Source organism: Archangium sp. (genome assembly GCF_045802675.1).
Taxonomy (GTDB): domain Bacteria; phylum Myxococcota; class Myxococcia; order Myxococcales; family Myxococcaceae; genus Archangium.
This window is the reverse complement of sequence record NZ_JBJMQO010000110.1, coordinates 57,672-114,398: the sequence shown is the minus strand read 5'-3', so window position 1 is coordinate 114,398 and position 56,727 is coordinate 57,672. Positions and strand designations below refer to the sequence as shown.

The following is a 56,727-nucleotide window of genomic DNA, read 5'->3' as shown; positions in this document are numbered from 1 at the left end:
TAGTGCAGCCGCGTGTCACCGACGATCAGCGCCGTGCCCTCGCGCTGCCCGGCGTACGTGTAGCGCACGTCGAACCAGAGCGTCTCGCGCAGCGCCTCGGTGTTCAGCAGCCGGCCGTACTCCCACGTGAAGCGCCCGCCCACCGCCGCCAGCGGATCCCCCAGCAACGTCCCGCGCGGGCTGCTCAGGAACATCACCCCGCCGAGCGCCTCGAAGGCCACGCCCGTGTTCGGATCGTCCGTGTTCGACAGGTGCTCGAAGTCCTTCTCGTCCTGCTCCTCGGAGACCTCGCGGAATTCCTTCGACCGGTCCTCCTCGCGGGTCTTGCGCCGGCGCTGGGCGCGCTGGTGCTCGGGCTGTTTGTCCTCGTCCGGGTAGGCGTAGGGCCTGTCCTCGTCCGGCTCGCGCTGGTGGCGCGCGGGCTTCTTCGGCTCGGACGACTCGTCGTCCGGGTAGGCGTAGGGGTCGTCCTCGTTCTGGGCGAACGTGGGCGTGGCGAGCGTGAGACCCCCGAGGAGGCAGGGCAAAATCCAAGAATGCACGGCAGCGGTCCTCATGGGTGTTCCTACGGGCAGACGCCAGTGACGGTGGTGGTGCTGGCCGGGCAATCGTCCACGGTGCCCGTGAGCAGTTCGATGGGCAGCAGGCGGGTGGCGAACTGGCTGCACACCCGCTGCTTCAGGTTGACGTTGGTGATGTGCCGGACGATGGAGCGCGCGCCCACGTCGAAGGTGAACTTCGACTGGTCCTCGAGCGCCGCCTGGGCCAGCTGGTTGAAGCCATACTTCGACGGCGTCGTGTCCGAGTAGGCCGCCGCCACCGAGCGCGCCAGCTCCTGCCGGTCTCCCTCGCTCTGGGCCGCGAAGTAGAGCGAGCTCGCCAGGATGGTGCCCACCTGGTACTCGCGCCCGCTGAAGGCGTTGAAGTTGGTGTTGTAGAGCTGCTCGAGCAGCGTGTCCGTCATGCAGTTCTTCGTCGCGTTGGACAGGTCGCGGTCCTGCTCCACCGAGCTCTCGAAGGAGGTGGCCAGCACGCGCGTGTTGCAGCCGAAGGTGGACTTGCACGAGGCCACGTAGGCGTGGAAGTCCGCCAGGCCCTCGTCCAGCGACTTGATGGCGTTGAGCGCCGGCGTGGCCCCTCCCGCCGTCCACGCGTTGATGGCCACGGGGATGGAGCGGCCGCCATACACGCGGCGGTTGAAGACCAGGTGCGAGTACTCGTGCGTGAGCACCGAGGCGTTGATGGCCAGCGGCGCCTTCTGGATGGACTCGAAGGGCAGCACCATGAAGGCCTGCACCGGCGCGAAGAAGAGGGCGTTGTCGCGCTGCGGCTTGTCGCTGGCGTCCTTGAGGGTGAACTCGGGGAAGTAGTACGCCGTCATCTGCGGCAGCTCGGACTTGCTCACGTTGACGGTCGTGGTGAAGTAGTCCCAGGCGCGCTCGAAGTTGTAATACGTGGTGACGAGGTTCCACGTGTGGAAGTCCGCCGGCCACAGCACGCCCTGCTCGTCGGTGATGTAGCTGGCGGTGACCTCACGGCCCGCGTCCTTGAGCAGCGCCCGCGTGAAGGCCTCCTCCGTCTGGGCGGCCCGGGCCTCGGGGTCGTTCGAGTCCAGCAGGATGCGAGCGCCCCCCTGCATCTTCACCACGTCGCCCTCCAGGGTCACGATGTCCGTGACCGTCTGGAGCGAGACCTCCGTGGGCACGTACTCGCCATTGCTGGAGAGCACGAGCGCACGCACCTTCGTGGGCTTCTGGGTTGGCGGCGCGCACGACACGACGAGCGTCGCGACCGCGGCGGCGGCTGTCAGCTTTCGGACCATGTCATGCTTCTTACTACGGGTCCGGTGGCCACCTGAAGACGGCTCAGCCGGCTGCCTCAGAAGGTCAGCTCGGAGCCCAGCGTGGCGAGCCCCGAGCGCAGGGGCGGCTCCCCCTCCACCCGGTCCGACTGCAGGGAGAGCGAGGCCCACAGCCGGACGGACCCGGACAGCTTGAACGTCCAGCGGGTGCCCAGCACGTGCGCATACCCCTCGCCCGGCACGTAGCGGGTGAAGGCGTAGGAGAGCTGCCCGCGCACCCGGGTGCTGAAGCGGTACGCCACCGAGGGCTTGACATCGAAGAGCGCCGGGGCGCTCGGGAAGCCGGTGAGGGCGTTCACCCCGAGCAGGCGGCCCGACAGGTCCACGGCCAGCTCCTGGATGCGACGCTGGGTGAAGTTCTTCAGGAGGAGGCGGCCCTCGGCGGCGTTGGTGTAACGGCGCAGCACCTCCGTCAGCTCCTCCTGGGTGAACTGGCCGGCGCTCAACGGGTCTCCACTGTAGAGGGAGAGGCCGCCGCGCAGGCCCAGCTCCCACTTGTCGAGGAGCACCAGCCGCGCGCCCACCGAGGGACGGGCGAGGAAGAGGGGCTCCTCGCGGTGGTAGAGGCTCTCGTTGCTCCCGTCCTGGCGGGTGAACAGCTCGCGCCGCAGGCCGTAGCGGGTGAGGCCCAGGCCCACGTCCAACCCATACTCCACGTCCGAGAAGCCGGCCGAGTCATAGCCCGCGGCGAGCTGCACCCCCAGGCTGTGGTAGCCGCCGCGGGCGTTGAGGGCCGGCAGGCCGAGCAGCGGCCGCTCGGGCGAGAGCGCGGTGGTGCTCGTCTTGGGCAGGCCCACGTTGACGAGGCCCGAGAGGAGCCAGTGCTCGGAGGGGGCGTGGTCCACGCCGGCCGACAGCTGGTGGGAGAGGGCGGTGTCCGACCCGGTGCGCGCCCCGGTGTAGCCGAGCGTGAGGAAGGTCTCGTCCTTGCGCAGCTCCAGGTCGCCCAGGAGCGTCCAGGTGCGCAGGGAGCCGCCGGCGGTGGCCTCGGCCATCACCGAGCCCGCGGCGTGGGCTTCCGGGGCCGTGAGCAGGGCCAGCGCGCCGCCCAGGGCGAGCGCCAATCTCCGGATGACGGGCCCTCGGGCGTCTTCTCGGATTCCTTGACGCATCGTTTCCACGCTCTCTATGGTGCCGCCCTTCAACCCCCCCTCTCTGCAGGCGGTGTCATGGCGGTCCCGTTCATTACCGAGGTCAAGCGTACTCATACCTGCGGGCAGCTCACCAAGGCCAACATCGGTGAGGAGGTCGTCCTCTTCGGCTGGGTGCAGAACCGGCGAGACCATGGTGGCGCGGTCTTCATCGACCTGAGGGACCGCGAGGGCCTCACCCAGGTCGTCTTCGAGCCGGACATCGCCAAGGGGGCCCACGAGACCGCGGGCCAGCTGCGGCTCGAGTACTGCATCGGCATCAAGGGCAAGGTCGCCTCGCGCGGCACCCAGGTCAACCCCAAGCTCAAGACGGGTGAGATCGAGATCAAGGCCACGGACCTGACCATCTTCAACCGCTCCGAGCCCACGCCCTTCCTCGTCGAGGACAACATCGACACCTCCGAGGAGAAGCGCCTGGCGTACCGCTTCCTGGACCTGCGCCGCCGGCCGCTGCAGCAGTCGCTGATGACGCGCTCGAAGATGAACGCGCTGACGCGCTCGTACATGGTGGGCAACGGCTTCCTGGAGCTCGAGACGCCCTTCATGGGCAAGTACACCCCGGGCGGCGCGCGCAACTTCCTCGTCCCCAGCCGCCTCAACCCGGGCAAGTTCTACGCCCTGGCCGAGAGCCCCCAGCTCTACAAGCAGCTCTTCATGGTGGCGGGCTTCGACCGCTACTTCCAGATCGTCAAGTGCTTCCGCGACGAGGACCTGCGCCTGGACCGGCAGCCCGAGTTCACGCAGATCGACGTGGAGATGAGCTTCGTCACCCAGGACGACATCTTCACCATCATCGAGGGGCTCATCAAACGGCTGTGGGGCGAGGTGCTGGGCATCGACATCCCCACGCCCTTCATGCGGATGGACTTCTACGAGTCCATGGCGAAGTACGGCAACGACAAGCCGGACCTGCGCTTCGGGCTGGAGCACGTCGTCCTCACGGACCTCATCCGCCAGCACGGCGCGGGCGGTGGCGTGCCGATGATGTTCGAGGCGGTGGAGCAGGGCGGCATCGTCAAGGCCATGGTCATCCCCGCGGAAAAGCCGATGAGCCGCGCGGAGAGCGACAAGCTCGAGGACTTCGCCAAGCAGAACGGCGCCAAGGGGCTCGCCCGCGCCAAGGTGGGCGAGGGCGGTGAGTGGACCCAGTCCCCGCTGTCCAAGACGATCACCCCCGCGCTGCGCCAGGCCATCAACCAGGCGTGCAACGCGAAGACGGGCGACCTCATCGTGTTCCAGTTCGGCCGCGAGTCGCTGGTGCACACGGTGATGGCGAACCTGCGCGTGCACGTGGCCAAGAAGCTCGGGCTGATTCCGGAGTACGGCAGCGGCGGCGTGTGGAAGTTCCTCTGGGTGGTGAACCCGCCCCTCTTCGAGTACGACGAGGAGACGAAGACGTGGGCCGCGGCGCACCACGCCTTCACCCGTCCGCACGACGAGGACGTGGCGTACCTGCTCACCGACCCGGGCCGCGTGAAGTGCCACCGCTACGACGTGGTCTTGAATGGCTTCGAGATCGGCGGCGGATCGATCCGGCTCCACGATCCGAAAGTTCAGAGCGAGGTGTTCAAGGCGCTGGGCATCTCGGACGAGGACGCGCGGGCGAAGTTCGGCTTCCTGCTGGACGCGCTGAAGTTCGGCGCGCCGCCGCACGGAGGCATCGCGCTGGGCATGGATCGCCTGGTGATGCTGCTGACGAGCGCCGAGTCGCTGCGTGACGTCATCCCGTTCCCCAAGACGAAGATGGGCACGGACCTGATGACGGGCGCGCCGGGCGACGTGGACGACCGGCAGTTGCGCGAGGTGCACGTGCGCCCCACGCCGCCGCCGCAGAAGTAACCAACCCCGTTTCCATCGGGTGGAACCCTCGGATGAAGACGTTCCTCGTGGTGAATCCGCGCAGTGCCGGAGGCGAGACGGGCAAGCGCTGGGCGGAGATCTCGGGACAGGTGACCCGGGCGATCGGCGACTTCGGCTTCGGATTCACCGAGCGCGCCATGGACGCGGTGCGCCTGACGCGCGATGCGCTCGCGGACGGTTACGAGTGCATCGCCGCGGTGGGCGGTGACGGCACCATCAACGAGGTCGTCAACGGCTTCTTCGCCGAGGGCAAGGCCATCAACCCGAAGGCGGCCCTGGGTCTCATTCCCCGGGGCACGGGCGGTGACTTCCGGCGCGCCTTCGGCTGGGAGCTGGACCTGGACTCGGCGCTGGCGCGGCTGCGCACGGACACGACCGAGCCCTTCGACGTGGGGCTCGTCGAGTACGTCAACCACGAGGGGCAGAAGGAGTCGCGCTACTTCGCCAACATCGCCTCGTTCGGCGTGAGCGCGACGGTGGCCTACGAGGTGAACCGCAGCAGCAAGGCGCTCGGGGGCAACCTGAGCTTCCTGTGGGGCACCGTGAAGGGCATGGCGAAGTACAAGGACCGCAAGGTGCGCCTGCGCGTGGACGGTGGCGAGCCCGAGGAGCTGGGCATCACCGTGGTGGCCGCGTCCAACGGCCGCTACTTCGGCAGCGGCATGTGCGTGGCGCCCAAGGCCGTCACCAACGACGGGCTCTTCGACCTGACCCTCTGGCACGACTACGGCCTGGCCGACTTCGTCCTCAAGTCCAAGGGCGTCTACAACGGCGACCACATCACCTGGGCCAAGACGCGCTACTCGCAGTGCCGCGTGCTCGAGGCCGAGAGCGACGAGGAGGTGCTCCTGGAGATGGACGGCGAGGTGCCCGGCAAGCTGCCATGCCGCATCTCCATCCTCCCCGGAGCCATCCGCCTCAAGGTGTAGCGGCTCAGCGGCGCGGGAGTCCGGCCTTGAGGCGCTCGCGAAGCACCGCGCCGAGCACCCGCGCGGTCTCCTCGGGCAAGCGAGCGAGGTGCGTGTAGAGCGTCTCCTCGAGCTGGGCGAGCGTCTCCGGCGAGGCTCCGGCCTCTCTCACGCCAGCGAGCACCGCGTACGCCGCCATGCCGAGCGGCTCGACGAAGCCGCTCGACTCCTCCCAGCACTCCTCGAAGCAGGGCACGGCCTCTCCGGACACGACGCGCTTCAGCCGCTCCAGGCACAGCTCCCAATACGCCCGGTGGGCCTCTTGCTCCTCGGGGCTCGAGAACGGGCCCTGGCGCAATTCGATCCGCGTGCCGTCGTCCTGGGCGCGGAGCATGAGCGAGGCCCGCGTCGGCTCGGGGCCGAGAGCCCCACCGCCCTCCCAGGCCAGCTCCAGCACGACGCCCTCGTCCTCGAGCACCTCGACGACGCGGCCCCTCTGGACGAAGGGCTTCCCGTGCTCGTCGAGCAGGTGCACCCGGAACAGCTCGCCCACGGGCTCTCCGCCGCTCTCCCCGAGTCGCACGGCGCCCGGCGGGGCTCCGTACCAGCGCCGCAGTTGGAAGGGCTCCTTGATGGCCGCGAAGACAGCGCTCGGGGGCCGCGCCACCCAGACCTCCATCGCCAGCTCACTCATGCGCTCACCACCCCGTCGCGGGTCCTCAGCTCGAAATGCGGCACCCCCGCCAGTTTGGACTCGGACACGCGGTACTGCTCGATCACCAGGCTGATGCGCGCCTCCGCGAGCGCCGGGGCCCCGGTTTGAATCGAGACGACCTCGTGCATGAGATCGCCCCGGAACATCACCCACGAGCGCGACGTGGGCCTCACCGCCGCCACCCGCCTGCCGCGGTGATACAGCCGCAACTCGCCGCCCGCGAGCTGCTCCGGCACATGGACGTAGAGCACGCTCACGGCGAACGGGCTGCCGATGCCCTCCCCGTAATACTCCATGCTCCGGTCGATGTGCGCCTCCACCCCGCGCCCGTTCTGTACCAGCAGCGGGTTGAGCAGGAAGGCATTGCAGTCCGGCAGGAGCGCCTTCTCCAGGTAGGGCGCGAAGGCCGGAAAGCGGCCCGTCACCTCGGACAGGCCCTCGCGCCGGAACGTGATGGAGAAGCCATACGTGCCGGAGAATTGATCCGTCAGGTTGCTCTCGCCGAGCAGGGGCGAGCCCAGGATGGCGGAGCGGATGGCGTTGACGGTGCCCTCGGGCAGGGCCTCGGGGGTGTGGTGATGGAAGGTGTGGAGGCGGAAGGCCCCGCCCCAGGGCGGCTGGAAGCGCATGGGCGCAGTCTACTCCGAGGCTCGGGCCCGGGTCTTCCCGAGGTACTGCTCCAGGAAGGCGGCGATGCGCGCGGAGACCTCGGCCTCGTTCTTCTTGTTGCCGAAGCCATGGCCCGCGTCGGGGAGGACCAGGTACTCGACGGGCTGGCCGTTCTTCCGGAGGGCCTCGACGATGGCGTCCGATTGCGACTTGAGCACCTTGGGATCATTGGCGCCCTGGATGACGAGCAGCGGCTTGCGGATGTTCTCCGCGTGGAAGAGGGGAGAGATGGAGCGCAGCATCTCCTCCTGCTTCTCCGGGTCGCCGACCTCCTGGTAGATCGCCTGGCGGAAGGACTCCCAGTAGGGAGGAATGTTCTTCAGGGTGCTCACCCAGTCCGACTCGCCGAAGGCATCCACGCCCACGTCGAAGACGTCCGGGTGGAAGGTGAGGGCGGCCAGCACCATGTAACCGCCGTAGCTGGCGCCGAAGATGCCCACGCGCGAGCCGTCCACGTACGGGAGGCTGGCGAGGTACTTCTTCGCCTCGACCATATCGCGCAGCGGCTCGCGGCCGTGCTTCTGATCATCCGCGGCGAGGAACGTCTTGCCATAGCCGGAGCTGCCGCGGTTGTTCACGCCGAGCACCACGTAGCCCTGGTGGATGAGGTACTGGATGAACCCGTCGTAGCCCCGGGACGTCTGGTCTCCGGGACCGCCGTGAGCCCAGACGATCGCGGGCAACTTGTGGTCCGCCGTAGCCTGGTGCGGCCGGTAGAGGACGCAGGGAATCTCCAGCCCGTCGAAGGACTTGAAGCGCACCATCTCGGACTCGACCAGGTCGTTCGCGTCAATGTCTGGATTGAGCGAGTCCGTCAGCCGCGTGGCCTTCTTGGTGCCGAAATCATAGACGTAGAGGTTGCTCGGGGCGCGGTCACCCGTCAGGTAGAAGGCCATGCGCTTCTCGCCGCGAGCCAGCACCACGTCGGTGATGGAGCCCGCGGAGAACGGAGGCAGGGCGAGCGGCTTGCCCGTCTTCCCCTCGTGCACGCGCAGGAGGGTGCGGCCGTGCTCGTTGAGGCCGGTGATGCGCCAGGCTCCATTCGGAGAGAAGGACGTGTACATCACGTCCCAGTCCGCCTTCTCCACCTCCTCGAGCTTGCCGCTGCCCAGCACGTAGCGCACCACGCGGGTGAGCTCCGAGCCGTCGTTGGTGAGCAGGTACAGCGCCGAGGAGGCCGGGTCGAAGGTGGCCGTCTTCCAGAGGGCGCTGCCCTGGTGCGGGGTGAGGTGCTTCAGCTCCTTCGTGGCAATGGCATACAGGGACACATCGCGGTCGGACATGGTGCGGGACTTGTCCAGGGAGAGCCATTTCCCGTCCGGGGACACGGCGCCCAGGTCGTAGCCCCCATCGTTCTGGAAGAACAGGGTGCGCGCGTAGGTCTTCGCGTCGTAGCGGTACAGGTCCATGAAGCGCTCGTCGCGCTCGTTGCTCTGGACGTAGAAGGCCGAGCCATCAGGGCTCCATCCGTGGAAGGTGGCGCGGTGCTTGTCGCCCGGGGTGAGGTCCTTCTCCTCGCCGTCCGGCGAGCGGACGTAGAGGTGGTACAGCTCGTTGCCGCCCTGGTCCCGCGCGAAGAGGAAGCGCTCGTCCCGGGGGAAGTAGCTCACCGCATAGGTGCCGTCCGTGGTGGAGCGGGTGAGCTGGGTGGGCTTGCCACCGGCCACCGGCACGGAGAAGGCGTTGAAGACGCCCGTTGCATCCGACGAGAAGAGCACCCGCTTCTCGTCCGGGGAGAAGGAAGCGCCAAACACAGACGCCGTGCTCATGAATTGCTCGAGCGTGTACTGCTTCGCCGGGCGCGAGGTGGGCGCTGCCCCGGCCTTGGGAGCGGCCAGTGCCAGGGTAGGAAGAAGCGCCAACGCGGCGAGCGCGCGTGACACGGTGGACCAGGACGGCATTCGGGCTCCGGACGAAGAGGACCGCGGGCCTCCGGGCCCGCGGGCGCGGAAGGTAATCACACCTCGCCCGGATGTGCCTCACTTCGCCGCGGAGCCGGGGTCAGTGCGGAAGTCCCCGGCCTTCGTCTTTCGCGCGCGCGCCCTCCAGGACCTCGAGCAGATCGCTCTCGCGTAGGGGTTTGACGAGGTGCAGGTCGAAGCCGGCCTCCAGGGCCTTCGCCTGCGCCTCCGCGCCGCCGTAGCCGGTGAGCGCGACCAGGTAGAGGGAGCCCCCGCCCCTGGAAGCGCGCACCCGCCGGGCCAGCTCATAGCCGTCGATGCCCGGCAGCCCCACGTCCACCAGCGTCACGTCCGGCCGCGACTCCAGCACCTTGGTGACTCCCTCCAGGCCCTCGGTGGCGACCGTCACCTCGTGCCCCAGGCCCTGCAACAGCACCCGCAGCGTCTCGCGCACGGGGGCGCGGTCCTCCACCACCAGCACCCGGCACCCCGGCTGGAGCGTGGGCGCCGGGCGCGGCAGCGGACGCGGCGTCCACGCGCTCCGGGGCGCCTCGCCGGACAACGGGAGCCGGACGACGAGCTCGCTGCCCTTGCCGGGCCCCTCGCTGTGCGCGTGGACGGTGCCTCCATGCATGCCCACCAGCCGCTTCACCAACGTCAGGCCAATCCCGAGCCCTCCCGCGGAACGGTCGATCGCCGCATCCACCTGGACGAACAGCTCGAACACCTTGTCCAGCATGTCCCGGGGAATGCCTCGCCCGGTGTCCCTCACCCGGAGCACCGCCCAGAGGGCCCCGCCTACCTCCTCGCGCCCCACGCGCAGGGCGATGCTGCCTCCCGGGTCCGTGTACTTGATGGCGTTGGAGAGCAGGTTGGAGACCACCTGCTCCAGGCGCGTGGCATCCGCCTCCAAGCGGAAACCGCCCGAGGCGAACGTCACGCTCAGCTCGTGTCCGCGCGCCTCCAGCTGGGGCCGGAGCGTCTCCACCGTGTTCTGGACGATGGAGCAGAGGTCCACCTCCTGCTTGCGCAGCTCCACCTTGCCCCGGGTAATCCGCGACACGTCCATCAGGTCATCCACCATGCGCACCAGGCAGTGCATCTGGTGATCGCAGAGCTCCCGGAGGCGCGCCTCGCGGGCCTCGTCGCCGCGGGAGCGCTTCATCACCTCGAGGGCCGTGCTCAGGGCGGCCAGGGGATTGCGCAGCTCGTGGGCCAGCATGGCGAGGAACTCGTCCTTGCGCCGGTCGGCCTCCTGCGCCTGGGTGCGCGCGAGCACCTGGGCCGTCACGTCCGTGGCCACCACCATGACGCCCACGACGCAATCCTTCTCATCGCGCATGGGCTGGCACGTGAGCTGGAAGTACCTGTCCTCGGGGACACCGACCCCGCGCTTGTCGAAGGGGATGCGGTACTCGTCCGCCGTGAAGGCCCGGCCGCTCGCGTACACCTCCTCCAACATCTGGAAGACGGGGGCATCATGGGGCAGCTCGGGGAAGACGGCCCGGACGGGCTTGCCCACCGCGCCCGGCTGACGGCCCACCAGCTCCAGGTAGCGCGGGTTGGCCAGCTCGTACACGAGCTCGGGGCCGGAGAAGATGGCCACCGGCAAAGGGGCCTGCATGAGCTGCGTGTGGAGCCGCGTGCGGGCCTCGGCGTGGGCCCGGGCCACCTCCAGCTGGGCTTGCACGCGCGACACGAGCTCCCGCGCCGAGAAGGGTTTCACCAGGTAGTCGTTCGCCCCCGCCTTCCGTCCCTCGATGGCCGCCTCCTCGCCCGCGCGCGCCGACAGGAGGATGACGGGGGTGGAGGCGGTCACCGGATGGGCGCGCAGCTCCCGCAGCAGCCCGAAGCCGTCCAGCCCCGGCATCATCACGTCACACAGCACGAGGTCGGGCGTCCGCTCGCGAATCGCGGCGAGGGCCTCCGTCCCGTTGGCCACGGCCTCCACCGTCCACCAGTCCGCGAGCAGCCGCTGGACGTAGGCGCGCATGTCCGCGTTGTCGTCCGCCAGCAGGACGCGCGTCGGAGACACCTGCTTGGTGAGCGCCGGGCCCGCCTCCCATTGCGCCGCCTCCATCAGGAAGGCCGTGGCGCCCTGCCGCGTGGAAGCCAGGGGCGGCTCCGCCTGGAGGTGCTCCGCCGGCAGGTGCGCCGAGCCCCGGGGGAGCGACACGGTGAAGGTGCTGCCCTGGCCCTCGCCGCTGTGGGCCTCCACCGCGCCGCCATGCAGCCGGACGAGTTCCTTCACCAGCGCGAGCCCGATTCCACTGCCCTCATGGGTGCGGCCCCTCGCGCCCCGCACCCGGTAGAAGCGGTCGAACACGTGCGGCAATTCGCTCGCGGGGATGCCCGTGCCCGTGTCCGTCACCGAGAGCCGCACACGCTCTCCCTCCTCGAGCCCGAGCGTGACGCGGATCTCCCCCGCGAGGGTGAACTTGAAGGCGTTGGACAGCAGGTTGAGGACGATCTGCTCCCACATCTCCCGGTCCACGAAGAGGGGCTCGGGGAGCGGGGGACAGTGCACCTCGAGCCGCATGCCCGCGCGCTCGATGGCCGAGCGGAAGGTGCTGGCGAGGTCCGCCGTGAGCGCGGCCAGGTCGGTGGGGCGGAAGTGGGCCCGCATGCGCCCGGCCTCGATGCGGGAGAAGTCCAGCAGCGTGTTGACGAGCCGCAGCAGGCGCTGCGCGTTGCGGTGGATGACCTCCAGGCGCTCGTGCTGGCGGGGAGGCAGGGGCTGCTCGGAGTCGGCGAGGCTGTCCTCGGCGGGCCCCAGCAGCAGCGTGAGGGGCGTGCGGAACTCGTGGCTGACGTTGGAGAAGAAGTCCGTCTTGGCCCGGTCCAGCGCCGCGAGCGCCTCGGCGCGCTGCCGCTCGTGCTCATAGGCTCGGGCGTTGGTGAGGGCGTTGGCGATGTGCGTGGCGGTCAGCTCGAGGAAGCCGCGGTACTTCGCGTCCAGCGCCTTGCGCGGGCTGATGCCCACCACGAGCAGGCCGGCGGGCTCGTCCTGGCCGGGCGCGGACAGGGGGAGCACCAGGGCCGACGAGGGGGCCTCCGGCCAGGGGCCTCCAGGAAGCGGGCCGAGGGAGGGCGGAAGGGGCTCGATGAGGACGGCCTCCCCGCGGACCCGGGGCCACGGCGCGTGGGCGTCCCCGGCCTCGAGCGTGGACGGAGCGGCGGCGCTGTCCGGCGCCAGGCCCACCGTCCCCACCCGGTGCAGCGTCTGGCCCCGCTTGTCCGAGAGGTAGAGCAGGGCGAAGGGGATGTCATGGGGGTTGGAGGCCAGCACGCCCTCGGCCTTGCGGCACACCTCCTCGGCGCTCTGCAGCTTGCTGGTGGACTCGCTCAGCTCGCGCAGCATCTGGAGGCGCCGCTCCCCGAGGATGCGCTCGGTGCTCTCCGTACACGCGACGAAGACGCCGCCGGTGCCTCCGGACTCGTCCTTGATGGGGGAGTAGGCGTAGGTGAAGTACGTCTCCTCCAGGTAGCCGTTGCGGTCGAGGCACAGCATCCCATCCTGGATGAAGGTGGACTCGCCGCGCTCCATCACGGACTGAATCATGGGGCCGATGACGTCCCAGATTTCCGTCCAGCACTCGCGCCCGCGCTGCCCGAGCGCCCTGGGGTGCTTGGTGGCGCCGAGGATGGGCCGGTAGGCATCGTTGTAGAACTGGACGAGCTCCTGGCCCCACCAGAGGAAGATGGGGTGCCGGCTGGTGAGGAGGATGGAGAGGACGGTACGAAGGCTCTGCGGCCACGACTCCACGGGACCCACGGGCGTGCGGGACCAGTCGAGCGCGCGCATGAGCGCGCCCATCTCGCCGCCCCCTTGCAGCACCTCGTGATGGGCGGGAGACCCGCTGGCCGACGAGAAGACACGCATGTGGATACCCCCCGCGGGATAGTATCCGACGAGCGGCCTGCTTTGTAGGTAGCCCCACGTACCCCAACGTCGACTTCCGGGCAGCCCGGGGACGCTCGGTGTCCGCGGGAGACACTGTGTTTGCCCTGGGGGGCGGGGAGCGGCTCTGTAGCGGTGTCACGCCGGGAGTGCCGTCGCGTACGCCATCTCCTGTGCGTTTCGGAATCACCGTATGTGCGTGACGGCGCGTGCCGGGGGCGCGATTGGTGGCGGAAGGCGTCTGTCATATCCTGCGCCCATTCCAGGGCACGCGCCTCTTGCGATGGCGGGCGCTGCCTTATCGAGGTGGGGAATCCAGGTGGCAATCGATCGGCTCGAATCCGCGTCCGCAGAAGCAATCGTGAACGCGCTATACCCGAATGAAGCGCTGCGCACGCGTTGCCTTACCTTCTTCACCGAGGCGATTCAGCAGGCGCATGGCTTGGGGGAGTCGCGCTGGAGCGTGACGCTCCGCAAGCGCCAGGTGAGCCTCAATGTCGGCAAGCTCCTCGCCGTGGGGCTATCCAAGGGCAGTGTCTACCTCGGGTTGCCGCCGACGCGCCTCTCCGAGGAGTTGGCCGGGCTCCTGGATACCCACGGAGTCTGGGACAAGGAGTTCTCGACCTTCCCCTCGACACAGCTCATCGAGCTGTCGGCGGAGAGCTTCGTGGAACTCGTAGACCAGCTCCGTGCGCCCTTCGCCGACTTCCTGCGGATTGCCGCGGACACCGCGAGGCAGCCCCCGACCTACCGGTTGCACTCGCCCGGGGCGCTGGCCTGCCTCCAGGTGGCCCTGGGCAAGACGCTGCCCGCGCCCGTGTTCGCCACGCGAGGCGGTGAGGAAGAGTCCGAGCAGGACACGCCACGGCCCCGCGCGGTCGCCATCAAGACTCCGCCGATCCTCTTCGAGCGGGTCGAGTACCATCTCGACAACCTGCTCTCCTACGTTGAGTTGGGCGACATCGGGCTTCCGGACATCCAGCGCCCCTTCGTGTGGAAGTGGACCAAGGTCCGCGACCTTCTCGACTCGATGTACCGGGGCTATCCGGTCGGCTACCTGCTCTTTTGGACCAACGAGAACGTGCAGGGGACCCGTCAGATCGGCACCGGGGCCAAGCAAAGCAAGGTGCCGCAATTGCTCGTCGTGGATGGCCAGCAGCGCCTGACGTCCCTCTTCGCCGTTTTCAGAGGGCACGCTGTCCTGGATGAGGAGTTCCGTCAGGTGCGCGTGGAGATCGCCTTCCGGCCGCGCGACGGGAAGTTCGAAGTGTCGGATGCCGCCATCCGGAAGGATCCCGAGTTCATCCCCAACATCTCCGAACTCTGGAGCTCCGGGAAGCCAACGAGCAAGCTCATTCGGGAGTTCCTGAAGAACCTGGACGACAAGAAGGGGCTCGACGAAGAGGAAGAGGACGCGATTTCGCACAACATCGAGCGGCTCGTCGCGCTCAACAAATATCCCTTCACGGCGCTGAAGATCCTCCCGGGAGTGGAAGAGGAGGCCGTCTCTAACATCTTCGTTCGCATCAACAGCGAAGGCGTGAAGCTGAACCAAGCCGACTTCATCCTGACGCTGCTGTCGGTGTTCTGGGAGGAGGGGAGGACGGCGCTCGAGAGTTTCTGCCGCCAGGCGCGGACGCCAGTGGCCGTGGGAGGCCCGCCGTCCCCCTTCAACCACTTCATCGAGCCCTCCCCAGATCAACTGCTCCGGGTGAGTGTGGCGCTCGCCTTCGATCGCGCGAGATTGAAGGCAGTGTATCAAATCCTGCGTGGCAAGAATCCGGAGTCGGGCCAATTCTCCGCAGAGCGGCGGCAGCAGCAGTTCGACAAGCTGCGCGAGGCGCAGAATCGCGTGCTCGATCTCAACAATTGGCACCTGTTCTTGGGGGTGCTGGTCGCGGCTGGTTACCGCAGCTCCGAGATGATTTCCTCGCAGACGAGCATCCTCTATGCCTACGTCGTCTATCTCATTGGCAAGCTGCGCTGCGGCGTCGAGGAGCACAAGCTGCAGAGGCTCGTGTCGCGCTGGTTCTTCACCATCTCGGTCTCGGGTCGCTATACGGGCTCGCCCGAGTCGGTGATGGAGGAGGACCTCAACCGGTTGAAGGAGGTCGCCACCGCGGACGCCTTCGCGGAGGTGCTCGAGCGCATCATCGCGAGCACGCTGACGCATGACTTCTGGACCATCACCCTCCCGAATGACCTGGAGACGTCAGCGGCGAAGAGCCCGTCGCTGTTCGCCTACTACGCCGCGCAGAACCGGCTGGGGGCGCCCGTGCTGTTCTCCGACAAGAAGATCTCCGACCTGCTCGATCCGACGATCCGTTCGAGGAGGAAGGCTCTTGAGCGGCACCACCTGTTCCCCAGAGCATGGCTCGAGCGGAACGGTGTGGGGGACATGAAGGTCATCAACCAGGCGGCGAACTTCGCCTTCCTGGAGTGGCCCGACAACCTCCAGATTGGCGATGCTCCTCCCACGGATTACGTCCCGGAGCTGAAGAAACGTTTCTCCTCCGCCGCGTGGGAGAAGATGGGCGTGATGCATGCGTTGCCCGCGGGGTGGGAGAAGCTGCCGTACGAGAAGTTCCTGGCGGAGCGGCGCGCGTTGATGGCCACGATCATCCGCCGGAGCTACGAAGACTTGAGTGGCATCTCGTACATCGAGATGAACCCCGCCGAGGGGACTGACGAGGAGCGCAATGCGTGGGAGCTCATCGAGAAGGTCGAGCACTCCATGCGCGATGTGGTGCGACGCAAGTACACCGAGAAGTGGGGCAATCCTGTCGAGAATAGGGTGCGGGCGGTCTTTGGTGATGGAGGTTGGGAGAAGATCGAGAAGAACCGTAAGAGAGGCCAGTATCGGCTCTCTCCCGCGGCAAGCGGGGACCGCGAGGATGTGCTCGACTTCATCACCCTCGGACAGCTCGAGCAGATGATGGTTGCTCCAGATGCGTGGGCGCTGTTCAGTGGTGCTTTCTCGGGCAAGCCGGAGTTCGATGGCCTGTTGAAAGCCATAAAGCCCGTGCGCAACGACCAGGCCCACTTCCGGAGGGTTCCCGAGCAGGAGTTGCTGAGGTGCAGGCTCGCCTGTGGAGATCTCCTGACGCTGCTCGGGAGGCTCTAACGTGCTCCCGAGCTAGAGGGGAGAAGACCCGCGGGGGGGCGAGGCCGCCGCCCCTCAACTGGGAATGCTCACTCCGGTGACCGGAGTACGGGGTTGGCCAGGGCCCGGGGAGAATCGGCCATCAGGCCGAACTCCCCCGTCAGATCTGCGGGATGGGGATCCACGTCATGCTCTGGCACCTCGCCCAGACCCAGCGCCCAGGCCAGCACGGCCAACCCGTGGGCGCGCCAGACGCCATCCACGGTCTCTGGCTGCTCCAGTGAGTACACGGGCGACTCCAGCATCAGCGCTTCCGGAGGCTCGGCCTCCAGCAGGAGCTTGTGGGTGTCCAGCCAGCGCAGCAACCGGAGGTGCGTCTCCTGGCAATCGGTCCACCGCTCGATGTAGAGGAATGCGCGCCTCACCATGGCAGCCAGCACCAGCGCCCGCCGCGCCACACGCAGGGGGGAGGGAGGGATTCGAGCTCGACCTCCTTCGGCAACGCCTCCATGCGAGGCGCGCGCCGGGCTTCTCCGAAGTCCACGGCCGGAGTGCCTGGCTTGGGTGAGGCGAGCCGCTTGCCATCCGGCGCGTGAACGGAGGACGCCTGGAAGTAGACGCCTTGCAGCTTCCCGGCGAGCCCTCGGAGGAGCGCGGCACATCGGCCCTCGGCATCGGCTTCCGGCGTGAAGGTGAGGGTCACGCACTGCCGCATCTTGCCGATGCGGCGGACGAGCGACGGGTCGTGCAGCGTGCACCGCTCCTGGAGAAAGCCCAGCAGATCCTCCAGATGTGAGGTCAGCCGCCCCGGGGCAACTGCTCGATGACGACCCTGACCCCTGGTGCACGACGAGCTGCCGGGGCACGTCCCAGGACACCTCGCCTCCCGGCGCCACCTCCTTGAGCTCGTGGATGAAGGGAAGCTCATTCCTTCGGCTGTAGATGGCGGCGCTCCCGGGCATGCAACGTCCTCCGTGTGTTCCAGGCTACACGCGGCACATGCCCTGTCTCCAGCGACGCTCCGGGCCTGGTGCCTCTCAGGGTTGCGCGGATTGCGGCAGACGGCCCCGGTCCTTCGAGACGGGCATGTAGCACTTGCCCTTGTACTCGGCCTGGGTCACGGAGCAGGGCGGGCGCCGCTCGAGCGTCATCCAGCATCCTCCATTGATTTCGAGCTCATCGGCGTCGGCCCTGCAAGGGGCCTTCGCCTGATTGCGAAAGGGCTCCGAGGGCAGCGGATAGGAAGGCGCCGCTGCTTGTGAGTCATTGTTGGTGAGCACGTCCGGTGCATCGATTGGGGAGGGCCTTGGGGCCTCCATGCCGGGCGAGGTGGGCGACAGGGATTCGGGAGCGCGTGTGCCATGAAGCCAGACACCCAGGCCCAGTGCGAGCACGGCGAGCCCCGCGACGGCACGCATTCCCCACCGGGCCCTGGGTCGCTCCCGCCCTCCCGTGAGGTGCGCCAGCGCCCGTGGGTTGTCCTCCACGTGTTCGATGGCCGAGGTCATGAGCACGAGGATGTCCGCCAGCTCCGTCATCCGCGCCGAGGCCGGTGCCTGCTCCACCTCCAGCGTCACCGAGGGGGCTTCCGGCTGGCAGGACAGCCGCATCTTCCATTCCCCCGCCGGCTGCCATTCCACGCGGTCTCCGGGGAGCAGGGTCAGGGCGGGGCTCCCCGTATCGGCACGCCGCGCTGCGTAGAGGCTTCCCAGTCCAGGCCCCACCTCTTCGAAGCGATGGCCGAGCTGGAACTGCCCCGTCCCACCGTCCTTCCCTGTCTTCTCGTTCGACACGTGCCGTGCCTCCATGGCTGCCCTTCCTGCTCGTACAGCGGAGCGGATTTGACCCTACGAGTCAAGGCAAGTGACAAGCCCTGTAGGGTTCTCCGGAATTGACATGCCGCGGTATCTGGCCCCGCGAGGGTCCGCCTCACTCGGAGCGTGATCCATTTTCACGGCCATCATACAATTACGGGTATGCGCGTTTTTCCATTCCTCCTGGCTGTGAGCCTCACGTTCCTGGCCTGTGACTCGGGGACCTCTTCCAGCACGGCCGCCGCCGAGTCCCCGCGGTCCGCACGCCCGGGTGGCAAGGCGTTCGTCGCCGGCACCCGGTTGTTGAAGACCGAGAAGGCCTTCCCCGGGCGGTACATCGTCGTCCTCGAGGACAATGTCGCGTCGGCCTCGTTCCAGGCGCCGGCTCAACACGTGGCGTCCGCGGCCTCCGCGCTGGCCTCGCTCCATGGGGCGCAGGTCGGGCAGGTGTTCTCGCACTCCCTCCCGGGGTTCGTCGCGACGATGACCGAGGCCGACGCACGGCGGCTGAGCCTGGACCCGCGCGTGCGCTACGTCGAGGAGGACGGCCAGATCAAGGCCGCCGGCACGCAGGCGTCGCCCCCGTGGAACCTGGATCGGATCGACCAGAGGGACCTGCCGGTGGACCAGGGCTATTCCTACAGCCGGACGGGCAGTGGGGTGCATGTCTACGTGCTCGACACGGGCATCTGGACGCCCCATACCGAGTTCGAGGGCCGCGCCCGCTTCGAATATGACGTCGCCAGCTACAGCTGGAACCAGGGCAGCCCGGACTGCAATGGCCACGGCACCCATGTGGCGGGAATCATCGGAGGCAAGACGTATGGCGTCGCCAAGGGGGTGAAGCTGCACGCGGTGCGCGTGCTCGGCTGCGACGGCGCGGGTTACGTCTCCGACGCCATCCGGGGCATCGAGTGGGTGACGGCCAACCACGTGAAGCCGGCGGTGGCCAACATGAGCCTGACGGCCTGGGCCGACACCCAGGCCCTGGAGGACGCGATCTCCCGCTCCATCAGCGTGGGCATCACCTACGTCCTCGCCGCGGGCGACACCGAGGGCGGCCCCTTCAACTTCGGTGGGAATGCGTGCTCCAGCTCTCCCGGGAGGCTTCCGGCGGCGATCACCGTCAGCGCGACCACCGACACGGACACCCGGTACTCGTACGCGAACTACGGCAGCTGCGTGGACCTCTTCGCGCCGGGCTTCCAGATCGTCTCGGCCTGGCCGGGTGAAACGGGTCCCTATGGTTATTACGGCACCACCAACATGGCCAGTGGCAGCTCCATGGCCGCCGCCCATGTGACCGGCGCGGTCGCGCTCTACCTGGAAGGCAACCCCACCGCCACGCCCGAGGAGGTCGCGAACCGGCTCATCAGCCGCGCGACGCCGGACAAGGTCCTCTACACCGAGGGCGCGCCGAACCGGCTGCTGTACCTGCCCTGCCCGGTGCAGGAGGTGACCCAGCCCCCGCAGGTCGCCCTCACCGCGCCCGCGGCCGCAGCGGCGCTGAGCGGCACGGTGACCCTCTCCGCCACCGCCACGGACGACGTGGGCGTCGTGAAGGTCGAGTTCTACGCCGGCACGCACCTGCTCGGCACGGACACGTCGCCGCCCTACGCGGTGACGTGGGACACCACCGCCGCCAGCAACGGGTCCAACACCCTCACCGTCCGGGCGTACGACGACAGCTGCGGCTGGAGCACGAGCGCGCCCGTGGAGGTGACGGTCCAGAACACGGGCAACGCGACCTTCGACGCGCAGTGGCAGGTGCCCGCCTGCACGGCCGTGGGCAACCGGTGTGACTCGGTGTGGCTGCTCGAGGGGAGGGGAGCGCTCGGCCCCGAGCTCCATGCCCCGAACACCCTGGCAGGCAGCTGCGCGGACGGAGCGGACCGGCCGGAGCTCCCCGCTCCCGCGCTGCAGCGGCTGGCCGTCTTCCGGGCCGATGGTACCGCGCTCGCCGAGGGCAAGCAGGTGACGATCCAGGCGACGGTCCGCGCCAGTGTCGGGGCGGAATACCTGGATCTCTACTCCGCGGCCGACGCGAGCAACCCGGCCTGGACGTTCCTCACGACCCTCTATCCCAACGGCACCCGCGACCGGGTGCTCTCGACCACCTTCCTCCTGCCCCAGGGCGGCGTGCAGGCCATCCGCGGGGTGTACCGCACCCAGGGCAGCGCCCAGGCGTGCAACACGGGGACGCTCTCCGACCACGATGATCTGGTCTTCGCGGTGGGCCAGGAGACGGACAACGTTCCGCCCACGGTGGCGATCACCTCGCCCGCCGCGGGCGCCTCGGTGGAAGGCACCATCACCCTCGGGGTGGCGGCGGACGACAACTTCGGAGTGGCGCGTGTCGAGCTGTACGACGGCACGGCCCTCATCGGCACTGCCACCGCGCCTCCCTTCTCCGTGCAGTGGAACACGAAGGGAAAGCCCAATGGCACGCACCGCCTCACGGCGCGGGCCTACGACGCCGTGGGTCTCAACACCACGTCGAACCCTGTCGACGTCATCGTCAACAACGATCTCGTTCCGCCGCAGGTGACCCTCCTCACGCCCGCGGAGGGAGAGGTCGTGAGCGGGTATGTGCACATGAGTGCCAGCGCCAGTGATGACCGGGGAGGGAGCGTGCGTGTCGAGTACTACTATACGAACCCGCCCTCTCCCTACAGTCTCATGGGCAGCAGCTCGACGGCTCCCTACGATGTGTCTTGGAGCACCCGCGGAAATTATGCCAATGGCACCATGGCGATCTACGCGAAGGCCTATGACGCGGCCGGCAACGCCACCCTCGTGGGGCCGGTGCACGCGGTGGTGGACAACGACTACACGCCTCCGACGGTGGCCGTCACTTCGCCGGCCTCCGGAGCGACCGTGAGCGGCCAGGTCTCCATCGAGGCCTCCGCGAATGACAATCGGCAGATCTCCTGGGTGGACTTCTTTGTCGATGGAAGCTGGATCGGCAGAAGCCTGTCGGCTCCCTACACGGCGACGTGGGACTCGACGATCGAGACCAATGGCAGCCACACGCTGACGGCCCAGGCCGTCGATACCCAGTACAACTCGACGACGAGCGCCGCCGTCACCGTCAACCTGAGTAACCGGGGTGGTGCGGCATACGATGCGACCCTGAAGGCCCCGACCTGTACCCTGGCGTCTGACTACTGCGATTCGGGAAAGCTGCTCAATAGCAAGGGCTCGTCCGAGCCCCACACGCCCAACACCCTGGATGGGTGCGCCGACGGCAGCATGGGGACCTATCACTCGTCCACGCTGTCCATTGATAGAATCCGCGTGTCGCGGCTGGACGGAACGAACCTGGCTGCTGGAAAGCGGGTCCGCATCGACGTCAACGTCTGGTCCTACAGCTCGACCCAGGAGTCCCTGGACCTGTACTACACGAGTGACGCGGCCCATCCGTCGTGGACGTTCCTGGCCACGCTCAAGCCGAGCGTGTATGCCTCGCAGACGCTCTCCGCGGAGTACCGGTTGCCCTCCGGAAGCGTGCAGGCCGTGCGCGCGAACTACCGCAAGACCACGACCGTCTCCTCGTGCAGCTCCGGTTCCGAGAACGACCACGATGACCTGGTCTTCACGCTCGCCGACGAGCCGGACACCACGCCGCCGTCCGCGCAGCTCACCTCTCCGGCCGCGGGCACGGTACTGTCAGGGATTGTCACGGCGACGGCCACCGCGAGCGATGACTACGACGTGACGAGCGTGGAGTTCTACGAGGGGACGACGCTGCTCGGGACCGATGACACGCCGCCGTACAGCCTGAGCTGGAATACCTGGAACACGCCCAATGGCAGCCGCTCGCTGACCGCGGTGGCCCGGGATGCCGCCGGGAACGCGGGCCCCTCGAGCCCCGTGGTGGTGACGGTGAACAACGATCACGCGTCGCTGCTCGCCACCCTCACCAGCCCCACCGAGGGGGCGACCCTGGTGGGAACGGTGACGCTCTCCGCCTCGGCCGGCAACCCGAGCAAGGTGACGCGGGTCGAGTTCTACGCGGGCACCCGCCTGCTCGGCACCGATTACACGTCTCCGTATGGCTTCAGCTGGAACACCGCCCCCGAGCCGACCGGCCCGTACGCCCTGTCCACCCGCGCGTACGACGCCTCGGGCAACGTGGAGGTTTCCGCGCCGGTGAACGTGACCGTCGCACGTGATTCCATCGCGCCCACGGTGTCGCTCACCTCTCCCTCGGCGGGCACCACGGTGCGTGGGAGCGTGACGCTCCAGGCCAGTGCCACCGACAACACGCAGGTCTCCCGTGTCGAGTTCTACGTGGATGGCTCCTTGATGGGCACCAGCTCCTCCTCGCCCTACGCGATCTCGTGGAACCCGAGCGCCGTGGCGAATGGAGACCACACGCTGACGGCCAGGGCGTACGACGTCTATGACAACGTGGGGAGCTCGCCTGGAGTGGTGGTGACGGTGACCAAGGACGTCACCCCGCCCACGGTCTCCGTGACCTCGCCCGCGGAAGGCGTCACCGTGAGCGGTTCCGTCACCCTGTCGGCGAACGCCGTCGACGACGACCTCATGTCCCGGGTGGAGTATTTCGTCGATGGAACGTCCGTGGGCTCTACTCCCTACGGCCCGTCGTACGGCTACATCTGGAACAGCCGGAGCATTGCGAATGGCGCGCACACCCTGGTCGCCAGGGCCTACGACTCCGCTGGGAACGTGGGCGTGTCGGCCTCGCGCTCCTTCACCGTGAACAATGACGTCACGCCTCCGGTGGTGGCCCTCACCTCGCCCGCGCAGGGCGCGAGCCTGTCGGGGGTGGTCTCCCTCCAGGCGAGCGCGAGCGATGACCGCTCCATGAACATGGTCACCTTCTATGTCGATGGCGCCTACGTCGCTAGCGTCTCCTCGCCGCCCTACGCCGCGAGCTGGGACAGCCACTCGGTGCGCAACGGCAGCCATACCCTCACCGCGAAGGCCTATGACTCGGCGGGCAACTCCACCACGAGCGCCGCGGTCACGGTGAGCGTGGCCCAGCCCGGCACCGCCGTCTATGACGCCACGCGGAAGGTCCCCGTGTGCGCCCAGGCCTCCACTGTCTGTGATTCCGAGACGCTCGTGCAGGGCCGCGGAAACTATGTGTATGGCTCCGAGCTCCATGCGCCGAACACGCTCGATGGCTGTGTTGATGGGACGGGGAGCTCGTATTCCCAGCCCGAGCAGATTCACTGGCTCCGGGTCTCTGGCGTGAATGGGGTTCCCCTGGCGGAAGGCCAGCGCGTCCGGATCGACGTCGGGGTTGAAGTCACCAGTACCACCTCCGACTCGCTCGACCTCTACACCGCGAGCGATGCCGCCGCGCCGGTGTGGACGTACCTGACCACGCTCAAGGCGAGCCAGACGGGCACGCAGACCCTCTCGGCGCAGTACGTCCTGCCCACGGGGAGTCTGCAGGCGGTGCGAGCCGGTTTCCGGTATGGCGGGAGCGGCCCCTCCGCCTGCAGCACCGGCTCCAACGACGATCATGACGACCTGGTGTTCGCGGTGGGCCCGCCGCTGCCGGACGTGACGCCCCCGACGGTGGCGCTCACCGCACCGGCCAGCAATGCCACGCTGCGCGGCACGGTGACGGTGACGGCCACGGCGGACGACGACACCAGCGTGACGAAGGTCGAGTTCTATGACGGGCAGACGCTGGTGGGCACGGACACCACGGCGCCCTATAGCGTGAGCTGGAATACGGCGGGCGTGGTGGAGGGAACCCATACGCTCACGGCGAAGGCCTACGACGGCGTGGGCCTCACGGCGACCTCCGTGGGGGTCGCGGTTTTCGTCGACAACACCGCTCCGCAAGTGTCGCTCACCTCGCCCACGGCCACGTACGTCCAGGGAAGCGTCCAGGTGACGGCCACCGCCAGCGACAACCGGTCCGTCGCGAAGGTCGAGTTCTACGATGGTCCGACGCTGATCGGCACCGCGACCAGCACGCCGTACTCCGTGAGCTGGAATACCGCGAGCGTGTTTGGGAGCACCCACACGCTCACGGCGAAGGCCTACGATGGCGTGGGCCTGACGGGGACCTCCGTGGGGGTCACGGTGATCGTCGACAACACCGCGCCGCAGGTGTCGCTCACGGCTCCCTCGGGCACCTTCTACGTCCACGGGACCGTCCAGGTGTCGGCCAACGCCAGCGACAACCAGACCCTCGCGAAGGTCGAGTTCTATGACGGGCAGACGCTGATCGGCACCGCGACCAGCGCGCCGTACTCCGTGAGCTGGAATACCGTGGGCGCGGCGGAGGACACCCACACGCTCACGGCGAAGGCCTACGATGGTGTTGGCCTCACGGCGACCTCCACGGAGCTCTCGGTGCTCGTGGACAACATCGCGCCGCAGGTGTCGATCAGCGCGCCCGCGGCCGCGAACCTCCATGGAACCGTGACGGTGATGGCCAACGCCACCGACAACCGGTACGTCGAGCGGGTCGAGTTCTATGACGGGCAGACGCTGCTGGGGACGGATACCTCGACCTCTCACAGCCTGAGCTGGGACACCACGGGGGTGGCCAGTGGCAGCCATACGCTCTCCGTCAAGGCCTACGACGCCGCCGGGAATGTCCAGAGTGCCTCCCGCACCGTCACCGTGGACAACACCGGCCCTGCCGTGGCCATCACCTCTCCGGCGAACGGAGCGTCGTTCTCGGCACTGTCCCTGAGCACCACCATTCAGGCCAGTGCGAGCGACACCAGCGGCGTGACCCAGGTGGTGTTCTACGATGGCGGCACCGTCCTCGGAACGGACACCACCGCGCCCTACAGCGTGAGCTGGAGCATCCTGAGCGCGGCCAAGGGCACGCACACGCTGACGGCCAGGGCCACCGACGGGGCGGGCAATGTCACCACGTCCGCGGCGGTCTCCGTGACGATCAAATAGCGGGGCGCAAGGCCGTTCGAGCACGGGCGCTATATGACGGGGAGCTTCGTTCCCCGTTCCTCCAGCCTTGTGAGGGGGCACCCGGAGGCGCTCGTTCCCTGCGACTTTGGTGGCTACTGCACCCAGGCGAAGGGCTTCACCCGCTGAGCGGCTGAGCCCACTGTTCCACGGGGGGAACGGTGATTTGCTCCGTGGGCCTCTAGTGGAACGGGGGCCCGCCGCGCATGCTTTCTCCATGTCCTCGTACCGACCTGACCGGCGCAGCGTCCTCAAGGCCGTTGCCGCACTCGGTGTCGCCACGACCTTGCCATTGTCCGGCTGCCGCGATTCGGCCCGTGCCTCGCGCCCGCCCCAGGAGGGAGCCTCCCCCATGATCCCCACTTCCGCGTCGCGCATGCCGGTGCTCTTCATCGGGCACGGCTCTCCGATGAACGCCATCGAGGACAACACCTGGACCCAGGGCTTCCGCTCGCTCGCCGGGCAGCTGCCCAGGCCCAGGGCCATCCTCTCCATCTCCGCCCACTGGTTCCTTCCCGGCACCTTCCTCACCGGGAACGAGCACCCGCCCACCATCCACGACTTCGGTGGATTCCCTCGTGCGCTCTACCAGATGCAGTACCCGGCCCCCGGCAGCGTCGAGCTCGCGCAGCGCGTGGTGAAGCTCCTCGGGGCCTCGCGCGCGTCGGTGCAGAACGACTGGGGGCTCGATCATGGCACCTGGACCGTGCTCCACCACCTGCGTCCCGCGGCGGATGTGCCAGTCGTTCAGCTGAGCATCGACGCGCGGCTCGCGCCCTCCGAGCACCTCGCGCTGGGCCGAGCGCTCGCCGGTCTCCGGGACGAGGGCGTGCTGGTGATGGGCAGTGGCAACGTGACGCACAACCTGCGCCATGCCTTCTCGAACATGCAGTCCGGCAACCTCACGCCCCCGAAGTGGGCCGTGGATTTCGATGCGGACGTGGCCCGGGCCTTCGAGCAGCACGACGGCGCCTTCCTCGCGCGCGTCATCGAGACCGACGCGGGCCGGCTGTCGCACCCGAGCATCGATCACTTCCTCCCGATGCTGTACGCCGCTGGCGCCGCCAATGACGGAGACACCGTGCGCTTCCCGGTGAGCGGATTCGATCTCGCCTCGCTGTCGATGCGCTCGGTGCTGCTCGGCTGAGAGGCGGGGCAGGGAAGGGGAGCGCCCCGGCTCAGCTCCCGTTGGCGGGGGCCGAGAGCGGCCGTCCCTTGAGGTACTCGAGCAGGAAGTCGCGGAAGGCCGACACCTTCTTCGGGACGTGCTGGGTGCGCGGGTACAGCATGACGAGAGACGTCGCCGGTTGCGTGTAGCGCGGCAGCACGCGGACGAGCTGCCCGGAGGTCACGTCCGCCTGTGCGAGGAACGCGGGGAGGATGGCGATGCCCGCGCCCGCCTTCACCGTCTCGCGCAGGAAGAGCATGTCATCGCCGAGCACGCGGGAGTGCTTCTCCGAGAGTCCCAGCCCGCCGAGGAACTTGAGCCCCCGGAACGCGACGAAATCGTGTTGGGACAGGTCCTCGGGGGCGCGGGGCGTGCCCCGGCGTGCGAGGTACGTCGGCGACGCGAAGAGCTGCACGTCGATGGCCCCGAGCCGCCGCACCACCAGCGAGGAATCCGCCAGCTTCGCTCCCGAGGCGCGGAGCGCGAGGTCGAAGCCCTCCGCCACCAGGTCCACGTTCCGGTTGGTGAGGCGGCAGTCGACCCGCACCGAGGGAAAGCGCGTGGTGAAGCGCGCGATGACCTCGGGGAGGAAGGTGGCGCCCATGTCATGCGGCGCGGTGAGCCGGAGCTCGCCCGAGGGTGCTTCCTCCCGCTCGGGCAGGGTGCCGACGGCTTCCTTCAGCGAGGCGAGCAGGGGCGCCGCGCGCTCGTACAGCGCCGCACCGGCGGTGCTCAGCGAGACGTGGCGTGTCGTGCGGTGGAGCAACTGCGCGCCCACCGAGGCCTCGAGGCTCGCCACGCCCCGGCTCACGGAGGACTTGGGCAGCCCGAGCTTGCGGGCCGCCTCCGAGAAGCTGCCTGTCTCCGCGACGGCCACGAAGAGGCCCAGGAGGTTCAAATCCATTGTTCCACCTATGGACGTGGAGCGCTGACCGGCTACGCTCCCACGGGCCGCGGACCGGCGCGAGTGGCCAGGCAGGGCACCCGGGCAGGCAGGCCGTTGCACGCGACCCGGTGGGGAGCCAGAGTGTGCGGTGAACCCCTGGAGATGGGGGTCCTGACGCGCTATCAGCCTCACCTCGGGGGTCGCAGATCATGGCGGGCCGGGTCGATTTTGATGACGAGTCGCTGTGGCCACTGCTCCTGGTGGGCTACGTGGGCAGCCCCTCGGTGGAGCAGCAGCTGGAGTACCAGGCCAAACTGAGTGCGTGCCTCCGGCGTGGAGAGAAGTACGTCAGCATCATCGACGCGCGTTCCTTCACCGGAATCCCGACCGCGCAGCGCCAGCTCATGGCCCGGTTCCTGCGCGAGCACGAGGAGCTGTTCCGGCAGGTGGGGCTCGGCACCTGCCTCATCATCACCTCGCCCGTGATCCGGCTGGTCGTGAGCGTCGTCTTCCACCTCAAGCCCATGCCCGCCCCGTACTACGTCGCGCCCACCATGCAGGCGGCGCTGGACTGGGTCCTCGGACAACTGGAAGCCGCCGGGCTCACCGCCGAGGCCGACCGCATCCGGCGGAACTCCGAGCGGCTGGTTCTCGGACGAACGGGTTGAGGCCTCGCCCATAGGCGCCTGGCTTCTCGCACGCCGGGCGGGCGCAGATCGTTCGACTTGACCTTGGAAGTTCGGCCGTTACAGCTTACTCTAGGAATAGAGTACGCCGGAGCGCGCCATGCCAGACCGTGACCCCTCCCAGCTCGATCTCTTCACCGGGGCCCCCAGCCCCACGCCCGTGCGAGGGCGCCGGCGTGGGCACGAGGAGCCCGTGGGCCCCGCCGAGCAGCCCGAGGAGGTGAGGGCGCTCGGGGAGCGGCTTCCCCCCGGCCTGCACCTGGGCACCTCGTCCTGGACGTTCCCGGGTTGGATGGGGAAGGGGCTCGTCTACGACCGCCAGGCCACTCCGGCGCGTCTGTCCCGCGAGGGGCTCGCCGCGTACGCCCAGCACCCCGTGCTGCGCACCGTGGGCGTGGACCGGACCTTCTACGCCCCCATTCCCGCCGCCGCCTTCGCCGAGTACGCCGCGCAGGTGCCTCCCGGCTTCCGCTTCCTCGTGAAGGCGCACGAGGCCTGCACCCTCGCGCGCTGGCCCGTGCACCAGCGCTACGGCGACCTGCGAGGTCAGCTCAACGAGCGCTTCCTCGACGCGGCCTACGCGAGAGATCTCGTGGTGGCGCCCTTCGTGGAGGGCCTGGGCGAGAAGGCCGGGCCGCTCGTCTTCCAGCTCCCGCCGCAGGATCCGCGGGAGCTCGGCGGGGTGGGGCCCTTCGTCGAGCGGTTGCACGCCTTCCTCGCCGCGCTGCCCCGAGGGCCGCTCTACGCCGTGGAGGTCCGCAACGAGTCCCTGCTGACGGAGGCCCTGGCCCAGGCGCTCGCGGACGTGGGCGTGTGCCCGGTGCTCGCGGCCTGGAAGAACATGCCCCCCGTGGAGAAGCAGGCCCTGCGCGTGCGCGCCCTGCAGGCCCCGGCCCTCGTGGTGCGGTGGATGTTGCCGCCGAACCTCGACTACGAGGAGGCCCGCAAGCGCTACTTCCCCTTCGACAAACTGGTGGACGAGGACGTGCGCACCCGCGAGGCCGTGGCCCGCGTTTCCGTCGCCGCGCTGCGTGCCGGTAAGCCCGTCTTCGTTACGCTCAACAACAAGGCTGAAGGAAGTGCACCCCTTTCCGCCGTCCTCCTAGCGCGCAGCGTCATGTCACGCACAGGAAACACCGGAACCGTGGACTCTTGATCATCGCAGGTGTGCGTTTATGGTGGGGCATGTGGCGCCATGAACACCCGTTGGGCTGAGCACGAAGCTTGCTTGGAGGGGTCATCATGAATTCGGTCCTGATTGCAGCGCTCGTGGTACGCGTGACCGCGGCCGGAGGGGCGGGCGCTGGCGTCGAGGAAGCCGCGAGACGCCAGCAAGCGGGAAACACCTGGGAAGACGTGCGTAGGGACCTTTCCACCCTGCGTAACGAAGTTTCCACCTTGGACCGGGACTTCCAGGAAGCGCGCGAGCGCCACCGTCTCGACGCGGAGCGTCGGCAGCAGGAGTCGGAGCGCCAGCGCCGTGGGCAGCCCTGAGGACCCGGACGACTTCGAGCCGGAAGTCCCGGTCGAGCTACCCCTGGATGGGAACCTCGACCTGCATGTGTTTCACCCCCGCGACGTGAAGGACGTCGTCACCGAGTACCTCTGGGCCTGCCGTCAGAAGGGTGTACTCGACGTTCGCATCATCCACGGCAAGGGCACGGGGGCGCTGAGGCGCACCGTGCAGTCGCTCCTCCCGAAGCTGCCCGAGGTGGAGTCGTTCCGCTCCGCCTCCGAGAGTGACGGCGGCTGGGGCGCCACCTGGGTCCGGTTGAAGCCCCCTGACTACGACAGCCAGAAGTAGGCGGAGGCGATGAGCGAGCGCTTCTCCGTCACCTTCGACTTGTTGGCCAGATCCGCCACCTGCCGGTCCTTGGCCGCGTAGCGCTTCTCCTCCTCGTTGCGCAGCGAGGCGAGCTTCTTGCGGTACTCGCGCTCCAGGCGCTCGGCGTGGCCACGGGCCTTCACGCGCTCGGCGGGGTCTTCCTGCGCGCACACCACCTTGCGCGCCTCCTGCCAGGCCTCGCGCGCCTTCTCCACCTGCTCGCGCGACTCCAGGAGGCAGTCCTCGGCGTAGCGGTCCGCCCGCTCCCGCGCCAGGTCCATCTCCAGCGCGTTGCGCCGCTCGGCCGCGCGGAGGATTTCCTCCTTGGCCGCCATCAGCGCCTGCTCCTGCATCAGCGACACCGACGCGGACGGGGGCTGCCGGCGCCGCTCCTCCTTGGCCGCCAGCTTCACGAAGTGCTCGCCGTCCGCGAGCGGCAGGGCCCGGAAGCCCTTGCCGTCACGCTCCAGCACGAGCACCAGGTGCACCATCTTCTCCTCGGCCTTCAGGCCCGTCGTCTCGAACTTGTAGACGAACCACCAGCCCTCGCTGCCCGCGAGCCGGGCCAGACGCGCCGGCAGGCCCGCGGCGTTGAGCTGCAGGTAGTTGATGGCGTCGTGCGTCCGGTCGCGCACCGCGTAGGCGGCCTTGGCCACCTGGAGCCGGCCCGAGGCGCTGTTGTTGCCCAGCACCGAGCCCGTGAGCGCCTTGGCGCCCTGCTGGCGCTTCTCGAGGGCCTCCTTCGTCACCGCGCCGGCGACGCGCAGCCGCCGCCGCACGTCGCCGTCGAAGCGCTCCATCAGCACCGAGCGCGCCTCCGTCATGCGCGCGCTGATGCGCGTCTCCATGTCCGAGCGCAGCTTGTCGAAGGCCTTGTTGATGTCGTCCGGGTGGCGGCAGGACTGGTAGATGTCCAGGATGCGCCGCTCGAAGTCCACGCCGCTCTCCAGCGCGCCCAGAATCTCGTCCGACGCGCCGAACACGCCGTCGAAGAGGTTGAGCTTCTTCTCCAGCAGCTCGTACAGCCGCGCGTCCGCGGCGTTCTGCCGGTTGAGGAAGTTGATGACGAGCACGTCGCGCTGCTGGCCGTAGCGATGGCAGCGGCCGATGCGCTGCTCCACGCGCTGCGGGTTCCACGGCAGATCGTAGTTGACGACCAGGTTGCAGAACTGGAGGTTGAGCCCCTCGGCGCCGGCCTCGGTGCAGATGAGGATCTGCGTCTTGTCGCGGAACTCATTCACCAGCGCGCGGCGCTCCTCCGGGCCGCCGCCAGCGTCACCGGAGAGCAGCGAAATCTTGCCCGCGTAGCCGGTGGCCGACAGCAGGTTGAAGAGGTACTGCTGCGTGCGCTTGGACTCGGTGAAGATGAGCGCCTTCTCCGGCCAGCCCTGGCCCTTCATCACCTTGAAGGTCCGCTCCAGGGCGCGCTTGAGGGCCTCGCCCTTGGCGTTCACCTTGATGGAGTCGGCGAGGTCCGCGTACTGCTTCAGCTCCCACATCTCGTTCTCGAGCGTGCGGATGCTGACGGGCTTGGCGGGATCGTCCGCCCACTCCTCGCCTTCCTCGACGTACTGTTTGGCCTCCTCGGGCTCGAAGAGGGCGAGGGCGCGCTGGCCCAGCTTCGCCGCCTCCAGGCGCTTGGTGAGGTTGTCCGAGAGCCGCCGCAGGGTGGGGGCAATGGCGTACGTGGAGGAGGCCAGCAGCTTGCGGTAGCAGAGCGTGAGCAGCGTCTTCTTGCCCGGCTCGATGGCGGCCACTTCCGAGCGCTGCAGGTACTCGCTGACCTTCTCGTAGAGGTCCTGCTCCTCGGGCGAGGGCGCGAAGTCCTCCACGATGGAGCGGCGGTTGGTGTAGCGCACGTACTCGCGCACCTGCCGGCGCAGCGTGCGCTGGACCACCGGGGCCAGCCGCTCCTTGAGCTCGTTGACGGCGTCCGTCTGCAGGCCGCCCGTCTCCGCCTCCAGCCGGTAGCGGCTGCGGAAGGCGTGCTCGGGGCCGAGGATCTGCTCGTCCAGGAGCGTCACCAGCCCGAACAGCTCCATCAGGTCATTCTGGAGCGGCGTGGCGGTGAGCAGCAGCTTGGGGCGGCCGCTGAGCGCGGAGCGGAGCGCCTGGCCCGTCTTGTGGCCCGCGCGGTAGGCGTTCCGCAGGCGGTGGGCCTCGTCGATGATGACCACGTCCCAGGGAATCTCGGCCACCAGCTGCGCCTTGTTGGCGGCGAACGGGTGCGAGCAGATGACGGGGAAGGGCTGATCGAAGCAGTTGCCCGTGGCGCGCACGGTGCGGCCGTCCACCATCACCGATTCCAGGTCGAACTTCTCGCGCAGCTCACTGTTCCACTGCGCCCGCAGGACGGCCGGGGCGAGGATGAGGATGCGCGTCTTCCCCTCGGCCATGAGCTGGGCGATGACCATGCCCGCTTCAATCGTCTTCCCGAGGCCCACCTCGTCCGCGAGCATGCAGCCGCTGCGCGAGAGCGAGTCCATCGCGAAGCACGCGGCCTCGAGCTGGTGGGGATTCAAATCCACCTTGGCTTCAGCGAGCGCTCCGGCGAGCCGCTCGCGCGAATCGGAGCTCTTGATGGTGAGCTCCTCCGCGAGCAGACGCTCGTGGAACGGCGTCAGTTGCTGGCCCTGCTGCCCGGCATTCGCGCGGACCTCCGTCCCCGCCACCGCCACCGCCGCATCCACCTCCACCCGCAGGTCCCTGAACTCCCTGGCGACTTCCGACAAGACCCTGTCTCCGTCCTAGCGAACAACGTGCTTCCACAGGCGTGTAGCACGAAAGGGGGGCCATTTTGGGAAGTGCGACGAGCGTGTAAAGGGGGTCTTGTCCGAGGCCGAAAACTCGGCTCCGGAGCGATTGGCACGCTTTTTCTTCAGGAGCGTTTCCGCCGCACCATGTGTGCGGGGGAAGGAGCGTGGGGGACTTGACGGAAACGGTTACAGCAATCCCCGGCTCTTCACGTGCAGATAGGTGTTGACGGCGGCGGCGCCGAAGCCCCTCGCGGGAGCGCGCACCACGAGGGCGCCCGAGTCGCGGAGCGTGAGGGCCGTGCGCTGGTAGTCCTCCTCGAGCCGGGCGGCGGCCTGTCGCGCGTAGGCGTCCTGCACGGTGGGGGGGACGGTGGTGGCGGCGGCCTGGAGGTCCTCGTCCAGGAGCGAGGCGACCACGGGCAGGTGGCGGGGGCGCAGGGCCAGCGTGCGGGCCAGCAGCGAGCCCGAGGCATCCGGGTCCACCAGGTCCGTGAAGAGCACCACCAGCGAGCGGCGCGAGGAGCGGGAGAAGGCGAAGTCGTAGGCGCGGCCGTAGTCGCTCTCCTCGAGGGAGGCCTCGGCGCGGTAGAGGGACTCGGTGAGCAGGCGCAGGTGCTCGTGGCCCTTGCGCGGCGGGAGGTAGGCGCGCACGTCGCTGGCGAAGGCGAGCACGCCCACCATGTCGCCCGCGTCCAGGCTCACCTTGGCCAGGCGCAGCGCCGCGTCCACGGCGTGGTCCAGCTTGCGCCGGCCGTCCACCCGGCCCGCCATGTGGCGCCCGCAGTCGAGCAGCAGGAGGACGGGCTGGTTCCGCTCGGGCTGGTACACGCGCACCATGGTGCGGCCCCGGCGCGCCGAGGCCTTCCAGTCCACCGTGCGGTAGTCGTCGCCGGTGCGGTACTCGCGCAGGGATTCGAATTCGCGGCCCTCGGCGGTGCGGCGCACGGTGCGCTCGGAGGGGGCGTCCGAGGTGACGGCGAGCGCCAGCGCCTCGCGCGTGAGGGCGGTGAGGTCCGGGTACACCTTCACGTCCCGGGCCGCGGGCAGGCGCACCTGGCGCGCGCATAGCCCCAGCGGGCCCAGGAGGCGCAGGTGCACGTCACCGAGGTGCAGATCTCCGCGCGCGGGCGGGGTGAGCGTATAGGCGACGGTGGCGTGGGGCGCGTCCGGCGAGAGGGAGAAGGGCTGCTGGTGCCCGCGCACGTCCACGCCCGGAGGCACCTCGTCGCGCACCCGTCCGCGCACGGGCTTCACGCCGAGCAGGCTCAATTCCAGGCGCACGGGGTTGGGGATGCCCGAGGAGAGGACGGGCTCCACGACTCGCCGCACCTCGAGGTCCGAGGCGCGGGGTGCGGCGAGGAAGTCCCAGGCGCACAGCAGCAGCACCGCCGCGTCCAGGGCGACGGCGAGCCACAGGAAGGCGGAGCCGGCCACGGCCAGGGCCGCGGGAACGAGGGCCGCCGCGACGAGCGCCACGGCGAGCCCGGTGGGGACGGGCCGGCCGGGGCTCACCGGGGGACCTGGACGCGCTCCAACGTCTGGCGGAGCACGTCGTCCGCGGTGAGGCCCTCCACCTCCGCCTCGGCCTTGAGCAGCAGGCGGTGGTTGAGGACGCTGGGGCACACGGCCTTCACGTCATCCGGGGTGACGAAGTCGCTGCCGTTGAGGGCCGCGCGGGCCTTGGCCGCCGCCAGCAGTGCCTGCGCCGAGCGCGGAGAGGCCCCGAGCCGCACGCGGGCGTTGGCGCGCGTCTCGCGGATGAGGCGCACGGTGTACGAGAGGACGGACTCGTCGCAGGCCACGCTCGCCGCCTGGGCCTGCAGCTGCGTGAGCGTCGCCGCGTCCAGCACGCGCTCCACCTGGGCGGCCCGGCCCTGGCGCTGGTGGAAGGCGCGCACCATGTCCAGCTCGGCCTCGGGGGGGGGGTAGCCCACGCGCACCCGCATGAGGAATCGGTCCAGCTGCGCCTCGGGCAGCGGGTAGGTGCCCTCGAGCTCCAGCGGATTCTGCGTGGCCACCACGAAGAAGTGCGGGGGCAGCGCGTGCGTGGTGCCGTCGATGGTGACCTGGCGCTCCTCCATGGCCTCCAGCAGCGCGGCCTGCGTCTTGGGCGGCGTGCGGTTGATCTCGTCCGCCACGAGCACCTCGGTGAAGACGGGGCCCTTCACCAGGTGGAAGGCGTTGTCCTGGGGCCGGAAGACGTTGGTGCCGAGGATGTCGCTCGGCATCAGGTCCGGGGTGAACTGGACGCGGGTGAAGTGGAGGCCGAGCGCCGAGGCCATGCTGCGCGCGATGAGCGTCTTGGCCACGCCGGGGACGCCCTCGAGCAGCACATGCCCGCGCGCGAGGAACGCGGTGACGAGGTCCGCCACCACGTGCGGCTGGCCGAGCACCGTGCCCTCGAGGGCCTCGAGCAGGCGCCGCAGGGCGGGGCTCGCGGAAGCGGCGCGCGTGGGCGAGGGCGACGACGTCATGAGACGGGCTTCTCCTTGAGGCCGAGCAGCGTGCCTCCGAGGCTCGTCAGTGCGCCCAGCAGGGCGAGGACGACGCCGAAGCTGGGCGTGGAGTTCATGATGGTCGCGTTGCCCATGGGCGAGGGCACCTCGGTGGCGTCGTACGAGATCTTCATGAAGATGATGCACCAGAGGATGCAGAAGGCGGACATGCCGAGCTGCGCCAGCCAGGGGATGAGCACGTTGAGGCGGGGCATGGTGCGGCGCACGCGCACGGCCATGGAGCCGAGGATGCCGATGGCGGCCAGGACACCGACGAGGCCCAGGCTCATCAGGCCGAGGATGTCGCCCTCGGCGGCCGTCTCCTTCCAGGGGAGGAAGGCCGAGACGATGATGGTGCAGCCTCCCGCGAAGGCGATGCGGTCCGAGCTGCCGAGCACGCCCCAGAAGTCGCGGACGTCGTCGATGACCTGCTCGGGGGCGACGATCTGCCCGGTGCCGGAGTGGGTGCCGGAGGGGTCGCGGGTGGGGACGTAGTTCATGTCCGCCGGGTCGAGCTGGGTTTCGGGAGCGCGCCGGGGAGCGGGGGCCGGGGCCGCAGCGGGACGAGCGCCCGGGTTACCCTGGCGCGCGGCGGGACGAGCGCCGGTGTTGCCGCGAGCGGGCGCGGAACGCTGGGGCGCGCTCTTGAGGATCTCGTCCATGGACTTGATGTTGGTGGCATCCGCGCTCGAGGCGGCGGGAGCGGCGGTGCGGGAGCCGGTGGAGGAGGCGGACCGGGGACGCCCGCTGGTGCCGGCATTGGTGCGGACGGCGGCGGGACGGGAGCCGGAGCCCGCGCGCGTGCCCGAGGCGGTGCGCACCGGGCGGGACGGGGCCGAGGCGGCCGGCTTGCGCGGGGGCGGGGTGACCTCGTCATCCGACCCATCGTTCGAGTCCTGGGGGGCGTCCGTCGAGATGAACGAGGTGTCGATGATGTAGTCGCACGAAGGGCAGATGGTGGTGCCATCCGCGACCTGGGTGCCACAGCCGGGGCAGTTCAGGACCTGCGCTCCTTGAGTCTGGGAAGCGCCGAGCATCTTCCGGTGCTCGATGCGCCAAGTCAAACACGGCCTGCGGGCTAACCCCTGGATTTTCGCGGGGAATTGGCCTAGGCGGGGCCCCATGGAAGCTCTGCGCGCCACCGTGCCCGCCTGCCTGCTGTGGGGCCTCGTCGTGCTCTCGGGTTGTGTCCGTTCCGTGCCGTCTCCGGAGGCGGGGGAAGGGGAGGCGTTCGCCCTCTGGGAGGATCGCCGCTCGCTGGCGGACGGGAAGCTGGTGGCACGGGCGACCCGGGGACCCGCGCCGGTGCGAGTGCGAGCCCTGCGCGCGCTCGCCCGCATTCAAGACGCCTCCACGCTGGAGACGGTGCTGGCCGGGCTCGGTGCCGCCGAGGTGCCCGTGCGCGACGAGGCCGCCTTCGCCGCTGGAGTGCTGGCGCTCTCGTGGGAGCCGCTCACGGACGCGGAGAAGGCGCGGATGACGGAGGCACTGCTCGCCGCCGAGGCCGCGGAGAAGGACGAGGGCGTGGGGCGCACCCTGCTCGAGTCGCTGGGGAAGCTGGCCACGCCGGGCGCATTGACTCGCCTCACCGAGCGGCTTTCGGAGGGACGTCCGGGCATGTCGGGCCGGGCGGCGGTGGCGCTCGGGGTGGCGGCGCGCCGGGGTGCTTCCCTGGCGGAGGTTCCCCTCGGGCCCGTGGAGGTGCTGCTCCAGTCCAGCCAGCCCGAGGAGTCCCGGTATGGCGGGGCGTACCTCCTGGCGAGCGCGAAGCGTCCCGAGGGGCTGCGGCTCCTGCGGAGTTGCCTCGGGGACGAGGCACCGGACGTGCGGGCCCTGTGCGTGAAGGGAATGGGGGACGCGGGAGGAGCGGAGGACGCGGCCGTGGTGGGCCGTCTGTTGGGAGACGAGGTGCCGCGCGTATCGGCCGAGGCGGCGCGCGCGCTCGCGAAGCTGGCCGCGCGTTGCAGCGGAGACTGCACGCCGCTGGATGAGCTGCGAGCGTTGGCGCCCCGGGCCGGGCGAGTGGCGAAGGGGGACTCGGCCGCGGCCCATGCGTTGCTCGCGCTGGCGCAGCAGGGCTTGCCCGAGGCGGGACGTCCGGTGCTGATGGCCCTGCGGCACGTGCTCCAGGAGTCGGTGCCGGGCGCGGCCTCCGAGGTGGCCCGAGGGGACTTGATGAATCTCGACTGCCGGCTGGCGGCGGCGCTGGATCGTCAGACGGGGGTGCTCGACGAGGTGCTGCGCTGTGGAGGCGGCCAGGTGCCGGAGGTGCGGAGGCTGGTGCTGGGCCTGCGCGAGGTGGCGCAGTCGAAGGGGAGGGGAGGGGCGAGCTTCGCGGTGCGGTACCTCGCGTCTCCGGATTCACGGGTGAGGCTGGCGGCGCTCGAGGCGGTGTCATCGCGTCCCGTGCCCGAGGCGGCGGGGCCCGTGAGGGAGCTGTTGGGTGGGGAGGACCTGGTGGTGGCGGGCTCGGCGGCGAGTGTGGCGGGAAAGCTGAAGGACGCGGAGGCTCTGCCGCGGGTGCGAGCGCTCGCGGAGCGTGTGCCGGAGGAGCCGGACCTGGCGGCGCCGGTAGCGGAGGGGCTGGTGGCGCTGGCGGGGAAGGACGCGGAGCCAGTGCTGCGCGCGTGGCTGAATCACCCGCACGCCAATGTGCGCCGGGTGGCGGCCGAGTCCCTCTCCGGGCTCACGGGTCAGCCCGTGCGGGCCCCGCACGTGGAGCTGCCGGAGAATGTGCGGCGCCCCGAGCCCGCGCCAGCGGGAGCGACGCTCACCTTCCGCACGAACAAGGGGGACTTCACGGTGGCGCTGGACGCGGAGGCGCCGTTGACGTCGGGCAACCTCGTGGCGCTCGCGCGCAAGGGCTACTTCCGCGGCATCACGTTCCACCGCGTGGTGCCGGACTTCGTCGCGCAGGGCGGAGACCCGCGCGGAGACGGGGAGGGCGGCCCGGGCTACTCCATCCGCTGCGAAATCACCCGGAGGCCCTACCGGCGCGCGACGCTGGGCATGGCGCTGTCGGGCAAGGACACGGGAGGGAGCCAGTTCTTCTTCACCCACTCGCCGCAGCCGCACCTGGATGGCCGCTACACGGCCTTCGGCGAGGTGACGCACGGCATGGAGGTGGTGGACCGACTCCTGGAGGGCGACACCCTCCTGGAGGTGGAGGTGAAGCCCTGAAGCAGGGCTTCACTGGTCAGGCGTTGCCCCGGACTGAAAGCCCGTTTGGGCACGGAGCTTCGAAAGTGCATCCAGCAGCCATTTGCGGAGGCTGCTTTCCCGAGGGAGACGGCGAATGCTCCGGTCGGTCTCATCCAGCATTCGCCGGGCCTCATGGTCATCGTGTTGCGGGTAACGCCGGCACCACCGCGCATACAGACATGCGACATGGTAGCGGCGTTCGACGTTCGAGTACCCCAGCCGCTGGATACGTCGCAGGGTTGGCTCGAAGGCAGGCCATGGGCAGTTGCGTCCGTATGCTTCGGTGAAGAGTGTCTCCGCGATGCGCCGTCTTATTTCCTGTCGCTCGTATTTCGTCTTCGCCACAGAGCGCAACAGGCTGCGCTCCAGTGCCTTGAACTTGGGTTCCAACTCCTCGAAGGAATCACCGAAGGTCTTCACGAGCAGTTGGTCCACCGCCCGTGCCACTTCCACGAAGCGTCCCTCCGAGCTTTCGGACACCCTCATCGGCATGGTCTCCCATCCCAGAGTCTATCCGGCCATACCCCGTTCTCTTGCATGCAGACGTCCTGACAGACATGGCACAGGCTATGTCCACCGCTCTTGCTGCGGATGTTTTGGATGCGTGAGTGCAGGCACTCGGTGAATGCCTCGTTACACCGGTCCCTGACTTCTTTGTACGTCAGACACTGCTCGACACTGTTCCCTGCTCCCTCGGGAGGTTCGGTTCCCTCGGTGCATTGTGTCGTCAGTACCAGGGCCATAGCGGCAAGCATGAATGAGCGCAGCTGCCCAGGCTGTTGCCCGGTGTTCATCGGATGGCCCATGTTCCCGTCCTGAGGCGGTTCCACTGAGGTGTGCTCGGCGACGAGCCTTGAACAAACCGGACACTTGTTTCCATCAAGTGGGCCTCGTGAGGACTACCCTGCGTGCGTTGGCCGACAACCCGCTGACTTACGCATCGCTGCTCCGCGTGGAGGCTTGGTTCCGATGGCGGATGTCACTCCGAATTCTTCCAACGCGGCTCCCAACGAGAGCAGCGCGGGGATGACGCGAAGAAAGCTCCTCTGGGGTCTGGGCCTCGCGACACCGCTGATCGCCCTCTCGGGGAGCTTCGGCTTCTGGAAGAGCCGGTCGGCGCATCGGACGCTGGCTTCGACGATGCCTACAGCGGACCTCGTGTCGCGCACCCGGCTCGCCGCGGGGGCCGCTGCTGAAGGAGGGTTGCAGCGCGCGCGTGAAGAAGTGACGGCGGTCCTGGCGGAAGCGCCCGAGCACCTTCCCGCGCTCCTCGTCCTGGCGTGCATCTCGCTGGAGGCGGGGGAACTGCGTGAGGCGCGGGAGCTTCTCGTCCGGATGCGCGCCAGGGCGCCAGAACAACCGGAGCCGCGGATCCTGGAGCAGCTCCTGGCGGACCGCGAACGTGCGTCCCCATCGGGTTGGGGGCCGGCATTTCTCGAGGCCTGGACGGAGCTGGGCCGCCCCGATCTTCAGCAGAGCCCCCTGTTGCCGGAATCCACTCTTCCGGACCTCGATGAACCAGCGCTCGAGAGTGCCTGGAGCCGTGCTTCCTCCTCACGGGCCCGGCTCATCCTGGCGTCGTTGTTCTCGAATCCCTCCGAGGCGCGTGCACGCTGGGTGCTCCAGCAGGTGCCAGAGCTCGATGATTCCGCGCTCTTCGTCGCGGCGCTCGACCTGCTGACCGACGAGCGGCTCGCGGTGTCATTGCGCCAGGAGGCCATACCCGTGCTGCGCCAACGGCTCGCCGAGCTCGCCGGGACTTCTCCCCGAGCCATGCAGCTCCGCTTGTTCCACCTCATGGTGGGAACTGGGAGGAATGTGCCGCTCGGCCCTCAGGAGCTGGAGGCACTCGAGGCCCTTTCGGTACTTCCCACCTGGAAGGAGGACTCCTTCGCCCGGCCGTTCCTGGAGGCACGACGAGGACTGAAGGAACTGGCGGTGCCCTGCCCCAGTGGAGCGGCCTTCGGGGTGGCGGAGCGTACCCTGGGCCATCGCGGCGTGTTGCTGCTGCTCTGGCGTGCCGCGGCCACGCGGGAGCGGCTCACCGAAGACGAGCAACGCAGGGTAGGGCGCATGCTCTGGCGCATCGGGAGCAGCCTCACCGAGCAGTCCTCGCTCCTGGAGAACACCGTGGGGGCTTCGCTCATGGCCTCGGGGGCCACCCGCATGCGCCATGGGGGCGATCAGCGAGCGGCCTTCGCCCGTGAGGATGAGCTGCATGTGGCCGTCATGAGCTCGCTCCGGGCGGCGCTCGACCGGTGGCCGTTGCGCTCGCTCATGGAGCAACTGCTGGAGTCACGGGCGCGCAGCGAGGTGACCTGGCTGCGCGCCTTCGTGGGCAGGGCCACGCTCCCGTGAGGAGCGGGCTCAGCTCGCGACGCGGTTGGGCACCTTGCCCGGCGTGAAGCCGGCCCAGAGTGCGTTCTCCGCGTTCTCCATGTCCTCGACCTTCTTGCGGATGCGCTGCCACTCCGCGTCCGGAATGCGCAGGAAGGCCTCGGCCAGCTCGGGATCGAACTGCGTTCCCGAGCAGCGCTTGATCTCATCGCGCGCCACGGACATCGGCCGGCCCTTGCGGTACGGACGGTCCGAGGTGATGGCGTCCACCGTGTCCGCGATGGCGAAGATGCGCCCCCCGATCACGATGTCCTTGGTCTTGAGCCCCTGCGGATAGCCCTTGCCGTCCCACCGCTCCTGGTGGTGCAGCACGATCAGCGAGGCCTCGTGCAGGTAGGGCATCTTCGCGAGGATCTTGTACCCGTACTCGGGATGCTTGCGCATCTCCACCCACTCCTCGGGCGAGAGCGGGCCGGGCTTGAGCAGGATGGTGTCGCTCACGCCAATCTTCCCGATGTCATGCAGCAGCGCTCCCTGCTCCACCACCTCGAGCTGCGTGGGCGTCAGCCCGATCTCCTCTCCGATGCGGCGCGAGTAGAGCGACACCCGGCGCGAGTGCCACTGGGTCTCGGTATCGCGGTAGTCCAGCGCGCTGATGAGACCGTCCAGGAGCCCGTTGGTGCGCTCGACCACCATGCGCTCCAGGTCCCGGTTGATCGTCGTCAGCTCCGCGTTTTTCTCCGCGACTTCTCGCGTGAGCCTCTCATTGGCCTCCACCAGCCGGTAATGCTCGAAGGCCTGGCGCACGGCGCTGGTCAACTCGCTGAGCGACCACGGCTTGCCCAGCAGGCGGAACACCTCTCCGCGGTTGACTGCTTCCGAGGCCGTGCGGAAGTCCGCCGCCGCCGTGAGCATCAGGCGTACCGCGCGCGGGTTCTTCTCGCGCAACGTGCGCAGCAACTCCACGCCGTTGAGCAACGGCATCATGAAGTCCGTAAGCACCACCTGGAATCCCTCTTCCTTGGCGGCCTGGGCGGGATCCGTGTGGGTAACGACCTCGTAACCCTCCGACTGGAGGATCCGCGACAGCGCGGCAAGAATGAGAGGATCGTCATCCACTACCAGGATGCGGTCCATGAACACAGCCTCCCAACCCCAAAGGGACGGACGTTGAAGAAACCGGGCCGTTATACACGGCTTTCCGTCCAAAGGTCACACCCGCCAGGTGTGGGCTCGCGTTCTTGCTCGCTGCACAACCCCTCGAAACCCCTGTCCTTTCTGGAAATGGAGGGAGCACCTGTCTCACGAGCCGCTTGCCTGCCTCGCTGCGGGTGGTCTATGGTGCGCCACATTGCTCCATTGTGGTGTAACTCCTTGATTTTTGGAGAGTTCTCCGATGCCTAGAGCCTCCGCAGGGCCGGTCCCGGTGGTGGTCATGGGGTTGGGAGTCATCGGGCAGGAGATCGCCAGAGCGGCCCAGCTCTCACCCGAAGTGGAACTGATTGGTGCCATCGACGCCAGCCCTCAACTGGTGGGCCGTCCCCTGTCCGAGGTGCTCGGGGTGGCCGGCCTGAAGGGCAAGGTGGCCGGGACGTTGGAGGCGGCGGTGGGACGGCGCAAGGGCGTCGTGCTGCTGCATGCCACCGGCTCGCGGCTCGAGCAGGTGATGCCCCAGCTGCTCGAGGCGGTGGGCCTGGGCCTGCCGGTGGTCTCCACCTGTGAGGAGCTGGCCTTCCCCTTCCTCAAGTATCCCGAGCAGGCCGAGAAGCTCGAGCGCGCGGCGCAGAAGGCCGGCGTGGCGGTGCTCGGCACGGGCGTCAATCCGGGCTTCGTGATGGATCGCCTGGTGGCCACGGCGGGCCAGGCGTGCGGCCCGGTGCGCCACGCCACGGTGACGCGCGTGGTGGACGCCCGCACGCGCCGGGAAGCGCTCCAGCGCAAGGTGGGCGCGGGCCTGAGCGAGGACGAGTTCTTCGCCCTGGTGGACAAGGATCAACTGGGCCACGTGGGACTGGTGGAGAGCGCGGCCCTGTGCGCGCTGGGGCTCGGCCTGGACTGCGACGACTTCGAGGAGGAGATCGTCCCCGTGTTCGCCGAGGAGGAGATTACGGGAGGTGCCTTCCCCGTGAAGAAGGGGAGGGTGGCGGGAATCTTCCAGTCCGCGGTCGGTCTGGAGGAGGGGCAGGAGCGGGTTCGGTTGGAGCTCACCATCGCGGTGGGGGCTGACAACCCGGGAGATCGCATCGAGATTGATGCGGACTCCAAGCTGATACTGGAGATTCGCGGGGGAGTGCCCGGAGACAGGGCCACTGCCAACACGCTGGTGAACGCAGCCCCGCGCGTGACGGCCGCCGAGGCCGGGCTTTTGACCGTGCTCGAGCTTCCGGCCGGTCGATAAAGGGAGAGGGACATGCTGGACAAGAACGCCATCGGACGGGCCTCACCGCCATTCCTGAACGAGGTGGAGAAGGGCGCCATCCGGCGCTTCGCCGAGTCCCTCGGCGATTACAACCCCATCTATTACGACGAGGAGTACGCGCGGGCCTCGGGCTACCCCACCGTGGTGGCCCCGCCCACGTTCCCCGCGTCCTTCAGCTCCGCGGCGGATCTGCGCGAGCTGCTGGGGGTGGGCATCAAGAGCCTGCTGCACGCCGAGCAGTCCTTCGAGTACGAGCGGCCCATCTTCGCCGGGGACCGCATCTTCGTGGCCACGCGCGTGGCCGACGTGCTCGAGCGCACCGGCCCGGCGGGGAAGATGGACGTCGCCGTCATCGAGGACGAGGGCCGCGACGAGGAGGGAAACCTCGTGTTTCGCGCCCGCCGGACGCTCATCGTCCGCGCCGCCAAGGAGAATCCGTGATGCCCGCGCGCAAGCTCTATTTCGAAGGCATTCGCGTCGGAGACGAACTGCCGGCGCTGGCCAAGGCCCCCATCGATCGCGTGCAGCTGTCGCGCTACGCCGGGGCCTCGGGTGACTTCAACCCCGTCCACGTGGACGAGCTCTACGCCAAGAGCGTGGGCATGCCCTCCGTGTATGCCCCCGGCATGCTCGTCATGGGCATGCTGAGCCAGCTCATCAGCGACTGGGCCCGCGGCGGGCAGCTGCGCCGCTACCACGTGCGCTTCATCAAGATGGTGTGGCCGGGCGACACCGTCGTGTGCAAGGGCCGCGTGAGCGACCGGCACGGCGAGGGCGGCCGCTACTTCGTCGAGGTGGAGCTGTGGGCGGAGAACCAGCGCGGTGAGCTGGTGATGAAGGGCAACTCCACCATCCAGCTCTTCTTCTCGCTGGAGGACGAGAACCGGCAGCGCGCCGGCCAGGCCCCCATCGTGGTGGAGGTGCCGCGCGAGAGCCTGCTACAGGCCTCGGCCGCCCCCGCCGCCGAGGGCACCGACGAGGACGAGGAGCGCCGGGCCGCCAGCATGTCGGGCAAGAAGACGGCCGGCTCCAAGCCCGCCGCCAAGACGGCCACCGCTCCCGCCGCCCCGGCCGCCGCCAAGAAGGCCAAGAAGTAGGCGCTTCTTCTGTCCGGATGTCACCCCTCGGGGGCGAGCCATGGCTCGCCCCTGCAACGCGAGGCGTCATTCGGGATTGACTCTAGAATCAATCGACGTAACCTTCCCGTGTCCCATGAGGGGCCGCGGACCGTCGATTTTGCGGCCGTGAGCCCCGACAACTACGGGAGGGGCCATGTCCGCCGGCATCAACACCTACAAGACCGACCTTCGGGAAATCTTCTTCACGCTGTTCGAGCAGTTCGGCTTCGGCCAGGTCGCCGGGCAGGGCCCTTACGAGGCGTGGGGTCCCGACGAGGCGAAGGCCGTCCTCCAGGAGACGTACCGCTTCGCCAAGGAAGTGCTCGGGCCCCTCAACTCCTCGGGCGATCGCGAGGGCTGCCGGATTGAGAACGGCGCCGTCATCACCCCCAAGGGCTTCAAGGACGCCTGGAAGAAGCTCTACGAGCAGGGCTTCAAGACGGTGGCGGTGAGCCCGGACCACGGTGGCCAGGGCGGCCCGATGATGCTCCAGGTGCTCATCGAGGAGATGCTCTCGGGCGCCAACACGGCCTTCAACATGTACCCCGGCCTGGCCTTCGGCGCCGCGGAGCTGATCGCCGAGTGCGGCACGCCGGAGCAGAAGAAGCTCTACGTGGAGCGCATGCTCAATGGCACCTGGGGCGGCACCATGTGCCTCACCGAGCCGCACGCGGGCTCGGACGTGGGCGCGGCCAAGTCGACCGCCCGCAAGAACGCGGACGGCACCTACAGCATCCGCGGCACGAAGATCTTCATCTCCGGTGGTGACCACGACCTGGCGGAGAACGTCGTGCACCTGGTGCTGGCGCGCATCGAGGGCGCGGCCCCGGGCACCAAGGGCCTCTCGCTCTTCATCGTGCCGAAGATTCGCGTGAAGCCGGACGGCAGCCTGGCCGGCGGCAACGACGTCACCGTGGGCTCCATCGAGCACAAGATGGGCATCCGGGCCTCGGCCACCTGTGTGCTCAACTTCGGCGAGAGCGACGGCTGTGTGGGCGAGCTGGTGGGCGGCATCGAGAACGTCGGCATGAGCCAGATGTTCAAGATGATGAACGGCGCGCGCATCGCGGTGGGCATCCAGGGCCTGGCGCTGACGAGCGCGGCCTACTTCAACGCGCTCGAGTACGCGAAGGACCGCAAGCAGGGCGCGCACGTGAGCAAGTGGAAGGACCCCACCGCTCCCCGCGTGCCCATCATCGAGCACCCGGACGTGCGCCGCATGCTGCTGGAGATGAAGGCGCATGTGGAGGGCATCCGCGCGCTCCTCGTCAAGCTGGCCATGCACACCGACAAGGCGCACATGCTGGCGGGCAAGGACGATGACCAGGCCGCCTACCACCGCGGGCAGGTGGAGCTGCTCACGCCGCTGGTGAAGGCGTATGGCTCGGACCAGGCCTTCCGGCTGTGCGCCCAGGCCATCCAGGTGTACGGCGGCGCCGGCTACTGCCAGGACTACCCGGTGGAGCAGTACACGCGCGACTCGAAGATCTTCTCCATCTACGAGGGCACCAACCACATCCAGGCCATGGACCTCGTGGGCCGCAAGATGGGGCAGGCGGGCGGCGCCAACTTCCAGCAGTTCATGGCGGACGTGGGCGCGTTCATCGAGGCCAACCGCGAGCACAAGGTGCTCGGCGATGCGGTGCGGCAGCTCGCGGCGGCGCAGGAGGGCGTGATGGCGAGCGCCATGGCCGTGCTGGGCTGGTCGCAGGATCCGGCGAAGATGGGGCTCATCCCCCTGTCGGCCAACCGCTTCCTGAACATGATGTCCGAGCTGGCGGTGGGCTGGCTGCTGCTGGATGCGGCCGTCATCTCCGAGCGCGTGGGTGAGAAGGCCTCGGGCGACGAGAAGGCCTTCTACGAGGGCAAGAAGTTCAGCGCCCTGTGGTACGCGCGCAACGTGCTGCCTAACGTGGAGCAGGCCGCGCGGATGATGGCCACCGAGGACTCCTCCCCGGTGGAGATCTCCAACCTCGCGTTCGGCACCATCTGAGCCCGAGCCCGGCGCTCCTGAAATGAAAGAGGCCACCTGGGGAGACCCGGGTGGCCTTCTTCATGGGGGGGTGGAGGCAGGAGTGACGCCGGGGCTACTTCGCCTCGCGCACGCCGATGGCGAGCTGGCCGAGCCCCACGCTCTTGGCCATCTCCATCACCTGCACCACGGTGCCGTGGGGGACGCCCTCGTCGGCCTGGACGATGACGATGGTGTCCGGGTTCTTCTGCTGGGCCTCGGCGAAGGCGCGCTTGAGCTCGTCCTCGCCCACCACGTTGCCGCCCAGCACGTAGCGCCCATCCGAGAGGATGGCCACCGACAGGTCCGTGGCGCGCGCGGTGACGTCCGTGGTGCCTCCCTTGGGGAGGTTCACCTTGAGGCCCGCCTGCGCGCCCCCGCTGGGCGCCTGCTGCACGATGACCGAGCTCGTCACCATGAAGATGATGAGGAGCACGAGGAAGATGTCCGTCAGCGGGGTGATGTTGATCTCCGCGAAGCCGACGTCGTCGCCGCCCTCGCCGTCCCCTGGTGCCTTACCCATTGCCATGTGAGTGGACCTCAGGCTTCCGGCTGGGGACGTGCTTCCACCGCGCCCGGAGCCGCAGCGGTGGAGGCGGGAGTGGTGGCGGGGTTCACCGGGCGCTCGCGCAGCAGCTCGACGAACTCGTCGCCCATGAGCCGCAGCTCCACGAGCACGCGCGACAGCCGCGCCTGGAAGTAGTTGTAGAAGGCCATGGCCTGCACCGCGACGAGGATGCCCACCGCCGTGGCCACCAGCGCCTCGGAGATGCCCGTCATCACCGCCCCCGTGCCGCCCGTGCCTCCGGCCGACACGTCCAGGCCCAGATCCTTGAAGGACCTCATGATGCCGGCCACCGTGCCGAACAGGCCCACGAAGGGCGTCAGCGAGCCGATGGTGGCCAGCAGCCACAGGTTGCGCCGCAGCCGCAGGCCCAACTGGGCGCGCTCGCGCTCCACCGCCGAGTCCACCCCGTCGCAGGTGCCCCGGGTGCGCTCGAAGCGGTCGAAGCCGGCGATGAAGATGTCCGCCACGGCCGCGTCCGAGCGCTCGGAGGCCGTGCGGGCCGCGGTGATGTCACCGCGCAGCAGGTGCTTGTGGACGGTGTCCCCCAGGGCCCGGGAGCGCTCGCTCACCCCCCAGAGGGCGATCAACCGTTCGATGGCCACACCCATGGCCACCACGGAAGCGAGCAGGAGGAAGGCGAGCGTGAAGCCGCCGATGCGCAGGTAGTGGAGGAGGTCGGAAATGCTCATTCGGATGGTGGCCAGGGAGGTCGCCTGGCGCGAGACTTAAGCCATGAACCGCGCAGCCGCCGCAATCTTCCTGGCCATCCTCTGTTCAGGTTGTCCCAAGCGCATTGATTTTGGTGCCAACGGCCAGATAACGCGGGCCGACGAGCTCTTCCGCCTCACGAGCGCCGCCCAGGACCGGGTGGCCACGCTCCAGGGAGACGGCAAGGTGCGGGTGGAGTCCCCCCAGGGCTCGGGCACCGTCTCCGCCTGGCTGTCCGTCTCCCGGCCGGGCCTGCTCCGCGTGGAGATGTTCGACTTCTTCAACCGGCCCATCGCCGTGCTGGTGACGGACGGGCAGCGCTTCGGCCTCTTCCAGGCCCAGGAGAACAAGTACTACCAGGGCCCCGCCACCCCCCAGAACCTGTCGCGCTTCCTGCCCATCGCCCTGCCGAGCGGGGAGCTGGTCTCCGTCATGCTCGGCAAGGTGCCCTTCATCCCCGCCGAGCGCATGACGCTCCACCTGGACACGAAGGAGGGGCTGTACGTCCTCACGCTCCAGCGGGGAGCGGTGTCCCAGGTGCTCCACATCCACCCCAAATACCTCCAGGTGGTGCGCAGCGAGGTGCGCGGGGCCCCCGCCTATGGCCTCGAGTACGACCACTTCAAGGAGCAGGGCGAGCTCGTCTTCCCCCACGAGGTGAAGCTCACGGCCTCCACGGCGGATACCTCGCTGGGCCTGCGCTACACCGACATCACCCTCAACCAGTCCCCGGACCTCACCCTCTTCGAGCTCTCCGCGCCCGAGGACGTCCCCGTCATCGACGTGGACGAGGGGGGCCAGGCCCTGCCTCCCGTCACCCTGCCACCTGCCTCGCCCGGTTCCTGAGCGAGCCTCGCGAAGAACTCAGCAATCGTTGGAATCTCAGGTAGAGTGAATCGACCGGCGGGTCCGTTCGGACTCCCCAAGACTGCGACATGGCACAGATCAAGCTTGGTGAACTGCTGATCAAGGCGAACGTGCTCCAGGAGAGCCAGCTCAAGGCGGCGCTCGCGGAGCAGGCGAAGTGGGGCGGGAAGCTGGGAGAGATCCTGGTGCGGATGAACCTCGTGTCCGAGGACATCCTGGTGAGGGCGTTGTCCAAGCAGCTCGCCATTCCCGCGGTCAACCTGGATGCGGTGAAGGAAATCCAACCGCACGTGCTTGGCCGGGTGCCGCTGCAGACGGCGCGCGACTTCGCGGTGCTGCCGCTGCAGCTGCGCGACGACGGCAAGACGCTGGTGGTGGCCATCGCGGATCCGCTCAACGTGCGCCAGCTGGACGAGCTGCGCGCCGTCACCAAGTGCCGCATCATCCCCAACGTGGCCGGGCGCACGGCGATCGCCCGGGCCATGGCGCGCTTCTACGAGGACCAGGGCGAGCTGGCGGACGCGGACACCAACTTCAAGGTGGTGGACGCCCAGGGCCGCACGGTCGTCAAGGCCCTGAAGGACGTGGCCCCGGCCGCGGCGGCCCCCGCTCCGGCTCCGGCTCCGGTTGCGGCCCGGACCCCCGCCCCCATGCCCCCCGCCGCCTCGCGCGAGACGCCCGCGGTGCGCGGCGGTGGCAGCCCGGTGGACCTCCTGCGCAGCGTGGAAGAGGTGCAGCGCAAGGAAGTGGCGGCCCTCAAGGCCATGGTGGAGCTGCTCATCGAGAAGGGCGTCTTCAGCCGCGAGGAGTACCTGGCGAAGGTCAAGCGGTAGGCCCTCCTCCCCCCGGTTCTCATGCGCAAGAAGATCGGCGAGCTCCTCATCGAGTCTGGCGCCGTCAGCCAGGAGCAGGTGCGCAAGGCGCTCGGGCAGCAGCGCGCCTATGGCAACTCCCAACGGCTCGGCTCGGTCATCATCACCCTGGGCTTCGCCTCGGCCTCGGCGGTGGCCCGCGCCCTGGCGCGCCAGTACGACCTGCCCTTCGTCGAGCTGCCGGAGATCCCCGAGCAGGTGCGCTCGCTCGTGTCGCTCGACTTCCAGGCCGAGCACCGCGTCGTCGTGTTCCGGCTCGAGCGCGAGGGGCGCGGCGAGCGGCTGCACGTGGCGGTGGATGATCCCTCGGACCTGACGGTGGTGGACGAGCTGAGCTTCCAGCTCAACAAACCCATCCGCGTGCACGTGGCCGCCGAGGATGACCTGGATCAGGCGCTCGACCTGGTGAGTGGCCGGGCGGTGGAGGCGCTCGAGCTGGGCGCCGACGCGGGCGATCCGCTGGAGCTGGAGCACGGCAGCCCCCCCGTGGTCGCGGGCAGCTGGCACGGGGAGACGGACAGCTCCCCGGCGTCGCCCTCCGCCGCGCTCTCGGCCCTGCTCGACTGGGACGACATGCCTGCCTCGGCGCCGCCCCCGCCGCCCGAGGACGACGACATCACGCTCATCACCCCGAGGTCCGCCTTGAAGTCAAAGCCGCCAGTGCCCCCGGCACCGCCGCCAGTGGACGATGAGGACGAGGAGATCACCCTCATCTCCCCCCGGTCCCCGCCCGTGCTGAAGCCCTCGATGTCCCCGCCTCCGCCCCCGCAGGAGAGCGAGGAGGTCCTCGATGAGCTGCTCGGCGAGGCGGAGCCCTCGAATCCGCCCGCGGCCGCGTCGCAGAAGAAGGGCGGCGTGCCCGTGGTCGTCTTCGGCGGTGCCGCCCAGGGCCTGCCGCAGCCGCCTCCCGCCCCGGAGCTGCCCGACATCTCCGAGGATGACCTGAAGGTGCTCGAGGACATCGAGCGGATGGCGGACGGCGCCGAGGCGACGCTGCACACGGAGAAGGTGAAGCCGGCGCGCATGGTGGCCAGCCTCATCCGCCTGCTCATCCGCAAGCGCATCATCCGCGAGGAGGAGTTCCTGGAGGAGCTGTCCCGGAAGTGACGCCCCGGGCCGGGTGTTCTGGTCCGGCCGTGAGCCCCATGCCCGAGCCCCTCCTCGATGTCCGCGGATTGAAGACCCAGCTCTCCCTCGAAGAGGGCCGGGTGCTCGCCGTGGACGATGTGTCCTTCTCCATTCCGCCCGGTGGGACGTTGGGCGTGGTGGGGGAGAGCGGCTGCGGCAAGAGCCTCACCGCGCTCTCGGTGATGCGGCTGGTGCCCGAGCCGCCCGGCCGCGTGGTGGGCGGGGAGATTCGTTTCCGGGGAGAGGAGCTGCTCGCGCTCCCCGAGGGGAAGATGCGGCGCCTGCGCGGCCGCCACCTCTCGATGGTGTTCCAGGAGCCGATGACCTCGCTCAACCCCGTCTACACGGTGGGCGAGCAGATCGCCGAGGGCGTGCGGCTGCACCAGGGCCTGTCGCGGGCCGCCGCGCGCGAGCACTCGGTGGAGATGCTGCGGCAGGTGGGCATCCCCGCCCCCGAGCAGCGCGTGGACAGCTATCCGCATCAGCTCTCGGGCGGCATGCGCCAGCGGGTGATGATCGCCATGGCGCTCGCGTGCGGCCCGGAGCTGCTGATCGCCGACGAGCCCACCACCGCGCTGGACGTCACCATCCAGGCTCAAATCCTCGAGCTGCTGAAGCGGTTGCAGACCGAGCGCCGCATGGCGGTGATGCTCATTACGCACGACCTGGGCGTGGTGGCCGAGAGCTGTGACGCGGTGGTGGTGATGTACGCGGGCCGGGTGGTGGAGCGGGCTCCGGTGAAGGCGCTGTTCCGCCAGCCGGCGCACCCGTACACGGCGGGGCTGCTGCGCTCCATTCCGGCGCTCGAGGCGGCGGGGGGGGCGGGGGAGCGTCCGCGGTTGAAGACGATTCCGGGCATGGTGCCGAGCCTCCTCCGGCTGCCCGGAGGCTGCCGCTTCCGCGACCGCTGCGAGCGCGCCCTCGACATTTGCGCGCGGGTGGATCCGGCGCTGGAACCCAAGCGCGAGGGCCAGGAGGCCGCGTGCCACAACCCGGTGCCCGCGCCATGACCGAGCCCCTGCTGCGGGTGCGAGACGTGAAGACGTACTTCCCGGTGCGCGGGGGGCTGCTCGGGCGCGTGCGGGGCACCGTGAAGGCGGTGGACGGGGTGGGCTTCGACGTGCGGCGCGGCGAGACGCTCGGCCTGGTGGGCGAGAGCGGCTGCGGCAAGAGCACCCTGGGGCGCACGCTGTTGCGGCTCGTGGAGCCCACGGCCGGCTCCATCCAATTCGAGGGCCGCGAGTTGACGGGCCTCTCCCAGCGCGAGCTGCGCCCCCTGCGGCGGCGGATGCAGCTCGTCTTCCAGGATCCGTATGCTTCGCTCAACCCGCGCCTGTCGGTGCGGGAGATATTGGGCGAGCCCTTCGCCATCCACGGACTGGAGCGCGGCCGCGAGCGCGAGGCGAAGGTGGTGGAGCTGCTGGATTTGATGGGCCTGCCGCACGATGCGCTGGACCGCTATCCGCACGAGTTCTCCGGTGGCCAGCGCCAGCGCATCGGCATCGCCCGGGCCATCGCGCTGCGGCCGGACCTGGTCGTCGCCGACGAGCCCATCAGCGCGCTCGACGTCTCCATCCAGGCGCAGATCGTCAACCTGCTGGTGGACCTGCAGCGCGAGCTGGGGCTCACCTACGTCTTCATCGCGCACGACCTGAAGATCGTCGAGTACGTCTCCACCCGCGTGGCGGTGATGTACCTGGGGCGCATCGTGGAGCTGGCGGACGCGGCGGACCTCTACCGGAAGCCACGCCACCCGTACACCCAGGCGCTGCTGTCGGCCGTGCCGGTGCCGGACCCCGAGCGCAAGCGCTCGCGCATCATCCTGCAGGGGGACGTGCCGTCTCCGCTCGCACCGCCGCCCGGGTGCCACTTCCACCCCCGCTGCCCGTACGCCATGGAGCGGTGCCGGCGCGAGACGCCGCCCCTCTATGAGCTGGGCAACGGGCACACCTCCGCGTGCTTCCTGGTGGAAGAGGACGCGCGGAAGGCCACGCCGCACGGGGCGGACGCGGGCGCGCCCCAGCTCTCGGGAGGGTAGGGTGTTCTGGCTCAGCCACCACCACGAGGAGGAGTACAACCGCACCTACCTGCTCGGCGGCGTGCGGGTGTGCGCGCGCTGCCTGGGGACGTACCCGGTGCTGCTGGCCGTGATGGTGGCCCTGTTCAAGCTGCGCGCTCCCCTCACGTGGCCATGGGATGTGCCGGTGGTGCTCGGCCTCACCGTGCCCGCGCTCGTGGACTGGGCCGTGGGCCGCTTCCGTCCGGCCAGTGGCTCCAATGCGGTGCGGACTCTCACGGGCGTGCTGCTGGGCGTGGCGCTCGGGCGCTCGTTGTTCATCCACGTCCAGAAGCCCCTGCCCCCGGTGCTGGTGTGGCAGGCCGCCCTCGTCGCGGTGGTCGCGCTCCCCGTCTTCCTGGCCACGTCCCGAGGGCCGGGGAAGGAATAGCCATGGCCCGGCGACCTCGTGCCCTGCCACGCCGGGAGGAGCCCATGCGCACCGAGACGGTCTCGGAGGAGTTCCAGCGGAAGCTCGACGCATGGGCGGAGCGGTTTCGCGGGCGGCCCACGGAGGAGCTTCGTGCGTTGCTCCTGCTCGCGCTCGAACGTGAGCGCATCGTCGCCGTGGCGTACCGCGATGAAGTGATGCGCGAGCGGCTCGCGACCGTGACCATGCCCGAGGACAGCCGCGCGCTCCTGCGGCAGGCGCTCGCCTGGGCCTGGCGCGACGAGGAGATGCACGCCACCTATACGCGCGGCGTGCTGCTGCGGATCGGCTCGGTGCGCGTGCGTCTCTTCACGTGGCTGTCGCATCTCGCGGGGGCTCTGGCCGGTTGGTCCATCGCCGTCCTCCACCACGCCTCCTTCGCGCGCGCGCCCCTCTCCACACTCCTCGCTTCGTGTGTCGTGTTCCTGGGCCGGCTGGGCGGCAAGGTGCCTCGGCCCATGCGCCACAAGCTCCGGCGGCTCTCGCTCCGGGAGTACTGCGCGCTCCAGGTGGATGCGGAGGAGAGTGCCTCTCTGGGGTGGAAGCGGATCGCCCAGGTTGCCGCCAGGGTCCCGGGGCTGCCCCCCGGCGCGAGCACGTGGTTCGCGCGCATGCACTCCGACGAGAACAAGCACGCCCTCGTGTTCCGCGCCCTCATGGAGACGCTCGATGACGCGGATGCGGTGCGCGCGACCACCGGCTCGTTGGCCTCCTCGGTAGGCCGGGCCGATGAGCTGTTCCTTCCCCGTGAGCTTCGCTCGGGCCCGTTGCGCTCGCATCCCGTGGGCCGGGGCGGGCGCGTCATCGTCCATCAGGCCCCTGCCTCCGAGTCGAAGCAGGAGGCGCTCCGCCGCGCCGTGGAGGACGCGGGACTCGTGGAGGTGCTCCGAGCCCGTGCCGAGGCGCTGGGCCGGCCGGTGTCCTCGCTCCGGGTCCTCCTGCGCGTCAGCTTCATGCTGGGTTACCACCGCGACGACCGCTCCAACATCACGGACCCGGAGCTCGTCGAGGCGCTGGCCCTACGGCTGCGCGAGCTGGGCATCGAGGACATCGCCGTCGCCGACGCGGGCAACCTCTATGACCTGTTCTTCGACGGGCGCGGGGTGCACGAGGTCGCGCGTTACTTCGGCTTCACCTCGCCCGCCTACCGCATCGTCGACCTGGAAGCCGAGCAGCTCCCGCATGCGTACAGCCGGGGCATGGCGCAATCGACGATTGCTCGCGCCTGGAAGGACGCGGACGTGCGCCTCGTGTTCTCCAAGGCCCGGAGCCATCCCGTGGACCTGACGCACCTGTCGATCGCGACCATCCAGGGCGTGGGCGCGCGCTTCGACGAGTTCCTCTTCGCCGAGCGCTTCGCCAGCCGCGAGACGGCGCTGCTCATGCCCCTGCTCGACTTCCCGCCACACTTCGCGGTGGTGGACGCCTTCGAGCACGCGGCGGATGGGCTGGTGGGCATCCTCGGCTGCCGGCGGCCTCCGGTGCCTCGCCGCATCTACGCGGGCGCGGACGCGCTGGCCGTGGACCTCGTGGCGACGCGTCACCTCGGAGTCCGCGAGCCGCTCCAGTCTCCGCTGCTGCGCCTGGCCTGCGACTGGTTCGGGGACCCGCGAGGAGCGACCGAGCTGTCCGGCCCCGACGAGCCCATCCCCGGGTTCCGCACCCCGTACCAGACGGAGCTGCACGCGCTCATGGGGCTGCTCTCCATTCCCGTCTGGCAGTTCGCCAGCGGCCGGGGCGCGGCCTTCCTGCCGGACATGGACACGCGGGCCTTTCCCCCGAGAGCCGGGCATGGACAGGGCCCGTTCTGGCGCCTCTACCGGGCCTTCATGCGCGCCCTGGTCGGGCCGTGAGCAGGGGGGCAGCCGGGCGAGCTGTCCTGATGACAGAGGCCACGCGCCCTGTCATTCTCGCCACTTACAAAGGGCCAAAAACGGGTAGACCCGATTCGCCCCTCACCCGTTGAAGCGGGTGTGAGGGGTGAGGACTGGAACAAGGGGCCCTGAAACGGGGGAGTGTTGGGACCGGAGACCTCAGACGAACGGCTGATGCTCGCCTTCCGGGCGGGAGACGCACGTGCGTTCGAGGTGCTGGTGCGCAAGCACCGGACGCCGGTGTTCAACTTCATCCTCCGCTTCACCGGCCACCGTGCTCGGGCGGAAGACGTGCTTCAAGAGACGTGGCTGAAGGTGGTGCGCAGCGCGCCGGAGTACGAGGCGAAAGCGAAGTTCACCACCTGGGTCTACACGATTGCGAGGAACCTCTGCGTGGACAGCGCGCGCAAAGAGAGCTACCGGCAGGCGACCTCGCTGGAGGCGCCCGCCAACGGCGCCGAGAACGGCGAGGGCCGGTCCCTGGGTGAGGCCCTCCCCGACGAGGGCGTGAGCCCCGAGCGCGGCGCCTACAACGCCCGCGTGCGCCCGTTGCTCGAGCGCGCGCTGGCCGGCCTCCCCGAGGAGCAGCGTGAGGTCTTCGTGCTGCGCGAATACAGCGGCGTCCCCTTCAAGGAAATCGCCGAGGTGACGGGTGTGTCCGAGAACACGGTGAAGAGCCGCATGCGCTACGCCCTCGAGGGCCTGCGCCGGCGCCTGGCCGAGCTCGGAGTGGACGGCGACCTGGCCGAGGATGGAAGGACGGTGGCGGGATGAAGCCCCAGGGTGCCCACGCACACGAGGACCGGCTGTTGGACTTCGCCTACGGCGAGCTGCCCCCCTCCGAGGCCCGGCTGGTGGAGCAGCACGTCGAGGGGTGCTCGCGCTGCACGGAGGCGCTCGACGGCATCCGGGGCGTGCGCACCACCATGTCCCGCCTGTCGCTGCAGTCCGCGCCGGACGCGGGGCTGGAGTCGCTGCTGGCGTACGCGCAGCAGTCCGCTCGCCGGTCCGCGGCGGGCCCCGAGCCGGAACCCCGCTGGTGGCGCCGCCTGCTCGCGCCCGCGATGGGCGTGGCGGCCCTGAGCGTCTTCGGCGTCGTCGTCGTCCAGGTGAACCGCGAGGTGGACCTGCGCCCCGCGCTCAAGCAGGAGGCCCCGCGCGAGCCCGCCACGCGCAACGAGGACAAGGCCGTGGCCGCGTCGGAAGCACCGGCCTCGCCCGCCGGGCCCGCGCCCACCGCTGCTCCAGCGCCCGCCGCGGTCTCCGCCGAGACCGGCAAGTTGCACGAGCAGATGGACGAGAAGATGCGCGACGAGTTGAGCAACGCGCCCATGGCGACGAAGGCGTCGCCGCAGCCGGCGCGCCGCGCGGTGCAGCAGTCGGACTGGTCCAACGCGGGAGCCGGCAGCGGTGGCGGCTTCCCGGCCAAGAAGTCCGCGGCGTACGCCGACAAGGAGTCGAGCGGCCTCGAGGGACTCGGGACTCGGGCGCCGTCGAAGCTCGAGCGCGGCTCGCTCCTCGGCAAGGGCGCGCCCTCCACGGCGATGGCGGAGCGCGAGGCCGAGCCCGTTGCGCAGGAAGCCATGGCCGCGGCGGACGTGGCGGGCCCCGCGGAAGAGCCTCTGCCTGGCGAGTCCCAGGCGGCGCAGTACGCGCCTCCCAGCCCGAAGCAGGAGATCATCGGCTCGGCCTCGCGCCCGGCGATGGGGATGAGCAAGGACGCGATGGGCGACGACGCGCAGCCAGCCTCTCCGCGTGCCCAGGTGGCCAATGCCTCGCCGCCCCCGCCGCCCCCGGCTCCGGCCCAGTATCAGCCTCCCGCGGCCGCTGCCTCTGGCGCCTACGCGCAGTTGGAGTCCGCGGAAGCCAAGAAGTCGGATGTGGCGCGCAAGCCCGCCGCGAAGTCGGCCGGGAGGATTGCTCCCTCTCTCTCGGAGCTCCTGCGGCAGGCCGATGTGGCTCGCCGCTCGGGGGACCGGGAGCAGGAGGTGGCCTTCCTGCGAGCGGCGCTGACCTCTGGCGCCCAGGGCTCCCAACTGGTGGACGTGCTCTCCCGGCTGTGCGACGCGGAGACCGCGCTGGGCAACCGGCGCAATGCCATCGAGCTCTGCAAGCGGGTGACGCGGGTGGCGCCCGGCTCGAGCGAGGCCCGCCTGGCGCAGCGCCGTCTGGAAGGCGAGCTGCGGTCCGCGGACGAGGCCGACAGCGAGCCCAAGGCCGCCTCTCCCGCGATGCAGTAGAGCGCCCGCTCAGCGGCGCTGCATCAGGCTCGGATTGAAGACGCCGCGGAAGACGAGGGGCTTTCCTTGCGGCTCCCGCAGCGGCCAGGGCTCTCCCGAGGGCGACAGGCCGACGGGATGGAGCTCGAAGGCCACGCCGTCGGCCATGACGTAGAGCAGCAGCGTGCCCGGTGGCACCTCCGTGGGGAGCTTGTCGGGCGAGTCCACCTTCTGGATGCGGAAGGGCAGGGGCTGGAGCGAGCGCGTGCGCACCGGGGTGGGCGCGCCTTGCG

44 protein-coding genes (2 of these 44 running past the window's edge) are annotated in these 56,727 nt (G+C 69.3%); 25 read left to right on the top strand and 19 right to left on the bottom strand.

Features of this window, described 5'->3' with window-relative positions; genetic code table 11:
* The 3 genes in view from ACJ8AN_RS31690 to ACJ8AN_RS31680 are tightly spaced (at most 56 nt apart) and all read right to left on the bottom strand, a layout consistent with a single transcriptional unit that may run on beyond the window.
* A protein-coding gene (locus ACJ8AN_RS31690; protein WP_407759264.1) for a hypothetical protein crosses the window boundary here: on the bottom strand, positions 1 to 542 show its 5' portion. It extends 295 nt beyond the left edge of the window; 542 of the gene's 837 nt are visible here — the first part of the coding sequence; its start codon is at positions 540 to 542; its stop codon lies beyond the left edge, outside the window.
* Between the two features lie 23 nt (positions 543 to 565).
* Positions 566 to 1,822, bottom strand: coding sequence for a hypothetical protein (locus tag ACJ8AN_RS31685; RefSeq protein WP_407759263.1), 1,257 nt, complete (start codon positions 1,820 to 1,822; stop codon positions 566 to 568).
* Between the two features lie 56 nt (positions 1,823 to 1,878).
* Entirely contained in the window at positions 1,879 to 2,973 is a 1,095-nt protein-coding gene (locus tag ACJ8AN_RS31680) for a hypothetical protein (protein WP_407759262.1), read from the bottom strand.
* Positions 2,974 to 3,030: 57 nt separating this feature from the next.
* On the opposite strand from ACJ8AN_RS31680, the gene aspS reads away from it, so the two are divergent.
* Both aspS and ACJ8AN_RS31670 read left to right on the top strand, forming a co-directional pair.
* Positions 3,031 to 4,851, top strand: coding sequence for an aspartate--tRNA ligase (gene aspS, locus ACJ8AN_RS31675; RefSeq protein ID WP_407759261.1), 1,821 nt, complete (start codon positions 3,031 to 3,033; stop codon positions 4,849 to 4,851).
* A 32-nt stretch (positions 4,852 to 4,883) separates the two neighbouring features.
* Entirely contained in the window at positions 4,884 to 5,801 is a 918-nt protein-coding gene (locus ACJ8AN_RS31670) for a diacylglycerol/lipid kinase family protein (RefSeq protein WP_407759260.1), read from the top strand.
* A 4-nt stretch (positions 5,802 to 5,805) separates the two neighbouring features.
* Here the strand turns inward: ACJ8AN_RS31670 and ACJ8AN_RS31665 are convergent, their stop codons facing one another.
* The 4 genes from ACJ8AN_RS31665 to ACJ8AN_RS31650 all read right to left on the bottom strand — a co-directional run bounded on the left by ACJ8AN_RS31665 (position 5,806) and on the right by ACJ8AN_RS31650 (position 12,948).
* Positions 5,806 to 6,474: an SRPBCC family protein gene (locus tag ACJ8AN_RS31665; protein ID WP_407759259.1), complete on the bottom strand. Its 669-nt coding sequence runs from the start codon at positions 6,472 to 6,474 to the stop codon at positions 5,806 to 5,808.
* On the bottom strand, positions 6,471 to 7,124 hold the full coding sequence (locus ACJ8AN_RS31660; RefSeq protein WP_407759258.1) for a 2OG-Fe(II) oxygenase: 654 nt from the start codon (positions 7,122 to 7,124) through the stop codon (positions 6,471 to 6,473). The genes ACJ8AN_RS31665 and ACJ8AN_RS31660 overlap by 4 nt, the downstream gene beginning before the upstream one ends.
* Before the next feature lie 9 nt (positions 7,125 to 7,133).
* Entirely contained in the window at positions 7,134 to 9,065 is a 1,932-nt protein-coding gene (locus tag ACJ8AN_RS31655; protein WP_407759257.1) for a prolyl oligopeptidase family serine peptidase, read from the bottom strand.
* A gap of 100 nt (positions 9,066 to 9,165) precedes the next feature.
* Positions 9,166 to 12,948, bottom strand: a complete 3,783-nt coding sequence (locus ACJ8AN_RS31650) for an ATP-binding protein (RefSeq protein WP_407759256.1) — start codon at positions 12,946 to 12,948, stop codon at positions 9,166 to 9,168.
* Positions 12,949 to 13,327: 379 nt separating this feature from the next.
* On the opposite strand from ACJ8AN_RS31650, the gene ACJ8AN_RS31645 reads away from it, so the two are divergent.
* Entirely contained in the window at positions 13,328 to 16,090 is a 2,763-nt protein-coding gene (locus tag ACJ8AN_RS31645; protein ID WP_407759255.1) for a DUF262 domain-containing protein, read from the top strand.
* A gap of 68 nt (positions 16,091 to 16,158) precedes the next feature.
* On the opposite strand, the gene ACJ8AN_RS31640 is transcribed toward ACJ8AN_RS31645, so the two are convergent.
* A complete protein-coding gene (locus tag ACJ8AN_RS31640) occupies positions 16,159 to 16,731 on the bottom strand; it encodes a DUF4272 domain-containing protein (protein ID WP_407759254.1) in 573 nt (190 codons plus the stop codon).
* Between ACJ8AN_RS31640 and ACJ8AN_RS31635 the strand changes: the two genes are divergently transcribed.
* A complete protein-coding gene (locus tag ACJ8AN_RS31635; RefSeq protein ID WP_407759287.1) occupies positions 16,692 to 16,865 on the top strand; it encodes a hypothetical protein in 174 nt (57 codons plus the stop codon). The two genes, ACJ8AN_RS31640 and ACJ8AN_RS31635, sit on opposite strands and share 40 nt — an antisense overlap.
* Positions 16,866 to 17,106: 241 nt before the next feature.
* Here ACJ8AN_RS31635 and ACJ8AN_RS31630 read toward each other — a convergent pair whose 3' ends face one another.
* Complete coding sequence (locus ACJ8AN_RS31630) at positions 17,107 to 17,862, bottom strand: hypothetical protein (protein WP_407759253.1); 756 nt, start codon at positions 17,860 to 17,862, stop codon at positions 17,107 to 17,109.
* Positions 17,863 to 18,045: 183 nt separating this feature from the next.
* On the opposite strand from ACJ8AN_RS31630, the gene ACJ8AN_RS31625 reads away from it, so the two are divergent.
* The gene (locus ACJ8AN_RS31625) at positions 18,046 to 24,792 is read left to right on the top strand and encodes an Ig-like domain-containing protein (protein ID WP_407759252.1); all 6,747 of its coding nucleotides are present in this window, start codon (positions 18,046 to 18,048) and stop codon (positions 24,790 to 24,792) included.
* A 370-nt stretch (positions 24,793 to 25,162) separates the two neighbouring features.
* The gene (ygiD, locus tag ACJ8AN_RS31620; RefSeq protein ID WP_407759251.1) at positions 25,163 to 25,957 is read left to right on the top strand and encodes a 4,5-DOPA dioxygenase extradiol; all 795 of its coding nucleotides are present in this window, start codon (positions 25,163 to 25,165) and stop codon (positions 25,955 to 25,957) included.
* A 31-nt stretch (positions 25,958 to 25,988) separates the two neighbouring features.
* Here the strand turns inward: ygiD and ACJ8AN_RS31615 are convergent, their stop codons facing one another.
* On the bottom strand, positions 25,989 to 26,882 hold the full coding sequence (locus ACJ8AN_RS31615) for a LysR substrate-binding domain-containing protein (RefSeq protein ID WP_407759250.1): 894 nt from the start codon (positions 26,880 to 26,882) through the stop codon (positions 25,989 to 25,991).
* 191 nt (positions 26,883 to 27,073) lie between these two features.
* Between ACJ8AN_RS31615 and ACJ8AN_RS31610 the strand changes: the two genes are divergently transcribed.
* The 4 genes from ACJ8AN_RS31610 (at position 27,074) to ACJ8AN_RS31595 (ending at position 29,354) form a co-directional block, all read left to right on the top strand.
* Positions 27,074 to 27,532 carry a hypothetical protein gene (locus ACJ8AN_RS31610; protein WP_407759249.1) on the top strand — a complete coding sequence of 153 codons (459 nt, stop codon included), beginning with the start codon at positions 27,074 to 27,076 and terminating at the stop codon, positions 27,530 to 27,532.
* 118 nt (positions 27,533 to 27,650) lie between these two features.
* Positions 27,651 to 28,706, top strand: coding sequence for a DUF72 domain-containing protein (locus tag ACJ8AN_RS31605; protein WP_407759248.1), 1,056 nt, complete (start codon positions 27,651 to 27,653; stop codon positions 28,704 to 28,706).
* A gap of 86 nt (positions 28,707 to 28,792) precedes the next feature.
* Positions 28,793 to 29,044, top strand: coding sequence for a hypothetical protein (locus tag ACJ8AN_RS31600; RefSeq protein WP_407759247.1), 252 nt, complete (start codon positions 28,793 to 28,795; stop codon positions 29,042 to 29,044).
* Positions 29,031 to 29,354 (top strand): Smr/MutS family protein, encoded by a 324-nt coding sequence (locus tag ACJ8AN_RS31595; protein ID WP_407759246.1) that lies wholly within the window; start codon positions 29,031 to 29,033, stop codon positions 29,352 to 29,354. The genes ACJ8AN_RS31600 and ACJ8AN_RS31595 overlap by 14 nt, the downstream gene beginning before the upstream one ends.
* Here the strand turns inward: ACJ8AN_RS31595 and ACJ8AN_RS31590 are convergent.
* From ACJ8AN_RS31590 to ACJ8AN_RS31575, 4 genes are all read right to left on the bottom strand, one after another.
* The gene (locus ACJ8AN_RS31590; RefSeq protein ID WP_407759245.1) at positions 29,336 to 32,107 is read right to left on the bottom strand and encodes an SNF2-related protein; all 2,772 of its coding nucleotides are present in this window, start codon (positions 32,105 to 32,107) and stop codon (positions 29,336 to 29,338) included. The genes ACJ8AN_RS31595 and ACJ8AN_RS31590 overlap by 19 nt on opposite strands.
* A gap of 210 nt (positions 32,108 to 32,317) precedes the next feature.
* Positions 32,318 to 33,643 carry a DUF58 domain-containing protein gene (locus tag ACJ8AN_RS31585; RefSeq protein ID WP_407759244.1) on the bottom strand — a complete coding sequence of 442 codons (1,326 nt, stop codon included), beginning with the start codon at positions 33,641 to 33,643 and terminating at the stop codon, positions 32,318 to 32,320.
* Positions 33,640 to 34,605, bottom strand: a complete 966-nt coding sequence (locus ACJ8AN_RS31580; RefSeq protein ID WP_407759243.1) for an AAA family ATPase — start codon at positions 34,603 to 34,605, stop codon at positions 33,640 to 33,642. The genes ACJ8AN_RS31585 and ACJ8AN_RS31580 overlap by 4 nt, the downstream gene beginning before the upstream one ends.
* The gene (locus ACJ8AN_RS31575) at positions 34,602 to 35,690 is read right to left on the bottom strand and encodes a hypothetical protein (protein WP_407759242.1); all 1,089 of its coding nucleotides are present in this window, start codon (positions 35,688 to 35,690) and stop codon (positions 34,602 to 34,604) included. Before ACJ8AN_RS31575 ends, ACJ8AN_RS31580 begins: the two co-directional genes overlap by 4 nt.
* A gap of 58 nt (positions 35,691 to 35,748) precedes the next feature.
* Between ACJ8AN_RS31575 and ACJ8AN_RS31570 the strand changes: the two genes are divergently transcribed.
* Complete coding sequence (locus ACJ8AN_RS31570; RefSeq protein WP_407759241.1) at positions 35,749 to 37,806, top strand: peptidylprolyl isomerase; 2,058 nt, start codon at positions 35,749 to 35,751, stop codon at positions 37,804 to 37,806.
* Between the two features lie 9 nt (positions 37,807 to 37,815).
* Here the strand turns inward: ACJ8AN_RS31570 and ACJ8AN_RS31565 are convergent, their stop codons facing one another.
* Positions 37,816 to 38,319 carry a hypothetical protein gene (locus ACJ8AN_RS31565; RefSeq protein ID WP_407759240.1) on the bottom strand — a complete coding sequence of 168 codons (504 nt, stop codon included), beginning with the start codon at positions 38,317 to 38,319 and terminating at the stop codon, positions 37,816 to 37,818.
* Between the two features lie 534 nt (positions 38,320 to 38,853).
* On the opposite strand from ACJ8AN_RS31565, the gene ACJ8AN_RS31560 reads away from it, so the two are divergent.
* Complete coding sequence (locus ACJ8AN_RS31560) at positions 38,854 to 40,185, top strand: tetratricopeptide repeat protein (protein ID WP_407759239.1); 1,332 nt, start codon at positions 38,854 to 38,856, stop codon at positions 40,183 to 40,185.
* A 9-nt stretch (positions 40,186 to 40,194) separates the two neighbouring features.
* Here ACJ8AN_RS31560 and ACJ8AN_RS31555 read toward each other — a convergent pair whose 3' ends face one another.
* Positions 40,195 to 41,301 (bottom strand): HD domain-containing phosphohydrolase, encoded by a 1,107-nt coding sequence (locus ACJ8AN_RS31555; protein WP_407759238.1) that lies wholly within the window; start codon positions 41,299 to 41,301, stop codon positions 40,195 to 40,197.
* Between the two features lie 259 nt (positions 41,302 to 41,560).
* Here ACJ8AN_RS31555 and ACJ8AN_RS31550 point away from each other — a divergent pair, with 259 nt between their 5' ends.
* The 4 genes from ACJ8AN_RS31550 to ACJ8AN_RS31535 all read left to right on the top strand — a co-directional run bounded on the left by ACJ8AN_RS31550 (position 41,561) and on the right by ACJ8AN_RS31535 (position 45,694).
* Complete coding sequence (locus ACJ8AN_RS31550; protein ID WP_407759237.1) at positions 41,561 to 42,562, top strand: dihydrodipicolinate reductase; 1,002 nt, start codon at positions 41,561 to 41,563, stop codon at positions 42,560 to 42,562.
* Positions 42,563 to 42,574: 12 nt separating this feature from the next.
* Entirely contained in the window at positions 42,575 to 43,024 is a 450-nt protein-coding gene (locus ACJ8AN_RS31545) for a MaoC family dehydratase N-terminal domain-containing protein (protein ID WP_203403837.1), read from the top strand.
* Complete coding sequence (locus tag ACJ8AN_RS31540) at positions 43,024 to 43,680, top strand: MaoC family dehydratase (RefSeq protein WP_407759236.1); 657 nt, start codon at positions 43,024 to 43,026, stop codon at positions 43,678 to 43,680. Before ACJ8AN_RS31545 ends, ACJ8AN_RS31540 begins: the two co-directional genes overlap by 1 nt.
* Positions 43,681 to 43,855: 175 nt before the next feature.
* Positions 43,856 to 45,694 (top strand): acyl-CoA dehydrogenase, encoded by a 1,839-nt coding sequence (locus ACJ8AN_RS31535; protein WP_407759235.1) that lies wholly within the window; start codon positions 43,856 to 43,858, stop codon positions 45,692 to 45,694.
* Between the two features lie 94 nt (positions 45,695 to 45,788).
* On the opposite strand, the gene ACJ8AN_RS31530 is transcribed toward ACJ8AN_RS31535, so the two are convergent.
* The gene (locus tag ACJ8AN_RS31530; RefSeq protein ID WP_407759234.1) at positions 45,789 to 46,241 is read right to left on the bottom strand and encodes an ExbD/TolR family protein; all 453 of its coding nucleotides are present in this window, start codon (positions 46,239 to 46,241) and stop codon (positions 45,789 to 45,791) included.
* A gap of 11 nt (positions 46,242 to 46,252) precedes the next feature.
* A complete protein-coding gene (locus tag ACJ8AN_RS31525; protein WP_407759233.1) occupies positions 46,253 to 46,969 on the bottom strand; it encodes a MotA/TolQ/ExbB proton channel family protein in 717 nt (238 codons plus the stop codon).
* A 43-nt stretch (positions 46,970 to 47,012) separates the two neighbouring features.
* Between ACJ8AN_RS31525 and ACJ8AN_RS31520 the strand changes: the two genes are divergently transcribed.
* From ACJ8AN_RS31520 to ACJ8AN_RS31480, 9 genes are all read left to right on the top strand, one after another.
* The gene (locus tag ACJ8AN_RS31520) at positions 47,013 to 47,834 is read left to right on the top strand and encodes a DUF4292 domain-containing protein (RefSeq protein WP_407759232.1); all 822 of its coding nucleotides are present in this window, start codon (positions 47,013 to 47,015) and stop codon (positions 47,832 to 47,834) included.
* Positions 47,835 to 47,923: 89 nt separating this feature from the next.
* On the top strand, positions 47,924 to 48,688 hold the full coding sequence (locus tag ACJ8AN_RS31515) for a hypothetical protein (protein WP_407759231.1): 765 nt from the start codon (positions 47,924 to 47,926) through the stop codon (positions 48,686 to 48,688).
* Between the two features lie 21 nt (positions 48,689 to 48,709).
* Positions 48,710 to 49,834 (top strand): hypothetical protein, encoded by a 1,125-nt coding sequence (locus ACJ8AN_RS31510; RefSeq protein WP_407759230.1) that lies wholly within the window; start codon positions 48,710 to 48,712, stop codon positions 49,832 to 49,834.
* Positions 49,835 to 49,872: 38 nt separating this feature from the next.
* Positions 49,873 to 50,865 (top strand): ABC transporter ATP-binding protein, encoded by a 993-nt coding sequence (locus ACJ8AN_RS31505; protein ID WP_407759229.1) that lies wholly within the window; start codon positions 49,873 to 49,875, stop codon positions 50,863 to 50,865.
* The gene (locus ACJ8AN_RS31500) at positions 50,862 to 51,893 is read left to right on the top strand and encodes an ABC transporter ATP-binding protein (protein WP_407759285.1); all 1,032 of its coding nucleotides are present in this window, start codon (positions 50,862 to 50,864) and stop codon (positions 51,891 to 51,893) included. Before ACJ8AN_RS31505 ends, ACJ8AN_RS31500 begins: the two co-directional genes overlap by 4 nt.
* A gap of 1 nt (position 51,894) precedes the next feature.
* The gene (locus ACJ8AN_RS31495) at positions 51,895 to 52,302 is read left to right on the top strand and encodes a DUF2085 domain-containing protein (RefSeq protein WP_407759228.1); all 408 of its coding nucleotides are present in this window, start codon (positions 51,895 to 51,897) and stop codon (positions 52,300 to 52,302) included.
* A 44-nt stretch (positions 52,303 to 52,346) separates the two neighbouring features.
* Positions 52,347 to 54,194: a DUF362 domain-containing protein gene (locus tag ACJ8AN_RS31490; protein WP_407759227.1), complete on the top strand. Its 1,848-nt coding sequence runs from the start codon at positions 52,347 to 52,349 to the stop codon at positions 54,192 to 54,194.
* 162 nt (positions 54,195 to 54,356) lie between these two features.
* Positions 54,357 to 54,989: an RNA polymerase sigma factor gene (locus ACJ8AN_RS31485; RefSeq protein ID WP_407759226.1), complete on the top strand. Its 633-nt coding sequence runs from the start codon at positions 54,357 to 54,359 to the stop codon at positions 54,987 to 54,989.
* Positions 54,986 to 56,455 carry a zf-HC2 domain-containing protein gene (locus tag ACJ8AN_RS31480; RefSeq protein ID WP_407759225.1) on the top strand — a complete coding sequence of 490 codons (1,470 nt, stop codon included), beginning with the start codon at positions 54,986 to 54,988 and terminating at the stop codon, positions 56,453 to 56,455. The genes ACJ8AN_RS31485 and ACJ8AN_RS31480 overlap by 4 nt, the downstream gene beginning before the upstream one ends.
* 9 nt (positions 56,456 to 56,464) lie before the next feature.
* On the opposite strand, the gene ACJ8AN_RS31475 is transcribed toward ACJ8AN_RS31480, so the two are convergent.
* Positions 56,465 to 56,727: the 3' end of a hypothetical protein gene (locus tag ACJ8AN_RS31475; protein WP_407759224.1), read on the bottom strand. The gene runs 469 nt beyond the window's last position; 263 of the gene's 732 nt are visible here — the last part of the coding sequence; the start codon falls outside the window, past its right edge; its stop codon occupies positions 56,465 to 56,467.

What these genes read in the sequence shown, in the direction of transcription:
- ACJ8AN_RS31685 (WP_407759263.1), bottom strand. Translation starts at nt 1,822, where the DNA reads ATGGTCCGAAAGCTGACAGCCGCCGCCGCGGTCGCGACGCTCGTCGTG.
- ACJ8AN_RS31680 (WP_407759262.1), bottom strand. Translation starts at nt 2,973, where the DNA reads ATGCGTCAAGGAATCCGAGAAGACGCCCGAGGGCCCGTCATCCGGAGA.
- aspS (WP_407759261.1), top strand. Translation starts at nt 3,031, where the DNA reads ATGGCGGTCCCGTTCATTACCGAGGTCAAGCGTACTCATACCTGCGGG.
- ACJ8AN_RS31670 (WP_407759260.1), top strand. Translation starts at nt 4,884, where the DNA reads ATGAAGACGTTCCTCGTGGTGAATCCGCGCAGTGCCGGAGGCGAGACG.
- ACJ8AN_RS31665 (WP_407759259.1), bottom strand. Translation starts at nt 6,474, where the DNA reads ATGAGTGAGCTGGCGATGGAGGTCTGGGTGGCGCGGCCCCCGAGCGCT.
- ACJ8AN_RS31660 (WP_407759258.1), bottom strand. Translation starts at nt 7,124, where the DNA reads ATGCGCTTCCAGCCGCCCTGGGGCGGGGCCTTCCGCCTCCACACCTTC.
- ACJ8AN_RS31655 (WP_407759257.1), bottom strand. Translation starts at nt 9,065, where the DNA reads ATGCCGTCCTGGTCCACCGTGTCACGCGCGCTCGCCGCGTTGGCGCTT.
- ACJ8AN_RS31650 (WP_407759256.1), bottom strand. Translation starts at nt 12,948, where the DNA reads ATGCGTGTCTTCTCGTCGGCCAGCGGGTCTCCCGCCCATCACGAGGTG.
- ACJ8AN_RS31640 (WP_407759254.1), bottom strand. Translation starts at nt 16,731, where the DNA reads ATGTGCCGCGCTCCTCCGAGGGCTCGCCGGGAAGCTGCAAGGCGTCTA.
- ACJ8AN_RS31625 (WP_407759252.1), top strand. Translation starts at nt 18,046, where the DNA reads ATGCGCGTTTTTCCATTCCTCCTGGCTGTGAGCCTCACGTTCCTGGCC.
- ygiD (WP_407759251.1), top strand. Translation starts at nt 25,163, where the DNA reads ATGATCCCCACTTCCGCGTCGCGCATGCCGGTGCTCTTCATCGGGCAC.
- ACJ8AN_RS31615 (WP_407759250.1), bottom strand. Translation starts at nt 26,882, where the DNA reads ATGGATTTGAACCTCCTGGGCCTCTTCGTGGCCGTCGCGGAGACAGGC.
- ACJ8AN_RS31610 (WP_407759249.1), top strand. Translation starts at nt 27,074, where the DNA reads ATGGCGGGCCGGGTCGATTTTGATGACGAGTCGCTGTGGCCACTGCTC.
- ACJ8AN_RS31605 (WP_407759248.1), top strand. Translation starts at nt 27,651, where the DNA reads ATGCCAGACCGTGACCCCTCCCAGCTCGATCTCTTCACCGGGGCCCCC.
- ACJ8AN_RS31600 (WP_407759247.1), top strand. Translation starts at nt 28,793, where the DNA reads ATGAATTCGGTCCTGATTGCAGCGCTCGTGGTACGCGTGACCGCGGCC.
- ACJ8AN_RS31580 (WP_407759243.1), bottom strand. Translation starts at nt 34,605, where the DNA reads ATGACGTCGTCGCCCTCGCCCACGCGCGCCGCTTCCGCGAGCCCCGCC.
- ACJ8AN_RS31570 (WP_407759241.1), top strand. Translation starts at nt 35,749, where the DNA reads ATGGAAGCTCTGCGCGCCACCGTGCCCGCCTGCCTGCTGTGGGGCCTC.
- ACJ8AN_RS31565 (WP_407759240.1), bottom strand. Translation starts at nt 38,319, where the DNA reads ATGCCGATGAGGGTGTCCGAAAGCTCGGAGGGACGCTTCGTGGAAGTG.
- ACJ8AN_RS31560 (WP_407759239.1), top strand. Translation starts at nt 38,854, where the DNA reads ATGACGCGAAGAAAGCTCCTCTGGGGTCTGGGCCTCGCGACACCGCTG.
- ACJ8AN_RS31555 (WP_407759238.1), bottom strand. Translation starts at nt 41,301, where the DNA reads ATGGACCGCATCCTGGTAGTGGATGACGATCCTCTCATTCTTGCCGCG.
- ACJ8AN_RS31550 (WP_407759237.1), top strand. Translation starts at nt 41,561, where the DNA reads ATGCCTAGAGCCTCCGCAGGGCCGGTCCCGGTGGTGGTCATGGGGTTG.
- ACJ8AN_RS31545 (WP_203403837.1), top strand. Translation starts at nt 42,575, where the DNA reads ATGCTGGACAAGAACGCCATCGGACGGGCCTCACCGCCATTCCTGAAC.
- ACJ8AN_RS31540 (WP_407759236.1), top strand. Translation starts at nt 43,024, where the DNA reads ATGCCCGCGCGCAAGCTCTATTTCGAAGGCATTCGCGTCGGAGACGAA.
- ACJ8AN_RS31535 (WP_407759235.1), top strand. Translation starts at nt 43,856, where the DNA reads ATGTCCGCCGGCATCAACACCTACAAGACCGACCTTCGGGAAATCTTC.
- ACJ8AN_RS31530 (WP_407759234.1), bottom strand. Translation starts at nt 46,241, where the DNA reads ATGGCAATGGGTAAGGCACCAGGGGACGGCGAGGGCGGCGACGACGTC.
- ACJ8AN_RS31525 (WP_407759233.1), bottom strand. Translation starts at nt 46,969, where the DNA reads ATGAGCATTTCCGACCTCCTCCACTACCTGCGCATCGGCGGCTTCACG.
- ACJ8AN_RS31520 (WP_407759232.1), top strand. Translation starts at nt 47,013, where the DNA reads ATGAACCGCGCAGCCGCCGCAATCTTCCTGGCCATCCTCTGTTCAGGT.
- ACJ8AN_RS31515 (WP_407759231.1), top strand. Translation starts at nt 47,924, where the DNA reads ATGGCACAGATCAAGCTTGGTGAACTGCTGATCAAGGCGAACGTGCTC.
- ACJ8AN_RS31510 (WP_407759230.1), top strand. Translation starts at nt 48,710, where the DNA reads ATGCGCAAGAAGATCGGCGAGCTCCTCATCGAGTCTGGCGCCGTCAGC.
- ACJ8AN_RS31505 (WP_407759229.1), top strand. Translation starts at nt 49,873, where the DNA reads ATGCCCGAGCCCCTCCTCGATGTCCGCGGATTGAAGACCCAGCTCTCC.
- ACJ8AN_RS31500 (WP_407759285.1), top strand. Translation starts at nt 50,862, where the DNA reads ATGACCGAGCCCCTGCTGCGGGTGCGAGACGTGAAGACGTACTTCCCG.
- ACJ8AN_RS31490 (WP_407759227.1), top strand. Translation starts at nt 52,347, where the DNA reads ATGCGCACCGAGACGGTCTCGGAGGAGTTCCAGCGGAAGCTCGACGCA.
- ACJ8AN_RS31480 (WP_407759225.1), top strand. Translation starts at nt 54,986, where the DNA reads ATGAAGCCCCAGGGTGCCCACGCACACGAGGACCGGCTGTTGGACTTC.